The following is a 56,609-nucleotide window of genomic DNA, read 5'->3' on the forward strand; positions in this document are numbered from 1 at the left end:
CTGATTCCCTCAAGGAGTCCTTCACGGACCGACTCTGAGGTGTTCGTGAGTCAGGCGAGCACGACGCGCGCCAGTTCCGCCGGGCTGGCGAGCAGCGGGTGCTTCGGCAGCACCCGCACCGTGTAGCCGACCGAGCCCGCGCGCGGCAGGCGCAGCGTCGCGGCGAACGCGCCGATTCCGTCCGGCGCCATCGGCACCTGCACCGAGTCGGCGAGTTCGTCCCCGTCGCCGACCTGGCCGACCACGGCTTGGATGTCCACTTCGGACGGTTCGAGCCCGGCCAGGTCGATCCGGGCGCGGATGGTGACCTCGGTGCCGACCACGAGCCGTTCGGTGTGGTCGTACTGGAGTTCGGCGTCGAAGATCCGCACACGCGGCCAGGCGACTTCCAGTTTGGTCCGGTAGTCGGCCAGCGACAGCGCGCCCTGGTGGCCGTTGCCGGTGGCGGCGGCGACCATCCGCGACGCGGGCAGGTAGCCGGAATCCACGTACTCGCGCACCATCCGCGACGCCTGCACGCGTGGGCCCAGCGTTTCGAGCGTGTGCCAGACCATCGCGAGCCAGCCGGTCGGCACGCCGTCCTCGCCGGTGTCGTAGTAGAGCGGCGCGATCTGCTGGCCGAGCAGGTCGTACAGCGCCGCGGCTTCGAGGTCGTCGCGGCGCAGCGGGTCGGTGACGCCGTCCGCGGTGGGGATGGCCCAGCCGTTCGAGCCGTCGTAGCACTCGTCCCACCAACCGTCCTTGATGGACAGGTTGAGGCCGCCGTTGAGCGCCGACTTCATCCCCGACGTGCCGCACGCCTCCAGCGTCCGCACCGGGTTGTTCAGCCACACGTCGCAGCCGCGGTAGAGGTAGCGGGCCATCGACATATCGTAGTCCGGCAGGAACACGATGCGATGGCGCACCGCGGGATCGTCGACGAACCGCACGATCTGCTGGATCAGCTGCTTGCCGTTCTCGTCGGCGGGATGCGATTTGCCGCCGATCACGATCTGGATCGGCCGCTTCTCGTCCAGCAGCAGCGCGCGCAGCCGGTCCGGGTCGCGCAGCATCAGCGTGAGCCGCTTGTACGTCGGGACGCGGCGGGCGAAGCCGACGGTCAGCACGTCCGGGTCGAAGACGCGGTCGGTCCAGCCCAGTTCCAGCGCTGACGCGCCGCGCTGCATCCACGCCGCGCGCACCCGCCGCCGGACCTCGCCGACCAGCTTCTCCCGCAGTTCCCGGCGCAGCGCCCACAGCTGCTGGTCGCTGACGCCGTCGCGCAGCGAGCTGTCCGGCGTGCGGCCCTCGTGGCCGAACTCCTCGTGGTTGCCGCCGAGCAGCGCGCTCAGCTCGCGCGCCACCCAGGTCGGCCCGTGCACGCCGTTGGTGATGGACGAGATCGGCACCTCGGCCTCGTCGAACCCGGGCCACAGCCGGGAAAACATCCGGCGCGTGACGCGGCCGTGCAGCGCCGAGACGCCGTTCGCGCGCTGCGCCAGCCGCAATCCCATGTGCGCCATGTTGAACAGGCCCGGGTTGTCCTCCGCGCCGAGCTGCAGCACGCGGCGGACGTCGACGTCCGGCACGAGCCTGCCGTCGGAGAAATACCGCTGCACGAGGTCGACCGGGAACCGGTCGATGCCCGCGCTGACCGGGGTGTGCGTGGTGAACACGGTGCCGGCGCGGACCGCGGGCAGCGCCTCGTCGAAGGCGAGACCGTCGGACTGGATGATCTCGCGGGCGCGCTCCAGCCCGAGGAAGCCGGCGTGGCCTTCGTTGGTGTGGAACACCTTCGGCTGCGGATGCCCGGTCAGCTCGCAGAACTTCCGCACCGCCCGGAACCCGCCGATGCCGGCCAGGATCTCCTGCCGGATGCGGTGGTCGGCGTCGCCGCCGTAGAGCCGGTCGGTGACCGAGCGGAGGTCCTCGTCGTTGGCCTCGATGTCGGTGTCGAGCAGCAGCAGCGGGATCCGGCCGACGCGCGCCCGCCACATCTGCGCGCGCAGGTCCCGTCCGCCCGGCATGGCGACCTCGACCAGCACCGGGCGGCCGCCCTCGGCGACCAGTTCCAGCGGGAAGGCGTTCGGGTCGATCACCGGGTAGTGCTCGACCTGCCAGCCGTCCAGCGAGAGGCCCTGGCGGAAGTACCCGGACCGGTACAGCAGGCCGACGCCGACCATCGGCACGCCGAGGTCCGACGCCGCCTTGAGGTGGTCGCCGGCGAGGACGCCGAGGCCGCCGGAGTAGTTCGGCAGCGCCTCGGTGACCCCGAACTCCATCGAGAAGTACGCGACCGCCTGCGGCAACCCTTCGTCGGTGCGCCGCTGGTACCAGCGCGGCTCGGTGAGGTAGCGCTCCAGGCCGGCGGCGGCTTCGCGGGTGCGGCGCAGGAAGTCCTCGTCCTTCGCCAGTTCCTCGAGCCGCTCCGGCGGCAGCGCGGTGAGCATGCGCAGCGGATCGCGGATCTTGTTGAAGAGTTCGGCGTCCATCGAGGCGAACAGGTCGCGCGTCGGCGGATGCCAGGTCCAGCGGAGGTTGGTCGCGAGCGCGCCGAGCCCGGCGAGCGGCTCGGGCAGGCTGGCGCGGACGGTGAACCGGCGGACTGCACGCATGGTCAGCGACGATATCCGGCCCGCTTCGCGCGCGCTCGCACCCCACTTCGGGGATTGTCCGCACACTGCGCCATCCGGGTCAGTAATGTCCCGGTTCGTTGTCGGACGCGGAAGTGGAACGAGGGAACATGAGCCGAGGGGGACGCCGGTACGCGCTGGTCGTGCTGGTCGCGGCGACCGTGCTGGGGACGGCCGCGTGCGGGGACAAGGCGCCCGCGGCGACGCCGGGCGCGGGGAACGTCGCCGGGCTGCCGGTCACGCATTTCGAGAGCGGGCTGCGCTCCGACGCGCCGCGGCCGGACCTGCGTGTGAAGAACGCCAGCGGCGGCGAGGACGACCAGCTGGCCACCGCCGCGATCGCGGACGTGCAGGCGTACTGGACCGAGGCGTTGCCCGCGGAGTTCGGCGGCAAGCAGTTCGAGCCGGTCAAATCGCTGCTGTCGTACGACTCGAAGCGCGACACCGAGGACACCGCGTGCGGCAGCGTCAAGCAGCTGGTGAACGCGTTCTACTGCGCGGGCGACGATTCGGTGGCGTGGGACCGCGGCGTGCTGCTGCCGATGCTGCGCAAGCGGTTCGGGCCGATGTCGGTGGTGACCGTGCTGGCGCACGAGTTCGGCCACGCGATCCAGTACCGGCTCGGGTCCGCGGCCGGGATCTCGAAGTCGACGCCGACCGTCGTGAAGGAACAGCAGGCGGACTGCTTCGCCGGCGGGTACTTCCGGTGGGTCGCCGAGGACAAGAGCAAGTTCTACCGGGTGTCGACCGCGGAGGGGCTGGACCAGATCATGGCCGCGATGTTCTTCATCCGCGACCAGGCCGGGACGAGCGCGACGGACCGGCAGGCGCACGGCACGGCGTTCGACCGGACGTACGCGTTCCAGGCCGGGTTCGAGAAGGGGCCGAAGGAATGCGCCGGGATGAACGCGCAGAACGTGCAGCAGCGGCTGACTGAGCGGCCGTTCGACTCCGGGGACAAGGGCAAGGGCGACGCGCGCTTCGACGAGACGACGCTGTCGGACCTCAAGGCCAGCCTGGACGAGGCGTTCAAGGGCGCGGGCGTGCAGGGGCCGCAGTTCGCCGCGGGCTCCGGCAGCTGCCCCGGCGGGCCGAGCACGCCGCCCGCGTCTTATTGCCCTAACGACAACACGGTGAACTTCGACCAACGGACGCTGGAGAAGCTGGCCGAGCCGGTGGACCAGGAAGCCGAGATGGCCGGCCGGGCCGGGGGCGGGCTGGGCGACTTCGCCGCCTTCGCCGAACTGGCGTCGCGGTACGCGATCGGGATCCAGAAGGGGGTCGGGGCTTCGATCGACACGCCCAACGCCGGGTTGCGGACGGCTTGCCTGGTGGGCGCTTGGGCGGCGTTCTCGAACCATCCGACCGGAGGGGTGAAGCTGAAGCTTTCCTCCGGGGACCTGGACGAGGCGATCGCGGACCTGCTGCGGCCGGACGGGCTGGTGTCGGCGAACGTGAACGGGGAGCGGCCGGACAGCGGGTTCGACCGGGTCGAGGCGCTGCGGCGGGGATACCTCGAGGGGTCGTCCTCCTGCTCGAAGCAGTACGCCTGAGCCAGGCAGGACGAAGGGCCGCACCGGAGGGTTCCGGTGCGGCCCTTCGTCGTGAATCAGCTCAGAACAGCGCGCTCGCCAGGTCCCGGCGCGCCTTCGAAACCCGCTCGTCGGCCGGGTCGAAGAGGTCGAACAACGCGACCAGGTGTTCGCGCACGCGGTTGCGGTCGTCGCCGGACGTGCGGCGGACGACGTCGATCAGCCGGCGGAACGCGCCTTCCACGTCCTGTTCGGCGATGTCCAGGTCGGCGGCCGCGAGCTGGGCGTCGAGGTCCTTCGGGTCGGCTTCGGCCTTGGCGCGGGCGCTCGGGTCGATCGACTCGGCGCGGGCGGTGAACTTGACCTGCGCCAGGGCGTTCTTCGCCAGCTCGTTGGCCGGTTCGGCGTCCAGGATGCGCTCGTAGGCGGCCTGCGCGGCGGCGTAGTCGCCCCGTTCGAAGGCTTCCTCGGCCTCGGTGAAGCGCGGGTCTTCCGGCTCTTCGACCGGGCCGCGGGCCTCCTCTGCGGCGCGGATGCCGGGCAGGCGGTCGCGCAGGGCGTCCAGCAGCGAGCCCAGCCACTTGCGGATTTCCGGCTCCGGCAATGCGCCGGAGAAGGCGTCCACGGGCTGGCCGCCGGCGATGGCGACGATCGTCGGGATCGACTGGGCTCCGAAGAGCTGCGCGATCCGCGGGTTGGCGTCCACGTCGACCTTCGCCAGCACCCAGGCGCCGCCCGCTTCGCCGGCCAGGCGTTCCAGCACCGGGCTCAGCTGCTTGCACGGCCCGCACCACTCCGCCCACAGGTCGACGACCACGAGCTGGTTGAGCGAGCGTTCGACGACGTCGGCCTGGAAGGTCGCCTCGGTGACCTCGAGGACCGCGTCCGAGGGCGGCGCGGTGGCACTCGGCTCGCCGCCGGACGGGCGCGCGGGCGGGGCCTGCGGCTGGTTCCGGTTCGCCTCCGCCCTGGCTTTGAGCGCGGACAGGTCGACCGCGCCGGACAACGCGGCGGACAACGCCGCTGAGTTCGCTGCAGATCCGCGTGGGTGTGTCACGCCCTCCATCCTGGCACGGCTCGCCGCGAGAGTTCAGCAGCAGCCCCGAGGTTCGCGTTGGGCAGGAGCACTTCCGTGCGGCATGCTTCCGGCGAGGACAACGAGGAGGCCGCAGGATGCTCAGCCGGCGCAACGCCGCGGTGGCCGTCGCCGTCGTGGTCGGGGTGGGGTGGGTCGCCAGCATCACGGTGACCGTCGCTCACCAGGAGCCGCCCGGCGCGGCGTCCCCGCCGGAACTGCGCACCGAACTCGCGGCCGCGCTGAGCGGCCGGGACGCGGACGCGCTCGCCGGGCTCTTCGACGTCCCCGGCTCCGGCGGCGACGACCTCGCCAAGGACTACGTCAGCGTCCTCAAGGACGGCGACGCGCACGACATTTCCGTGCAGCTCTCCCCGGACGAGCACTCCCCCACCGCGGCCGTCGTGCGCGGGAAGACCGGCGCGGGCGAGCAGTTCAGCTACCGGCTCGCGGTGACCAGCGCCAAGGGACGCTGGACCGTCGCGTTCACGCCGCCGATCCCCTAGCTCAGCTCTCACGCAGGTGCGCCTCGACGCGCTCGACCTTCGCGCTCAGCTGGCCGGAGTCGTAGCCGGGACGGATGTCGGCCTTCAGCACCAGCCCGACGCGCGCCGAGCCCTCGCCCGCGGCTTCCACCGCCTTCTTCACCACCGCCATGACCTCGTCCCACTCGCCCTCGACCTCGGTGAACATCGAGCTGGTCGAGTTCGGCAACCCGGATTCGCGCACCACCTTCACCGCGCGCGAGACGGCCTCGCTCACTCCGCCGTCCGGCTCCGCCGCCGAGGGGCTCACGCTGAACGCGACGATCATGTGGCTTCCTTTCCCTGTTCTCCCAGGCCGACCCCCACGACCGGGGTACCCGCTGGTAGCTTCGATTGCCATGAACCGTCCGCTGCCGTTCGATCCGATCGCCCGTGCCGCGCAGCTGTGGGAAGACCGGATCGGCCCGGCCGGAACCATGGCCGCGGTCACCGGTGTGATGCGGGTGCAGCAGATCATCCAGTCGGCGGTCGACGGCGCTCTCAAGCCGCACGGCCTCACCTTCGCCCGCTACGAGGCGCTAGTGCTGCTCACCTTCTCCCGCAACGCGCGGTTGCCGATGCGGGTGATGGGCGAACGGCTGCAGCTGCATCCCACCAGCGTCACCAACATAGTGGACCGGCTCGAGCGCGACGGGCTCGTCAAGCGCGTGCCGCACCCCACCGACCGGCGGACCACGCTCGTCGAGATCACCGACGAGGGCCGCGCGCTGCGGGAAGCCGCCACCGCCGCGGTCACCGAAATCGACTTCGGGCTCACCGGGCTCACCGAACGGCAGGTGGAGCAGCTGACCGAGCTGCTGACCAAGGTCCGCAAGTCCGCGGGCGATTTCACCTCGTAACGCACGAAGGGCCCACGCGGTGCTCGCGTGGGCCCTTCGGAAAGCGGAGGATCAGGCGTTCACGGTCTCCCGCGCGCGCACGAAGAGGCCGACGCCGCCCTGGGACAGCCGCTGCGGGCCGTCGAGCTTGCCGTTGCGCAGCGCCCACTTCTCGAACAGCCAGGTGAACAGCGGCGGGATGCTCGCCAGCAGCGCCAGCGTCAGCGTCTTGCCGCGCCAGCCCAGCGGCTTCGCCACGGACAGGGAGGTGATCACGTACAGGACGAAGACGACGCCGTGCACCATGCCGAGGACGGGCACGCCGCCCTCGTTAGACGCGTCGACGACGTACTTGAGAAACATCCCGATCAGCAAGCCGAGCCAGGACAGAGCCTCGGCGACTGCGGCCACGCGGAACACGAGAGCGGCCTTGCTGGACACGACATCCTCCTGTGCGTCACCTGGTGCGTGCTGACTGCACACACAAAAACACGTCCGACAGACTGTCCAAGACGGACGGAACCGCCTGGCGTCAACAGCGCTGTCGAACGGGTATGAGACCAGTGTGAGGCGTGATCGGCCTCACCGGAACACCGGGGCCCGTGACTCTGGTCACGAGCAGATTCCGCTGTGGTCTGCACCAATTTCGGACGCGGGCCGGAAACGGGCGGGAAATGCCCGGTTAACGGGAAAGACCGCCTCCCGATCCCAAGATTCGGGAGGCGGTCTTCACCGACTGTCCACGACTGAACACTAACCGGCACAAGGAGAAGGGGGTGCGGCCGACCGTGACGTTCCCCACGTGGCCCGCGCCGCGTCGCCGGTCAGCGCGAAGTCCAGAGTGGACCCGCGGCGCAGCTGTTCGAGGCTGACGAACGTTTTGTCCGACGCCGTGCCGTTGACGCGCAGCCCGGAAACGTACTGCAGCTGCGCCCCGTCCGCCCCGCGCGCGTTGACGGTGACGTCGCGGCCGTTCGGCAGGTGCAGCACGGACTTGGCGAACCGCGGCGCGTTGAGCACGAAGTCGCCGGTGCCCGGGACGGCCGGGTAGAGGCCGAGCGCGCTGAAGACGTACCAGGCGGACATGGTGCCGAGGTCGTCGTTGCCGGTGACGCCGTTCGGGGCGTTCGTGAACAGCGTGTGCGCGGCCCGCACGACCGCCGAGGTCTTCCACGGCTGTCCGGTGAGCGTGTACATCCACGGCGAGTGCAGGTCGGGCTCGTTGTTGGGGTTGTAGCGGAACTGGCGGTAGTAGTCGTACGGACCGACGACCCACTTCTCGTGCGCGGTCTTCGCCGGGTCCTTCACCAGGTCGTCGTAGGCGAAGAAATCGTCGAGCCGCTTGCCCGCGTTGGCCGCGCCGCCCATCTTCGCGACCAGGCCGGGCACGTCCTGCTGCACCAGCCACTGGTACTGCCACGCCGTGCCCTCGTGGAAGCCGTCCTGGCCTTGCGGGCTGTACGGGCCGTCCGCCGGGGTGTACCAGCTGCCGCCGGCGACCTTCGGGCGGAAGTAGCCGGTGAAGCCGCGGTCGGTGACCGACGGGTCCCACAGCGTCGCGTACGTCCGGCCCTTGGCCGCCAGCTGCTGCGCGTCTTCCTTACGGCCGAGCGCGGACGCCATCACCGAGAGGGAGCAGTCGGCGAGGGCGTACTCCAAGGTCGCGGACGCGCCGTGGGCCGGGTCGGTGTCCTGGCCCTTCTTCGGGAAGTTCGGGTCGTATTGGACGAATCCGTCGGCCTGGTAGCTCGCGTTGCCGGAACGGCCTTGGAACGGCGACGACGCGGGCGGGATCTCGCGGGAGTTCTGCAGCAGGGCTTGGTAGGCGTGCATTTCCTCGCCGCTCAACGCGCCGAACCGCCAGAGGTCGACCAGGAACGGCGTCACCGGGTCGCCGGTCATGGTGTTCGTTTCCTGACTCGCGTACGCCCAGCGCGGGAGCCAGCCGCCTTGGTCGTGGATGGCGAGGATGCTCTTCGCGATGTCGCGGGCCCGGTCCGGTTTCAGCAGGGCGAGCAGCTGGTTTTGCGAGCGGTAGGTGTCCCAGAGGGAGAAGAAGTCGTAGTACGTCCAGCCGATCGCGCGGTGGATCTTCTTGTCGAAGCCGTAGTACCGGCCGTCGGCGTCGTTCGCGGTCAATGGCTGCAGGAAGGAGTGGTACAGCGAGGTGTAGAAGACCGTGCGGTCGTCCGGGGTGCCGCCGGTGATGTCCACACTGGACAGTTCCCGTCGCCAGTCTCGCTGGACGTCGTTCTTCACCGCGTCGAACGGACGGACGCGCGAGGCGGCGAGGTTCGTGTCCGCACCGCGTGCGTCCACTTGGGAAAGGGAGGTGGTCGCCGTGACTTGACCGCCCTTCGGGAAGGTCAGCCACGCGCCGCGCAGGCCCGCGCCGCCTTGTGCCGAGCGGCTGCCGGGGGTGCCGCCGTCCGGTGACCAGGTGCCGTAGGAAGTGAACGGCTGGTCGAATTTCGTGGTGAAGTAGGTGGTGTAGGGCTTGCCGCCGCAGAAGGCTTGCGATTCGACGGTGCCCACGATCGTGTGGTCGTCGACGATCCGGACGCTGCTGCCGCTGACCGGTTCCTTCGCGTTGGCCTGCCCGACGTTCACGAAAACGTTGGCCGGGCCGGGTTTCGCGAACGAGTACCGTTCGACGCCGCTGCGGGTGCTGGCGGTGGTTTCGACGTCAATGCCGCCGTAGCCGGTGAGACGCACCTTGTAGTAGCCGGGTTTGCCGACTTCGCCCTCGTGCGTGTACGGCGCGGCGTACTTGGCTTGGTCGAAGGTGTCCGGCTTGCTGGTGTCGAAGGCCGCGCCCGGACCGATCTCGCCGGTAGTGGGCAGCATGGACACCAGGCCGCCCTGTTCCCAGCAGCCCGCGCCGGAGAGGAAGAAATGGCCGAAGCCGCGGATCGCGGTGTCGGTGTAGAGGTAACCGGCGTAATGGGTGGTGATCGGGCTGGATTGCACCATGCCGAACGGCGCGGACGCACCGGGGAACGTGTTGCCCTCGTCCTGCGTGCCGATGAACGTGTTGACCGAATCCAGCGCATCGGCCGGACGCGCCTGTGCCGCCACCGGCGTGAGCGCGGCGGCGACGACAGCGAGCGTCATCGCGCCCGCCAAAACCCTGCTCCTCATAGGACTCCTCTGGAAAGTTCGTGAGGGGAACCTTGCGGGAATCTGGTTCCCTCAGGGTTCCCCTCACCGAACGCGTCTGGGTCAGCCCGCGGCGATGGCGAACACGTGCAGGTCGCCGCCGCTGACGCCGCTCGGCAGCGTCACGCTCGCGACGGTCTTGCCCGCGTCCAGCGTGATCGGCGCGGTGGCGAAGACCATCGTGCGGATCTGCTGCGGGTCGCCGCCCGCGGAGTTGCGGTACGGCGTGGACAGGACGATCCGGTTGCCGAACGCCGGCTGCGCTCCTCCGCCGCCGAGGGTCCAGTCGGAGAATCCGATGGCGGCGGTGGACTTGCTGCCGTCGGTGTAGGTGACGGTGAGCGTGCCCTGCGCGTTGCCGTTGCTCGCGGCGCCGAGCAGCGCGAGCCGTCCCGAACCGGTCAGGTTGATCGTCTGGCCGGCGGCGACGACGTTGTCCGGGTCGCCGACCGGGTACGCCGGCCAGGTGAAGTTCAGCCCGTCGCTCGACACCGTGCTGCCCGGCTTGGCGCCGGCCTTGGCCAGCGCGTCCGCGGAGTAGCTCCAGCCGCCGCCGTCGAAGTTCCCGGCCGCCGAGTCGGCGTCCGGCGACAGCCCGGTGTTGTTCACCGTGGCCAGCCAGCTGTTCGGCTTCGCCACCAGGATGGTCAGCACCGCCTGCACGTCCGCGAGCCCCGGCGAGGAGAAGGTGACCGGGATCCGGCGCGGACCGTCGGAGGTGCCCGCCGGAACGCTCACCGTCACCTGAGCGCGGCCCTTGCCCGCCGCGGGGACCTGCACGGAACCGGTCGCGGGCGTCAGCGTGATGCCGTCCGCGCTGCCCGCCGAGTAGGTCCAGGTCCGTGCGGTGCCGGACAGATCCTGCACGCCCACCGAAGCGGTCGCGGTCGTGCCAGCGGGCACCACCGCGCGTGCCGGGTCCACAAAGGACAGGCTCGGCTTCTCCTGCTCACGGAACGAGGGCGGCGCGTCAGCCGGGGCGGAGCCCCACGCGGTCGCGGTCGTCGAGCGGGTGAAGTCCAGCTTGCCGCCCTGCGAGAACAGCCCTTCCGGCAGCCACGCCTTGCTGGCCGCGCTGCCGTTCACCTTGAGGCCGCTGGTGTATTCGCCGGTGCCGGGAGCGTCGACGACGATCTTCTTGCCCGCCCCGGTGGTCACCTCGGCGTGCGCGAAACGCGGCGTGGTCAGCACGGTTTCGGCACGGCCCGGGATCTCCGGGTAGACGCCGAGCGCGGACCAGACGTACCAGGCCGACATCTGGCCGAGGTCGTCGTTGCCGATCAGGCCTTCCGGACGCGGGTTGTACAGCTCGTCCATCGCCCGGCGCACGATGTTCTGCGTCTTCGCCGGGGCACCCGCGAACGAGTACACGTAGGGCGCGTTCGAGTTCGGCTCGTTGCCCAGGAACGCGTACGGCTCATGGGGTCCGGCGTTCAGCTTCGTGAAGAAAGTGTCCAAACGCGACTGGGTAGCGGTGTTGCCGCCGAACGCGGTCACGAGACCGCCGAGGTCATACGGCACCATCCAGTCGTACTGCGCGCCGTTGCCCTCGACCCAGCCCTGCGAGCTGGAGGGGTCGTAGTTCGCGGAGAACGAGCCGTCCGCGTTGCGCGGCTGCAGGTGTCCGCTGCCCGGGTTGTAGAGGTTCTGCCAGTACTGCGCCCGCTTCATGAACGTCGTGTACGTGGCGCTGTCCCCCAGGCGCTTCGCGAACTGGGCGATGGCGAAGTCCGCGCTCGTGTACTCCAGGGTGTCCGCCGCCGCGCCGGGCACGTAACCGAGGCGCTGGTAATCCTGAAGGCCCGGGCGTTCGACGTAGCCCTGCGTCGGCTGCGTCGCGCCCTTGATCATGAGCAGCAACGCTTTCTGCGCGTCGAAGTCACGCGCACCGAACGCGTAGGCGCTGGAAACGATGATGTGGTACGGGTCTCCGTTCATCACGCCGGTGTAGTCGTTCGCGACGGTCCAGCGGTCCCAGGAGCCGCCCTGTTCGGCGAAGGCCATCATCGACCGCACGAGATCCGAGGTCTGCTTCGGCACGATCGTGGCCAGCAGCGGGACCTCGGAGCGGTAAATGTCCCAGCCGGAGATGTTGGTGTATATCGCGTGGCCGCGGTCAGCTTGGTGGATCCGGCCGTCGAAGCCCGGATAGCGACCGTCCACATCGGAAAACACGTTCGGCTGGATCAGCGAGTGGTACAGCGAGGTGTAGAACGTCGTGGTGTCGGCGTCACTGCCGCCGCTGACCTGGATCTTGCCGAGCTGGTCGTTCCACGCCTGCCGCGCGGACGCGGCCACCGCGTCGAACGCCTTCGTGCCGTTGTTCTCCGCCTTCAGGTTCGCCTTCGCGCCGTCGACGGACACAAAGGACAGTCCGACCTGGACGTTGACCCGCGCGCCGTTGAGGTTCGGGAAGGTCACGTACCCGCCGCTGCCCGGGCCGCTCACCGTGGTGTCCTGCGGCTTCGCCGCCGCCGGGCGCGCCAGCGAAGCACCGATCCCGTTCGGCTGCGCGACCTTCGCCCTGGCCCCGCCGGTTTCCGCGGTCTTGCCCGGGGTCACCGCGCCGTTCTTCCACGTCCCGACGGACTCGAACGGGGTGTCGAACTTCGCCGAGAAGTAGACCCGGTACGAGTCCTTCGCGCCGCAGAACCGGCCGCTGGTCGCCCAGCCGCTGATGGTGTCCTTGCCGATGCTGATCGACGCGTCGTCGGTGCCGTTGACCGAGCCGGAAGTGTTGACCAGCAACGTGGACGCCGCGCCCGCGGGGTAGGTGAACCGTCCGGAACCGGTGCGCTGCGTCGCGGTCAGCTCGACCTTCGCGCCGTTGTCGAGGGCGACGTCGTACGCGCCGGCGGTCGCGTGCTCGTTCTTGTGGTCGAAGGTCGAGGTGTAGTGGCCCGGATCGGTCGCGGGCGACGTGCTGATCTCCCCGACGTACGGCATGAACGGCAGGTCTTGATACGTGGTGCAGCCGGCGCCGGAAAGGTGCGTGAGGCTGAACCCGGTGATCGTGTTGTCGTCGTAGAAATAGCCGCCCGGCTGGGATTTCTTGGTGTCCGGGCTCCACTGCACCATCCCGAACGGCGCCACCGCGCCGGGGAAGGTGTTGCCCGCGCCGCCGCCGGTGCCGTGGTCCGCGCCGCCGGGCCGGGTGCCGACGAACGGGTTCACCCACTTCGCCGGGTCAGCGTTCTTCGCGGCGCTCGCCGCGGGATCGGCCAGTGCGGGGGCGGCGGGGGCCAACGCGGCCCCTGTCGCCACGACCGCCGAGGTCAGGAAGATCAGTCCGGCTCTCCAGCGCGCTCGCGCCATCGCCATCGCCTCTCCAGTTGTCCGGCGCGAACCCGCCGCCACCGACCTCGAGGCATCGATGACAACCTTGTCGCGCACCGTCGATGCGGGCTACCTTCGGCAATGGCTCACCGGATCGTCAAGACCGCGGTGAGAGCCTGTCCGATTCGAGACAACGATGTCCACCATCCGCACCAGCGGATTCGGCGAAGCGGGCAGCGGAAAGCGGCAAGCATTGACAGCGAGCGGGCGGATGGTGTCCAATCCCCCGCATTATGACAACGTTGTCTCACTCGGGCCGGGACGCGGACGGGCTTCCCCGCCCCGCCAGCAGGCGGGCCACGATGAGCGATGTGGCCCGGCTGGCCGGCGTCAGCATCAAAACGGTGTCGCGGGTCGTCAACGACGAGCCCGCGGTGCATCCGGACACCGCCGAACGCGTGGTGGCCGCGATCGAACAGCTGGGGTTCCGGCGGAACATCGGCGCGCGCAACCTGCGCCGCGGCTCGACCACCGGCACCATCGGCCTGGTCGTCGAGGACGTCGGCAACCCCTTCTACTCCGAGCTGAACCGCGCGGTGGAACGGATCGCGACGTCGTTCGGCAGACACGTGCTGACCGGGTCGTCCGGCGAGAACTCCGACCGCGAACGCGAGCTGTCGCTGGAATTCTGCGCACGGCGCGTGGACGGGCTGCTGATCGTGCCCGCCGGGCTGCAGCACGGCTATCTCGTGCCGGAAATGCGCGCGGGCACGCCGGTCGTGTTTCTCGACCGCCCGGCCGGTGACATCGTGGCCGACACCGTGCTCGTGGACAACCTCGGCGGCACCATCGAGGCGGTCGGCCACCTCGTGCGGCACGGCCACCGCCGGATCGCCTTCCTCGGCGACAGCCCGGACATCTTCACCGCCGCCGAACGCCTGCGCGGGTTCCGGGAAGGCTGTGTGCGCAACGGGATCTCCTACGACGAGAGCCTGGTGGCGATGCAGACGCCGACGCCGGAAACCGTCGGCCAGGCCGTGCGCAAGCTGATCGGCGGGCCGAATCCGGCCACCGCCGTGATCGCGGGCAACAACCGGGTCGCGGTGCACCTGCTGCGCGCGCTCGCGCACGCCGAGCGCCGGCCCGCGCTGGTGAGCTTCGACGATTTCGAACTGGCGGACCTGCTCGACCCGCCGGTCACCGTGATCGCCCACGACGTCAGCGCCCTCGGGCACGCAGCGGCAGAGCTGCTGTTCGCCCGCATCCAGGGCGATCAATCCGCCCCGAGAAAGGTAGTTCTGCCCGTGCACCTCGTCGCCCGCGGTTCCGGTGAGGCCGCCCTGTGACCAAGCACCTCGAGCCGGTCGCGCTCCCGGCCAACCAGCCGCCGCAGTTCTACCGGGGCGGCGACGCGATCGCCGCCCTGCGCGGAGCCAGCGGCACCGACTCGAAGTTCGGGCCGGAGGACTGGGTCGGTTCCGTCACCACCATGTTCGGCCAGGAGACCAACGGTCTCACCAAGCTGCCCAGCGGGGTCTGGCTGCGCGACGCGGTCCGCGCGGACGCCGAGGCGTGGCTGGGCGCGGCGCACGTCGCCAAGCTCGGCGACTCGACCGGCCTCCTGGTCAAGCTGCTCGACGCCGGACAGCGGCTTCCGGTGCACTTCCACCCGTCGGATTCCTTCGCCCGCAAGCATTTCGACTCCCACTTCGGCAAGACCGAGGCGTGGATCGTGGTCGGCACCTACGGCGACGACCCGCGCGTGTACCCGGGCTTCCGGGAAACGCTGAGCAAGGAAACCGTCGCCGAGTGGACCCGCGAACAGGACGCGCCGAGCATGCTGGGCGCGCTCAACAGCATCCCGGTGCGGGAAGGCGACACGGTCTACATCCCGGCCGGGCTGCCGCACGCGATCGGCGAGGGCGTGTTCGTGGTCGAACTGCAGCAGCCGACGGACTTCTCGCTGACCCTCGAATGGCGCGACTTCCTTGCCTCGCCGGAGAAGGGCCACCTCGGGATCGGCTTCGACACCGCGCTCGAAACGCTCGACACCTCGGGCTGGGACGAGGACCGGCTCAAGACGATCGTGAAGCACACCTCCGGCGACGAAGCGACCGCGGTGGACCTGCTCGCGCCGGATTCGGCGGAGTTCTTCCGCGCTGACCGCATTCACTTGTCCGGCAACGCCTTCTCGCTCGAACCGTCGTTCAGCGTGCTCGTCGCGCTCGACGGCGAGGGCACCTTGCGCACCGAACACGGCGGCGAGTTCCCGGTGGCCAAGGGCGACACCTACGCGGTGCCGTTCTCCGCGGGCCAGACCGAACTGTCCGGCTCGCTCACCGTCGTCCGGTGCCGTCCGCCCGCCCCGGAAAGGAGTCGATCCGCATGAGCGAAATCCTGCTCGACGCGGTGGACCTGACCAAGCACTACGGATCGGTGGAAGCCTTGCGCGGCGCGTCCTTCCAGGCGCGCGCGGGCGAGGTGACCGCGCTGATCGGCGACAACGGCGCGGGCAAGTCGACGCTCGTGAAGTGCCTGTCCGGGGCCGAACAGCCGACGTCGGGCCGGATCCTGCTCGACGGCACGGAAGTTCACCTGGACTCGCCGGTGGCCGCGCGCCGGGCCGGGATCGAGACGGTGTACCAGGATCTCGCCGTCGCGCCGGAACTGGACCCGGCGGCGAACCTGTTCCTGGGCCGGGAAATCCCGCGCAAGGGCCTCCTCGGCAAGCTCGGCATGCTCGACAAGGCGGAAATGCGGCGGCAAGCGGTCGCCGAGTTCGAGCGGCTCGGCGTCACGCTGCAGAGCACCAGCGTGCCGATCGGGTCGCTGTCGGGCGGGCAGCGGCAGAGCGTCGCGGTGGCGCGGTCGGTGGTGTGGGCGTCGAAGGTCGTGTTCATGGACGAGCCGACCGCGGCGCTCGGCGTGCTGCAGCGCGAACGCGTGCTGGACGTGATCAAAAAGGTCCGCGACAAGGGCATCGCGGTCGTGCTGATCAGCCACAACATGCCCGAGGTGCTGTCGGTGTCGGACCGGATCGAGGTGCTGCGGCTGGGCAAGCGCGTCGCCCGGTTCGCCGGGGCGGACACGAAACTCGAGGATCTGGTCGCCGCCATGACCGGTGCCCTCGTCCAGGAGGAGGCGGCCTGATGAGCGCTCCGGTGAAGGACATTCAGACCACTGTGGACGGCGAGTTCGCCAAGCCTCCGCTGGGGAAACGGCTCGTCGGGGCCAATACGATCTGGATCGCGCTGGTGCTGCTCGCGCTGATCGCGGTCTTCACCGCCATCGCGCCCGCCGAGTTCGCGACCCTGTTCACCTTCCAGACGCTGCTGATCGAAACGTCCGTGCTGCTGGTGCTGTCGGTCGGCATGACGTTCGTGATCATCACCTCCGGCATCGACCTGTCCGTCGGGTCGGTGCTGATCTTCGCCGGCATGGTCGCGGGCAAGATCATGGAAGCGCTCAGCGGCGGCGACGCCTCGCACGCCGGCTGGGGCGTGATCACCGTCGGGCTCGTCGCGGCGGTGATCGCGGGCACGATCTGGGGCCTGATCAACGGATTCCTCATCGCGGTGGCGAAAATCCCGCCGCTGATCGTCACGCTCGGCACGATGGGCGCGGCACTCGGCGCGTCTTACCTGCTCAACGGCGGTTCGGACGTGCGCAGCGTGCCCGTCGAACTGAACAAGACCCTCGGCTACGGCACGTCGTTCGGCGGGATCCCGAACCTGGTGCTGGTCGCCGTGGTGATCACGCTGATCGGTGCGTGGCTGCTGCACACCACGCGGTTCGGCCGCTACACGTTCGCCGTCGGCTCGAACGCCGAGGCGGCGCGGCGGTCCGGCATCGGCGTGACCGCACACCTGCTGAAGGTGTACCTGCTCACCGGTTTCCTCGCCGGGATCGCGGGCTTCCTGTCGCTGGCGTACTACGCGTCGACCACGATCTCGGCGCACACCAACGACAACCTCAACGCCATCTCCGCGACGGTGATGGGCGGCACGAGCCTTTTCGGCGGCGTCGGCTCGATGCTCGGCACGGTGATCGGGGTCTTCATCCCGGCGGTGCTGAAGAAGGGCTTCAACATCACGCACGTGCAGGACTTCTGGCAGATGATCGCGGTCGGCGCGGTCCTGATCGCGGCGGTGTGGTTCGACCAGCGCCGCCGCCGCAAGCGCAACTCCCGCTGAACCGGTTCTCGAGTACAAAGAGGTGCTTACGATGAAATTCAGCAAAACCGTCCTCGCCGCCGGGACGCTCGCGTCCGCGGCGATGCTGGTGGCCGCGTGCGGCTCCGGGCAGGTGGGACAGAGCGGGTCGGGAGACCAGCCCGGCGGCAACTCCGCGAACAGCAAGAAACTGGCGCTGGTGCCGGGCGTGCAGGCGGAGCCGTTCTACATCTCGATGCAGTGCGGCGCGCAGGAAGAAGCGAAGAAGCTCGGCTACGAACTGACCACGCAGGCCCCGCAGAAGTTCGACGCGGCGATGCAGACGTCGATCGTCAACGCGATGGGTTCCAACCCGCCCGCCGCGCTGCTCATCGCGCCGACCGACGACCAGGCCATGCTCGCGCCGATCCAGCAGGTGAAGAACCGCGGCACGAAGATCGTCGAGGTCGACACCTCGCTCAAGGACAAGAGCGTCGCGGTGTCGTCGGTTTCCTCGGACAACGCCGAGGGCGGCAAGCTGGCCGCGCAGACCATGGCGAAGCTGGTGGGCGACAAGCCGGGTTCGGTGCTGATTCTCGACACCATCGCGGGCACGTCCACGACGGCGGCCCGGGCGAAAGGCTTCGAGGACGAGCTGAAGAACCACCCGAACCTCAAGTCGGTCGGCGTCCAGTTCACCCAGAACGAACCGGACCAGGCCGCCTCGAAGGTGACCGCGGCGCTGGCCTCGACCCCGGACCTCGTCGGGATCTTCGCCACCAACCTCAACACCGGCGAGGGCGCGGCGACCGGCCTGCGCAACGCGGGCAAGATCGGCAAGGTCAACCTGGTCGGCTTCGACGCCAGCCCGTCCGAAGTGGACGGTCTGAAGAAGGGCGAGTACCAGGCGCTCATCGCGCAGGACCCGGCGCAGATCGGCACCAAGGGCGTCGACCAGGCGGTGGCCGCGCTCGAGGGCAAGCCGACCGAGCGGGACCTGACCGCGCAGCTGCACTCGATCACCAAGGACGACCTGGACGCCAACTCGAAGTACTTCTACAAGCAGAGCTGCTGACCGCTGGTCCGGCCGAAGGGGACTTTCCGCGCGGAAAGTCCCCTTCGCCTTGTTACGGGCTACTATCTACTCCCCCAGGCACCCGAGGGGAGGGCTCGTCGATGACCGAGAGTGCCCGGCTGCCGTGGCGCTCCCGCCCGGACGCCGTCGGCGTGCTCGGCGCGGCGCGCAAGATCGCCGACGACCTGAAAGACGGCCTTTCCGGAGTCCGCGCCCGCCGTGCCGCTCACGGCCTCCGACGGCTGTTCGGCGTCGCCGGGCTGGGGCTTTCCGACCTGTCCGGCACGCTGATGTGGTCCGGCCGCCCCGGTGCCGACTCCTCGGTATCCCAGGCTCTGGATGACGTCCTGCACCAGGAAGAGCCGATCGCCGTCGGTGGGGTGACGGCGGTCCCGCTGCATGTCCACGACGAACTGGCGGGCGCGTTGCTGCTGGTCGGCGACGTTTCCAGCGCGGTGCCCCGGCAGGCCGCGGACTTGGTCGTGCAGGCCCTGGAACGGGGACGGCTCGAAGCTTCGGCCGACCAAGCGGCGCAAGCCGAGCTGCGGGCGCTGCGCGCGGAGATGTCGCCGCACTTCGTCTACAACGCGCTGACCGTGATCGCCTCGTTCGTCCGTTCGGAGCCGGACCGCGCCCGCGACCTGATGCTCGATTTCGCCGACTACACCCGCTACAGCCTGTCGAGGCACGGCGAGTACACCGTCGTCGCCGAGGAGTTCCGCGCGGTGGAGACGTATCTCGCGCTGCAGAGGGCGGTGCTGGGCGAAAGACTGAAGGTGCAGGTGCGGGTCGCGCCGGAAGTGCTTGCGGTGGCGGTGCCGTACCTGGTACTCGAACCCCTCGTGGAAAACGCGATCCGGCACGGCATCGAGCCGCGGTCGGGCACCGGGCTCGTCCAGGTGCACGGACAGGCGGAAGGGAACGACTGCGTGATCAGCGTCGAGGACGACGGGGTCGGCATGGAGCCCGAGCGCGCCGCGGCCATCCTCGCGGGCAGCGGCGACGGCACCGGACTCGGTCTGGCCAATGTGGACCGACGATTGCGCACCGTGTACGGCGCCTGGTACGGCCTGACGGTGGAAACGGCGGTCGGCGAAGGCACCCGGGTGCTCCTGCGCGTGCCGCGGTTCCAGCCGGGGGTGCTGCCGTGAGCGGGCTGCGGGTGCTGGCGGTCGACGATCTCGCGCCGGCCTTGGACGAGCTGTGCCGGATGCTGCGCGACGCGCCGGAAGTCGGCGAGGTGGTCGGTGCGAGCGATGCGTTGAAGGCGCTGAAACTGTTGCAGGCAGACCATTTCGACGCGGTCTTCCTCGACATTTCCATGCCCGGCTTGGACGGGTTGGAACTCGCGTCGCTGCTGGCCAAACTGTCCGAACCACCGGTGATCGTGTTCGTCACCGCGCACGACGGGCACGCGGTGACCGCGTACGGCATCGGCGCGGTGGACTACCTGCTGAAACCGGTGCGCACGGAACGGCTTTCCGCCGCGCTGGCGAAGGTGACCCGATTGGCGCCGAGCGGACGACGTCGTTCCGCGCCGGACGCGATGGCGGCGCTGCCGGTCGATTCCGGTGGTCGCACGCGCTATGTCCGCCGCGACGACGTGCTGTTCGCCGAGGCCAACGGCGATTACGTCCGGCTGCACACCCGCAATGGCGTGCACCCGGTGCGGATGCCGATTTCGCGACTCGAAGAGTACTGGGAGGGCACCGGATTCACCCGGGTGCACCGGGGGTTCTTGCTCGCGGTCAGCGCGGTGCTGGAACTGCGGAGCGACACGACGGGCGGCTTGCTGGCGCACACCGAAGCCGGTGACGTGCCGGTGAGCCGACGGCATGCGCGAGACCTCCGGGACCGGTTGCTGGAGGCGGCGCAGCGCGGCCAGCTCGGGAGCGCTCGGTGAGCGGCGCGGCTCGTGCGTGGCAAAGCCGGTTAGAACCGGCGCCAGCACTCACGAGGGCACAAGAGTCGCCGCGCACGAGGATTGCGCAGGCCGTCCAGTGAGCCGCACGAAACGCGTCGCCGTCACCAGTCCGCAGACCAGGCTCGCCCGGTCGCGGCGGCTCGAACGCGGCCGCTGGCGGATGCCCCGTTTGCGCGCGTCGGAAGCGGAGCGCGCGGCCGGCCTCTACCGGATCCAGCGCCGTCGCGGGATCCCCGCCCTGGTGGCGATGTTCGTGCTGGTGCTGGGTTTGCCGGTGCTGTTCGCGCTCGCCCCGTCGCTCGACAGCGTCAGGCTGTGGGGAATTCCGCTGTCCTGGCTGCTGATCGCGGTCCTGCCGTACCCGGTGCTGGCCGGGCTCTCCTGGTGGCAGCTGCGCCGCGCGGAGAAGATCGAGGACGATCGGTGAGCGGAGTACCCGAGCGGTCCGGGGGCGGATAGATGGACATCGCGCTCGCGGTAGCCCCGGTCGTCCTCGTCACGCTGCTCATCGGCGTGCGCGGGGTCGCCGCCATGCGCACCACCTCCGACTTCCTGGTGGCGTCCCGGCGAATCTCGCCCTTCGTCAACTCCGCCGCGGTCTCCGGCGAATACCTCTCCGCCGCGTCCTTCCTCGGGGTCGCCGGGCTGATGGTGAAAGACGGCGTCGGCGCGCTCTGGTATCCGGTCGGCTTCACCGCGGGGTATGTCGCGATGCTGGTGCTCGTCGCCGCCCCCATGCGCAGATCCGGCGCACTCACCGTTCCCGACTTCGCCGAAGCCCGCCTCGCCTCCCCCGCGCTGCGCCGTCTCGCCGCGGTCGTCGTACTCGTCATCGGGACCATTTACGTAGTCCCGCAATTCCGCACGGCCGGACTGGTCCTCACCGCGGTCGGCGGAACTCCGTACTGGGTCGGCGTGGTCATCGCGGGCACCGCGGTCAGCGTCACGCTCGCGCTCGGCGGGATGCGCGCGGCGACGTACGTCCAAGCCTTCCAATTCTTCCTGAAACTCCTGCTGTTCCTCGTTCCCGCGCTGTGGCTGGTGCTCCACATCGGCGCCGAGACCCGCGACGCGAGCCTCACGCCGGTCGAGTTCACCCGCTTCTCGCACACCACCCCGGTGCAGTTCGACCACGACGTCACCCTCACCTTCCGCGAGCCCACCGCGATCGAGGACCGCGGCACGGTGCCGCCCGGACAACTGGTGGTGCACAAGGGAGACCAGCTCACCTTCGCCGCCGGCGCGCAGGTCCCCGGCGTGAGCGGAGAGGTCGCGCTGGGCGGGCCGGACTGGCAGCGTCCGCTGCTGGAGATCGACAAGGGCTATCCGCTGCTGGGCACGTGGGCGGTCCTCCTCGCGACCGTTCTCGGCACGATGGGCCTGCCGCACGTCCTGATGCGCTTCCACACCAGCCCGGACGGCCGCGCCGCCCGCCGCACCGCCGCGATCACCGTGGCGCTGCTGGGGGTTTTCTACCTTTTCCCCGGCGTCTACGGCGTCCTCGGCCGGGTTCTCGTGCCGCAGCTGTATCTGTCCGGGAACACCGACACCGTGGTCGTCGCGCTTCCCTCGCAGGTCGACCACAGCTGGGCCGGGCAGTTGTTCACCGCGTTGCTCACCGCGGGCGCGTTCGCCGCGTTCCTGGCGACCTCGCTGGGCCTGCTGCTGGTGATGTCCGGCGCGCTCGCCTACGACCTGATGCCCGGCGGCCTGCGCCGCTTGCGGGTGACGGTGGTGTTCGCCGCGATCGCGATGGTGCTGCTCGCGCTGCCCTCCGCACGGCTCGACGCCGGAGTGCTGGTGACGTGGGGCTTCACCGTCGCCGCGTCGACGTTCTGCCCGCTGCTCGTGCTCGGCATCTGGTGGCAGCGGCTCACCGCGGCGGGCGCGATCGCCGGGGTGCTGACCGGGCTGGCGGCCTCGTCCGGGTCGATCCTGTTCGCGCTGGCCGGGCCCTCGGCGCAAGGCTGGGTGGCGATCTTGGTCTCGCAACCGGCACCCTGGTCGGTACCGCTCGCGTTCGGCGTGATGATCACGGTGTCACTGCGCGGGCGCCCACCGTCCTGGGCCGGGGCCGCGATGCTGCGCTTGCACCTCGACGAGCGCCCTTCGTCCGCTTCCGGGGACCGTTCGTCAACCGTTCGTCGTGCCGCGCGGCGTTTGAGCCGCTGACGGTTCCGCTCGCCCGGCGTCCTCCCTACTGTGTCGCGGACCACATCCGCAGCGTCGCACAAGGGAGATCCCATGAGCGCAGGCGACCCGTCCGGCGCGCCGCCGGACTCGACCTGGGAGCAGGTGCACGACAGCGCCGAGTTCCGCCAACTCCGCGAGCGGCTCCGCCGGTTCGTGTTCCCGATGGCCGGTCTGTTCCTCGCCTGGTACCTGCTCTACGTCCTGCTCGCCGACTACGCGCACGGCTTCATGAGCACGAAGATCGCCGGCAACTTCACCGTCGGCCTCCTCTTCGGCCTGCTGCAGTTCGTGTCCACGTTCCTGATCACGTGGCTGTACGTGCGCTACGCCAACAAGAACCTCGACCCGCTGGCCGAGCGGATCAAGGACGACATCGAGAACCCGGCGAAGGAGACGCAGTGAAGACTCTCGCCGCGAGCGTCGAGGGAAGCAACCCGGCGCTCAACATCACGATCTTCGCGCTGTTCGTGGTCATCACCCTGGTGATCGTGTTCCGCGCGAGCCGCAATACGAAGACCGCGTCCGACTACTACGCGGCCGGCCGCGCGTTCACCGGCCCGCAGAACGGCATCGCGATCTCCGGCGACTACCTGTCGGCGGCTTCGTTCCTCGGCATCGCCGGCGCCATCGCGGTGTACGGCTACGACGGGTTCCTGTACTCGATCGGGTTCCTGGTGGCGTGGCTGGTCGCGTTGCTGCTGGTGGCGGAACTGCTGCGCAACACCGGCAAGTTCACCATGGGCGACGTGCTGGCGTTCCGGATGAAACAGCGTCCGGTGCGCGCGGCGGCGGCGATTTCGACGCTCGTGGTGTCGTTCTTCTACCTGCTGGCGCAGATGGCGGGCGCGGGCGGGCTGGTCGCGCTGCTGCTCGGCATCGAGGGCAAAGCCGCCCAGTCGCTGGTGATCGCGGTGGTCGGCGTGATCATGATCGCCTACGTCCTCATCGGCGGCATGAAGGGCACCACCTGGGTGCAGATCATCAAGGCCGCGCTGCTGATCGTCGGCGCGCTGGCGATGACGCTGTGGGTGCTCGGCAAGTACGGCTTCAACTTCTCCTCGCTGCTGCAGGGCGCGGTCGACAAGGCGGGCAAGGCCGGCGAAGCGCTGCTCGGGCCGGGCAAGCAGTACGGCACCAACGGCACGACGAAGCTGGACTTCTTCTCCCTCGGCATCGCGCTGGTGCTGGGCACCGCGGGCCTGCCGCACGTGCTGATGCGCTTCTACACCGTGCCGACCGCGCGGGAGGCGCGTCGTTCGGTGGTGTGGGCGATCGTGCTGATCGGCGTGTTCTACCTGTTCACCCTGGTGCTCGGCTACGGCGCGGGCGCGCTGGTGGGACCGGACGCGATCAAGAAGGCACCGGGCGGCGTGAACTCCGCGGCTCCGTTGCTGGCGCTGAACCTCGGAGGCCCGGTGCTGCTCGGGTTGATCTCGGCGATCGCGTTCGCCACGATCCTCGCCGTGGTCGCGGGGCTGACGATCACCGCGTCCGCCTCGTTCGCGCACGACGTCTACGCGAACGTGCTGAAGAAGGGCAAGGCCACCACTGGTTCGGAGGTCCGCGTCGCGCGGATCACCGCCGTGGTGATCGGCATCGTCGCGATTCTGGGCGGCATCCTGGCGAACGGGCAGAACGTCGCGTTCCTGGTGGCGCTGGCGTTCGCGGTGGCGGCTTCGGCGAACCTGCCGACGATTCTCTACTCGCTGTTCTGGAAGCGGTTCAACACCCAGGGCGCGCTGTGGAGCATTTACGGCGGGCTGATCGTGACGATCGTGCTCATCGTGTTCTCTCCCGCGGTGTCCGGGAAGCCGGTCGACCCGAAGACCGGCAAGAGCGCGTCGATGCTGCAGGGCGTCGACTTCCACTGGTTCCCGCTCGACAACCCGGGTCTGGTGTCGATCCCGATCGCGTTCGTTCTCGGCTGGCTGGGCACGATCCTGTCGAAGGAACACGACAAGGCGAAGTTCGCCGAAATGGAAGTCCGGGCGCTGACCGGTGCGGGCGCGGAAAAGGCCGTGCAGCACTGATTTCCCGCCCGCGGAAACCGCTGGGCACCGCTTTCGCCGCGGTGCCCAGCGGTTTTTTCAGTACGGCAGCTTCCCCTGTGCGATCTCGCCGAGCGTGCCCTCCAGCAGACCGCGCAGATACCGCCACAGTCCGGCCCCCAGGGAAATCCGGGCTACCCCCAGTTCGGCAAGCCCGGCCAGCCCCGGACCGCCGGGCAGCGCCGAAGCGTTGACCGGACCGTCCACCTGCCGGACGAATTCGGCCAGCACCTCGGGCGAACGCACGAGAATCGGGTACACACAGTCGGCACCGGCTTCGAGATACGCCCGCCCGCGCGCGACCGCGTCGTCGAGCACCGTCTGCTCGTCCGGCGCTCCGAGGAACGAATCCACCCGCGCGTTGAGCACCAGTCCGTCGCCCGCCGCACTGCGCAGCCCGGCGAGCCACTCCGCTTGCTCCGCGGCCGGCCGCTGACTGCCCTTGCCGTGGTCGGTGTCCTCGATGTTGCAGCCGACCGCACCGATCTCTTTCAAGCGGGCGGCGAGATCCGCCGGTGCCAGGCCGTATCCGGCTTCGGCGTCCACCGTCACCGGCACGGACACCGCGTCCACGATCCGCTTGGCCGCCGCGAGCATCTCGTCCGCCGACGCGCCTTCGTGGTCCGCCTGCCCGAGCGCCGCCGCGACCGCCGCGGAACTCGTTGCCACCACTGGGAATCCGGCCGCTTCGACCGCCTTCGCGGTATCCGCGTCCCACGCGTTCGGCAGGATCAGCGGCTTTCCCGGCACATGCAGCGCCCGCAGTTCCCGAGCGCTCACGCGGCACGCTCCGGCAGCGGCGCGTGGCTCGCGACCATGAGCCGGTTCCAGGTGTTGATGGCGACGACGCACCACGCCAGCGCGCGGTACTGGTCCTCGGTGAACACGCGGACCGCCTCGGCGTAAACGTCTTCCGGGACGTCCCGGTGGTCCGAAATCAGAGTCATCGCCTCGGTGTAGGCGAGCGCGGCGCGTTCCTGCTCGGTGAACAGGTCGGTCTCGCGCCAGCCCTCGAGCACATAAAGCCGCCGCGGCGACTCGCCGGCCTCGACGGCCATCGCCGCGTGCATGTCGAGGCAGTACGCGCACCCGTTGATCTGCGACGCGCGGATTTTGACCAGCTCGACGAGCTTCACGTCGAGCCCCGCGTTCGCGGCGGCCTTCTTCACCTCGCCCTGCAGGTGGGACATCGCCTGATACAACGCGCCCGTCGCGAGCGCGATTCGCTTCGTCATGGCACCCACGCTAATCGGGAGTGGCCTAGCCGAATGGTCCAGTTCGGGGCGGGCGGCTTGGGCCAGTCAGGCATGCGGCCGCGCAGTGCGGGGCCGGATCCCGCCTCAAAAGAGTGCAGTACCTGGCCCGTTCTGCTGCTCCCTCAGCGCCCGCAGAAGCAGAGCGGCAGAACCAGCTCCAGGTCCGTCTTCCGCACCGGCTTCCCGTCCACCGGCGTCTTGCCCGGCGGCGTGTCCGCGTCCGGCTGGATGCCGCCCGCCGCGACGCGGTCCAGCGTGCGCAGTCCGGCCGAACCGACCGTGCCGAAGACCGTGTAGTTCGGCAGCAGGCTGGAATCCCCGTACACCACGAAGAACTGCGATCCGTTCGTGTCCGGGCCGGCGTTCGCCATGGCCAGCAGGCCGCGTGCGTACGTCCGGCGCTTGCCGGTCGGGTCGGAGGGGGCGGGCGGGAGCGTCGTCGGGAGTTCGTCGCGGAACTTGTAGCCCGGGCCGCCTTCGCCGGTGCCCGACGGGTCGCCGCACTGCAGGACCTTCAGCGTCGGGTACGCGGTGAGCCGGTGGCAGGTCGTCTGGTTGTAGAAGCCGTGCGCGGCCAGGTGCAGGAAGCTCTGCACGGTGCACGGCGCCTGCGCGCGGTCGAGCTTCAACCGGAGCAGGCCCTGGTTGGAGAAGATCGCGACATCGACACTGCCGCGGTCCGGCGTGTGCTTCGGGTCGCGAGGCAGGGGAACCGGACGCACTGCGGGGTCGTCCGGGGTTTCGGTGTACTGGCACGGCCCCGAGGTGACCTTCGCCTTGGGCGCCTCCGCCGCCGAAGCCGGGGCGGCCACCGCGACCAGCGACAACGCGGTCAGCACGGACACGAGCAGTCTTTTCATTCCGGTCCCCTCCCAGTGCACGGAGGATCGCAGTATAGGGACGGGAAACTGCCCGCGCTTCCGGCGAAAGTCGCATCCTGGCCGGTGGCGAACGCCCGCGTCGGGTGTCTTGCGGCGAGGTCGCTAGCCCTTCAGCTCCGCGATCAACTGGTCCGCCGCCGCGAACGGGTCCAGCTCCCGGGCCACCACGCGCGCCGCCACCTCGCCCAGCCGGTCGCCGTCCCGGAGATCCGCCAGTTCCGCGTGCAACCTTCGCAACGCGATCGCGGCGACTTCCTCCCGGGCGCGAGCGGCGCGGCGGCGGTCCAATTCCCCGTGCGCGAGAAGCCATTCATGATGCGCACGCAACGCCGACACCACCTCGTCGACGCCCTCGCCTTTCGCCGCCACCGTGCGGACGATCGGCTGCCGCCAGCTCGGCCCGCGCAGTTCGCGGCGGGCGAGGGCGATCATCTGCTTGAGGTCGTGCACCGTCGCGTCGGCGCCGTCGCGGTCGGCCTTGTTAACCACGAACACGTCCGCGATCTCCAGCACGCCGGCTTTCGCCGCCTGGATGCCGTCGCCCATTCCCGGCGCCAGCAGCACTACCGTGGTGTCCGCGAGTTTCACTACGTCCACTTCGGACTGTCCAACCCCGACAGTCTCGATCAGCACCACGTCGAACCCGGCGGCGTCCAGCACCCGCGCCGCCTGCGGGGTCGCCCAGGAAAGGCCGCCGAGGTGGCCCCGGGTCGCCATCGAGCGGATGAACACGCCGGGATCGGTGGCGTGCTCGGTCATCCGGATCCGGTCGCCGAGCAACGCGCCCCCGGAAAACGGCGACGACGGATCGATCGCCAGCACCCCGACCCGCAAACCTTCGCCGCGCAACGCGGTGAGCAGCGCGGACGTCGAGGTCGACTTGCCGACCCCGGGCGGGCCGGTGAGCCCGACGACGCGGGCGCGCCCGGTGTAGGGCGTCAGCGCGCGGGCGATGTCCGCTACTCGCGGCGAGGAATCCTCAACCAGCGAAATGAGCCGGGCGACCGCACGCGGTTGTCCTTCCCGCGCGCGGCCGACCAGCTCGTCGAGGTCCGGGCCGGCCAACTTACGCCGACGGGACGCGGATCAGCAGCGCGTCGCCCTGACCGCCGCCGCCGCACAGCGCGGCCGCGCCGAGCCCGCCGCCCCGCCGGCGCAGCTCGTGCACCAGGTGCACGGCCAGCCGCGCACCGGACGCGCCGATCGGGTGGCCGAGCGCGATCGCGCCGCCGTTGACGTTCACCTTCGACTCGTCCAGGCCGAGCTTCTCGCTCGACACCAGGCCGACCGCGGCGAACGCCTCGTTGATCTCCACCAGGTCCAGGTCGGACACGTCCAGCTTCGCCTTCTTCAGCGCGGCGCGGATCGCGTTCGACGGCTGCTCGTGCAGGCTCGCGTCCGGACCGGCGACGACGCCGTGCGCGCCGATCTCGGCCAGCGGCGTGATGCCCAGCTCGGCCGCCTTCTCCGGGCTGGCCACGATCACCGCGGCCGCGCCGTCGGAGATCTGCGACGCCGAGCCCGCGGTGATGGTGCCGTCCGAGGCGAACGCCGGACGCAGCTTCGCGAGGCTCTCGGCCGTGGTGTCGGCCCGCACGCCCTCGTCCGCGGAGAACACGACCGGGTCGCCCTTGCGCTGCGGGATCGACACCGGCGCGATCTCCTCGCGGAAGAACCCGGCCTCGATCGCCGCGGCCGCCCGCTGGTGCGAACGCGCGGAGAACGCGTCCTGCTGCTCGCGGGTCACGCCATAGCGGCTGTTGTACTTCTCCGTCGACGAGCCCATCGCGACCTGGTCGAACGCGCAGAACAGGCCGTCGTAGGCCATGTGGTCGACCAGCGTCGTGTCGCCGTACTTGAAGCCCGAACGGGACTTCGGCAGCAGGTGCGGCGCCTGCGTCATCGACTCCTGGCCGCCCGCGACGACGAGGTCGAACTCGCCCGCGCGGATCAGCTGGTCGGCGAGCGCGATCGCGTCGAGACCGGAAAGGCAGACCTTGTTGACGGTCAGCGCCGGGACGTCCATCGGGATGCCCGCGGCGACCGCGGCCTGGCGCGCCGGGATCTGGCCCGCGCCGGCGGTGAGCACCTGGCCCATGATCGTGTACTGGACCTGGTCCGGGGAGACGCCGGCCCGCTCGAGCGCGGCCTTGATCGCGATCCCGCCCAGCTGGGCTCCCGAGAAGTCCTTCAACGAGCCGAGCAGTCGCCCGATCGGGGTACGGGCAGCGCCCAGGATCACGGAACCGGACACGACGTCCTCCAAAGCATCGGTGCACTGGCAGTGTTCCCACGATACGGCCTGCGCGGGCTTCCCGGCGCGTCTTGATGGAGCCAGTGTGAGGGGGCGCACGCGGGGTTCCGCGGGCCGCCGCGAGGCTTATCCTCCCCGGTATGGACACCGAGCCCAGCGCATCCGTGCTCAAGCCGTTCGTGACCGCGATCGACCACGTCGGGATCGCCGTGCCCGACCTCGACGCGGCCATCGCCTTCCACCGCGACCACTTCGGCCTGGAGGTCGCGCACGAGGAGGTGAACGACGAGCAGGGCGTGCGCGAGGCGATGCTGCGCGCCCCGGGTACCGCGGGCACCGAGACGATGATCCAGCTGCTCGCCCCGTCCCGGGACGATTCGACGATCGCCAAGTTCATCGGCCGCAACGGGCCGGGCCTGCAGCAGCTCGCGCTGCGAGTGTCCGATGTGGACGCCGCGGCGGCGGCGCTGCGGGAGAAGGGCCTGCGCCTGCTGTACGACGCGGCCAAGCGCGGGACGTCGAACAGCCGGGTCAACTTCGTGCACCCGAAGGACGCGGGCGGGGTTCTGGTCGAACTCGTGGAGCCCGCCGCCTCCGCACACTGACCTCTCCCCCACGAGGGTCTGTGAAGGGCTCCTGGAAGGAATCTGATTCCCGCAAGGAGCCCTTCACGGACCTGCGGGAGCGGGACAGGCGTCCACACCGAGGTGCCCGCGGCGCGGTTCTCACACCGCCGAAGCGGGCGGCGTGCCCTTCGGCACCCGGGCCGAGAGCGCGTTCGCCACGAACGTCAGCTCCCCGTCGAACTCCGCCGGACGGTCGTCCCCGGAATGCCGGGCCGTCGCGTGCCGGTGGGTGACCGCCCGGGCCAAGAGCCCGGAGGCGTTGTCGATGTCCGGCCCGGCGAGCCGTCCGCCGGTGGCGGCCACGATCACCGACCGCATCAGCCGGACCAGCTGCTGGAATCGTTCGGACAGCGCGTCCCGGACCACGTGATGGGTGTCGGCCTCGCGCCACAGCAGGTGCGAGAGCCCGAGCGAACCGGCGAACCGGCGGTCGAGTTCGCCGACCAGCCTGCGCAGCGAACCCGCCAGGTCGCCCGGAACGACGACCGCGGCGGGTTCGATGCGTTCGTCCGGCAGCCGGTCGACCAAGGCGGCCAGCAGGTCGGACTTGCGGCGGAAGTAGTAGTGGACCAGGCCCTTCGGGACCCCGGCGCGCTCCGCGATGCGGGACGTCGGGGTCGCCTCGAAGCCGGACTCGGCGAACAGCTCCTCCGCCGCGCACAGGATCCGTTCCTTCGCCGAGTCCTCGGTCATCTCACCTTTCCCAACCAGGGCGTCGCTGCCCCGTCAGTGCTGGCCCGCCATCCGGTGGGCGGCGTTGGCCTCCGGCATCGCGGCCGCGCCGGCGATGATCGTCAGCGCACCGGCGACCCAGGACGTCCACGACGCCCCGTTGAATTGCGTATACCCCATCACCCACGGCGCGATGAACAGCAACGCGCCGAGGACGATCTGCACGCCCTCGCCGTAAACCATGCTCGGCGCCGCGAGCGACACCAGGCCGTCGATCGCGATCAGCGCGCCGAGGATCACCATCGTCCACACCATCGTGGTGTTCGTGCTCAGCCAAAGGGGTGAAAGAGCGGCGACAACACCAATCACGACCTCGGCCCAGTCGTAGGGCCGCGTCCAGGCGCGCGTCGAGACTTCACTCATTCGTGCTCACCTCCGCCGGAAAAGAGCCGTTCAGGGAGATTTCCCATCTCCGACTATGCTCCTTGACTGGCCAGACGGTCAAGATTCGTGCGTCACACTTCGACTCGTGTACGGGGTCTTCGTCTCGTACAGTGAGGCCCCCGGTTACCGACGAGTAATTTCGTCCTGTCGCGCCGCGACCGACCCCTGGAGGTTCCCGATGACGCACCTCGACGAGATCCAGCAGGCGATCCTCGACGGCCGCCTCGACGCGATCGCCGAGCTGCCCGTGCCCGAGAGCTACCGGGGCGTCACCGTGCACGCCGACGAGGTCGACATGTTCGAGGGCCTCGAAAGCCGCGACAAGGACCCGCGCCGTTCGCTGCACGTGGACGAGGTGCCGACGCCGGAGCTGGGCCCGGGCGAGGCGCTGGTCGCGGTGATGGCCAGCGCGATCAACTACAACACCGTCTGGACCTCGATCTTCGAGCCGATCCCGACGTTCAAGTTCCTGCGCAAGTACGGGAAGCTCTCGCCGCTGGCCAAGCGGCACGACCTGCCGTATCACGTGGTCGGCTCCGACCTGTCCGGCGTCGTGCTGCGCACCGGCGCGGGCGTGCACAACTGGAAGCCCGGCGACGAGGTCGTCGCGCACTGCCTGAACGTCGAACTGGAGGGCCCGGACGGGCACAACGACACGATGCTCGACACCGAGCAGCGGATCTGGGGCTTCGAGACGAACTTCGGCGGGCTCGCCGAGATCGCGCTGGTCAAGGCGAATCAGCTGATGCCGAAGCCGGGGCACCTGACCTGGGAGGAAGCCGCCTCCCCCGGGCTGGTGAACTCGACCGCGTACCGGCAGCTGGTGTCGCGCAACGGCGCGGACATGAAGCAGGGCGACGTCGTGCTGATCTGGGGCGCTTCCGGCGGCCTCGGCTCGTACGCGACGCAGTACGCGCTCAACGGCGGAGCGATCCCGGTGTGCGTCGTGTCCAGCCCGGAGAAGGCGAAGATCTGCCAGAAGCTCGGCGCGGAGCTGATCATCGACCGCACCGCTGAGGGCTACCAGTTCTGGAAGAACGAGAACGAGCAGGACCCGAAGGAATGGCAGCGGTTCGGCGCGAAGATCCGCGAGCTGACCGGCGGCGAGGACCCGGACATCGTGTTCGAGCACCCGGGCCGGGAGACCTTCGGCGCGTCCGTCTACGCCGCGCGCAAGGGCGGCACCATCGTCACCTGCGCGTCCACCTCGGGGTACATGCACCAGTACGACAACCGGTACCTGTGGATGAACCTCAAGCGGATCATCGGCTCGCACTTCGCGAACTACCGCGAATCGTGGGAGGCCAACCGGCTCATCGCGAAGGGCCTGATCCACCCGACGCTGTCGAAGACGTACTCGCTCGAAGAAACCGGCCAGGCCGCCCTTGACGTGCACCGCAACGCGCACCAGGGCAAGGTCGGCGTGCTCGCGCTGGCCCCGGAAGAAGGACTCGGCGTGCGCGACGAGGAGCTGCGCGCGAAGCACCTCGACAGCATCAACGCGTTCCGCGGGGCATGAAGGCAGACCACCGGCCCAATCGGTCCGGCCGCTCGGCGCACGAGCGGCCGGACCCGCCGGGTGCTCACCCGTCCGTGACCGCGGAGCGACTACGGTGGTGTCATGAGTCTTGGCGATGAACGCGAACTCGTGCCGCTGGGAGCCGGCTTCGACGTAGCGAAGCGGGGGTACAGCCGGGCCCAGGTCGACGAACACCTGGAACGGCTCGACGGCGACCTGAAGATGCTCACCGCCGACCGCGACGCCGCCATCGCCCAAGCCGGCGACCTGGCCCGGCAGCTGGAGGTCGCGCGGGGCGAGATCGCCGACCTCCGCGGTCAGGTCGACCGGCTCGCGCAGCCGCCGACCAGCGTCGAGGGCCTGTCCGAACGCCTCCAGCGGATGCTGCGGCTGGCCCAGGACGAGGCCGCGGACACCCGCGCCCGGGCCGAGGCCGAGGCGGGCCACATCCGGGCCAAGGCCGAGACCGACGCCAGCGCCATGCGCGCCCGGTACGAGCAGCTGCTCACCGAGCTGGACCTGCGCCGCAAGGAGATGGAGGCCGAGCACCGCAAGGTGCTCGAGGACGCGCGCGCCGAGGCCAAGCGGATCACCGACGAGGCCGAGGCCGAGCGCAAGAAGCTCGACGCGGAGTCCGAGGCCCGCCGCACGCAGGTCGAGGAAGACTTCGAGATCGCCATGGCCACGCGCCGGGCCGAGGCGATGCGGGTGCTGGCCGAGCAGGAGGCGGCCAGCAAGGCCGAAGCCGAGCGCCGGGTCCGCGAGGCCGCCGAGGACGCGGCCGCGATCCGGGCGAAGGTGCTCGAGGAGGAGACGGCCGCCAAGGCCGACATCGACCGCCGCCAGCGCGAATCGGTCGCCGACGCGAACAAGCGCCGCCAGGACTCGATCACCGAGGCCAACGCGCGGCTCGCGGAGGCCGCCGACGAGGCCCGCCGCCGCGTCCGCACCGCCACCGACGAGTCCAACCGCCGGATCACCCAGGCCAACGAGCGGGTCGAGGCCCTGCGCGCGGTCCGGGCGAGCCTGGCCGAGCAGGTCCGGTCGGCCCGCACGGTGCTGGCCGAGGCGCAGCACGTGCTCGGCGAGATGGACGGCGAGGTGCCCGCGGACATCAAGAAGGCCGCGGCCGAGACGGCCAACGGCTCCGGGCCGAAGTCCGGCACGAACGGCAGCACCGCGGCCAGTGCGCAGAGCGGCGGCAAGGCGGCCGCTCAGGGCAGCGGTGCCGCTTCGGGTTCCCAGGGCGGCAAGCCCAGCACCCCGGCCGGGCAAGGTTCCGCTGGTCAGGGCGGCAAGAGCGCACCGGCGAACAGCGGAAAGGCCGCCGCGGGCAGCGACGTCGAGCAGACCGTCCGGCTGCGTACGTCCGACGTGCCCAAGCCGCAGCCGCAACCGCGCCCGGCGGGAAAACCGACTGGCGAGTAACCTTCCCCCGCGAAGGGGCCGCGCCGCCCCGCTGACCGATCGCCGGGAGGTTGTGGATGGCTGTCTATCGGACTGTGGTGGTGGGCACGGACGGGTCCGACTCGTCCTTCGCCGCGGTGGACAAGGCCGCCGGGGTGGCTGCCGACGCCGGGGCGACGCTCGTCGTCGTCTGCGCGTACCACCCGGCCAGCCGCCAGGATGTGGAACGCGCGCAGGACGAGCTGGGCGACGAGGCCTACCAGGTGGTCGGGTCCGCGCCCGCGGAGGACACGCTGCAGTCCGCCCGCGACCGGGCGGCGAAGGCCGGTGCCACGAACGTCGAGACGGTCGCGCTGGAGGGCCAGCCGGTCGAGATGCTGCGGAAGGTCGTGAAGGACCGCGAGGCCGACCTGCTCGTGGTCGGCAACCGCGGCCTCAACACCCTGACCGGGCGGATCCTGGGCTCGGTGCCGTCGGAGGTGGCCCGGAAGTCGGGCGTCGACGTGCTGATCGTGCACACCACCTGAGGCCGTGGCCGATACTTCCCGGGACCTGCAGCAGCGGCTGGAACGCGCCCTGCTGGGCGGGCCCCGCCGCTACACCCGGCTCGACGTCGCGAAACGAGCCGGCGTGCCCGAAGAACGCTCGCGCCGGCTGTGGCGGGCGCTGGGTTTCGCCACGGTCGAAGACGACGAGGTGGTGTTCACCGACGCCGACGTCGAAGCGATGCGCATCGCCGACGGCCTGGTGAGTTCCGGCTTGGTCGCGCCCGGGATGGAAGTCGCGGTGACCCGTGCCCTCGGCCAGCATCTGTCCCGGCTGGCCGAGTGGCAGGTGCACATGCTGTGGCAGCTGATCACCGAGAACCCGGAACTGGCCCGCAGCGACCGCCAGGTCACCCGCCTCGTCGAACGCCTGCTCCCCGAACTGGAGCAGGTGCAAAACTACGTCTGGCGCCGCCACCTGGCCGCCTTCGCCGGGCGCGCGTTCGCCAGTCCGGACGAGGACCTGGAAACGCGCGCCCTGGTCGTCGGCTTCGTGGACATGGTCGGCTACACGCGTTTCACGAGGGAAGCCGACGAGGAAGAACTGACCCAGGTTCTCGACGGTTTCGAATCGCTGGCCACCGAAGTCATCGCCGAACACCACGGCAGGGTGGTGAAGATGATCGGCGACGAGGTCCTCTTCGTCGCCGACACCGCCGCCGACGGCGCGGAAATCGCCCTGACCCTGGCCGAACGCACCGGCGAAGACGGCGGCCTGCCCGCGGTCCGAGCCGGCATGGCCTCCGGACGGGTCCTGTCCCGCTTCGGCGACGTCTACGGCTCCGTCGTCAACCTGGCCGCGCGACTCACCTCCGCGGCGAGGCCGGGGACCGTACTCGTCGACCGGGAACTGGCCGGAGAACTGGAGTCCCTGCCGCAGTTCGACCTCCGCACCCGCCGCCCGATCGCCGTGCGCGGATACAGCCGCCTCCGCCCCTCCGCGCTGCGCCGGGCGAAGGACAAACCCACCGGCCGCTTCGCTTCCTCCCAGCAGCTGGCCGCGGAAATGCTGGGCCTGGGCGAACCCGCCCCGGCGGAAACCCCAGAACCCGACGACTTCCCCACGCCGCCCGTGCCGCGGAAACGCCGCCGGCGCCGCTGACCGAACGTGAGGGGCCCCTTCACTACCCGCCGGGGTCCGTGAGGGGCCCCTTCACGTACCTAGATTCCCTCAAGGAGCCCTTCACGGACCGCCCGCTCGCCGAATGCACCCGGCAGCCGCTGGCCCCAACGCGCCCCCGCACCCAACCGATGCGCACCACCCACCCAACCGCACCGACGCACCCACGACCGAGGCACCCACCCCTCCCCCAACCCCGATACGAAGCCGACACACGGCGCGGGAGTGCTTGTCAAGGCACGCTTTCCCGCCTTGACAAGCACTCCCGCGCCGTCGTGACAATCAAACTTCGGGGTGCCCCACGCAACCACTCAACCCACTAACCTCAAGCATCGAAATCGACCGTGACCCGCTCAGAAACCGGATGCGACTGGCAAGTCAACACAAACCCAGCCTCCACCTCAGCCTTCTCCAGCGCGAAATTCCGCCGCATATCCACCGCCCCCTCGGTCACCCGAGCCCGGCAGGTCCCGCACACCCCGCCCTTGCAAGCGAACGGCAAATCCGGCCGAAACCGCTGCGCCCCGTCCAGCACCGAGGACTCCCGCGGCACATTCATCGTCGTGGACCGGCCGTCCAGCACCAACGTGACCTCGGACGAAGCCCCGGCCACCGCGGGATCGACATGTTTGACCGGCTCCGGCGGCACATCGTCCACATAGAACAGTTCCTGATGGATCCGCTCCCCCGGAACCCCCAGCGACGCAAGAAGATCCTGCGCCGAGGTCACCATCCCGAACGGCCCGCACAGCCAAAACTGGTCAACATCCGCAACCGGCACGATCGACTCGAACAGCGCCCGCAGCTTGTCCGCGTCCAACCGCCCGGTGAACAACTCGGCCTCACGCGGCTCCCGCGACAACACGTGCACGAGTTCCAGCCGAGCCGGATAACGATCCTTCAAATCCGCCAGCTCGTCCGCGAACATCACCGTGTCGGTACGCCGATTCCCGTACAGCACAGTCACCGTAGCGTCCGGCGTGGCCAGCAACGAAGCCGCGATCGACAGCACCGGCGTGATCCCGGAACCCGCGGCGATCAGCACGTGGTGGCCGCCCGCGGTGAGATCCGGCGTGAACGACCCCGTGGGGGCGGAAACCTCGATCGTGTCCCCCGGGCGGACCTCATTGACCAGCCACGACGAGAACACCCCTTCGGGCACGAGACGCACTCCGACCCGGGGCCGCTCCCCCGCCGCGGCACAAATCGAATACGACCGCCGCTCGTCCCGCCCGTCGACGACCCGGCGCAAGGTCAACGACTGCCCGGGCGCGAAGGCGTAAGTCGAGGCCAGTTCTTCAGGCACGGCAAAGGTCACGGCCACAGCGTCGTCGCAAAGCCGCTCGACCTCGGCCACCCGCAACGGATGGAACCCGGCACGGCGGGAAACGGTGGCAGTCACTCAAATCTCCTTGACGTGTTCGAACGGCTCCCAGCAAGACCGGCACCGCCGCAACGCTTTGCACGCGGTCGCGCTGAACCGCGACTGCTCCTCGGTATCCCACGACCCGCAATGCGGACAAGCCACCCGCCGCACGGATGGCCCGAGCGTCAACGGAATCGGCCCGGCCGCCCGGCGAGGCGCGTCCCCCGGCGGCGCGATCCCCGCTTCGGCCAGCTTGCGCCGCCCGTCCTCGCTGATCCAGTCCGACGTCCAAGCCGGTTCGAGCACCGTGCGGATGTCGATCTCGGTATACCCCGCGTCCCGCAAAACGTGCTCGAGGTCGTCCCGCATGGTGTCCATGGCCGGACAACCGGTGTAGGTCGGCGTGATCGACACCGTGACCCGACCGTCCTCTTCGGACACTTCACGCAGGACGCCGAGGTCGGCCAGCGTGAGCATCGGCAGCTCCGGGTCGGTCACCGTCTCGGCGACGGCGCGAGCGTTCCACAACATCGTCGTCACCACGTCGCTCCCGGCATCGCCCGAGCCACACTCTGCAGCTCAGCCAGCAGGAAGCCCATCTTCTCGGTGTGCACCCCGTCGCGCCCAGTACGCCCGGAAACCCCGGCGACAGTCCCGGTTTCCGGCCGTTCCAAGGCAGCCGCCGCCAACGCCTGGTCCACGACGGCGTCGAACTCCGGCCGCAGCGAAGAAGCATCCACCAGCTCGTCCGGATGCGTCGCGAACAGCTCGTCGACATACGGCCACACCGCGGCCAGCCCCTCGGCCATCCGCTCGTGCGACAACGGCGTGCCATCGCCCAAGCGGACCAGCCACTGCGCGGCGTAGTCCCGGTGATAGGTCAATTCCTTCACGCCCTTGGCCGCGATCGCCGCCAGCACCGGGTCCACACTGGACTCCAGCTGCTGGAACAACGCCAGCCGCCAGGTCGAGAACACGAACAGCTGCGCGATCAGATGCCCGAAGTGCCCGCCGCCCAGCTCGGCAAGCCGCACGTTCCGGAACTCGTTCTCCGCGCGCAAGAACGCGAGCGTGTCCTCGGTACGGCCGGTGCCGTCCGCCTTGCCGGAACGAGCCAGCAGCAACCGCGCCTGGCCGAGCAGGTCGAGGGCGATGTTCGCGATCGCGACCTCGTCCTCCAGCTCGGGCGCGCTCGCGACCCACTCCTGCAACCGGTGCGAGAAAATCAACGCGTCGTCGCCCAGCATCAGGCAGTACGCGGCCAGCCGCGCCCCGTCCACTCCGGACGGCACCGACGTGTCCACACCGGACAACGGGTCGGCGAACCCGGTACCGAAGGCCCACCGGGCGTCGTTGTCCTCGGTGATGGCTTCGTAGACGTTGTCGAAAGACATCCCAGACCTCACATGTGGGGAACGTTGTCGGGGATGTCGTAGAACGTCGGGTGCCGGTACACCTTGTCCCCACTGGGCGCGAAGAACGGGTCCTTCTCGTCCGGCGAGGACGCGGTGATGTCCGAGGCCCGCACGACCCAGATCGACACCCCTTCGTTGCGGCGGGTGTAGAGATCGCGCGCGTGGTGCAGCGCCATCTCGTCGTCCGCCGCGTGCAGCGAACCCACGTGCACGTGGTTCAGTCCCCGCTTCCCGCGGACGAACACCTCGTACAGCGGCCAGTCGTGCTTCATGCCGAAACCTCTCTCTTGGCCGCGTGCGCCGCCGCGGCCTCCCGAACCCAGGCACCGTCTTCGTGCGCGCGCCGCCGGTGCGCGATCCGCTGCGCGTTGCACGGGCCGTTGCCCTTGAGCACGTTCTTGAACTCGTCCCAGTCGACCGCGCCGAAGTCGTAGTGCTCCCGCTCGGGATTCCAGCGCAGCTCCGGGTCCGGGAAGGTCACGCCGAGCGCTTCGGCCTGCGGCACCGACATGTCGACAAAGCGCTGCCGCAGCTCGTCGTTGGTGTGCCGCTTGATCTTCCACGCCATCGACTGCGCGGTGTTCGGCGAATCCGCGTCCGGCGGGCCGAACATCATCAGCGACGGCCACCACCAGCGGTTCACCGCCTCCTGCACCATGTCCCGCTGCTGCTGGGTGCCCTTCATCATGGTCATCAGCAGCTCGTAGCCCTGCCGTTGGTGGAAGGACTCCTCCTTGCAGATGCGGATCATCGCCCGCGCGTAGGGCCCGTACGAAGACCGGCACAGCGGCACCTGGTTGCAGATCGCCGCGCCGTCCACCAGCCAGCCGATCACGCCGACGTCGGCGAAGGTCAGCGTCGGGTAGTTGAAGATCGACGAGTACTTCTGCTTGCCGGTGATGAGCTTGTCGGTCAGGTCCGCGCGGTCCGCGCCGAGCGTCGCCGCCGCGGAGTACAGGTACAGCCCGTGCCCGGCCTCGTCCTGCACCTTCGCCAGCAGGATCGCCTTGCGCCGCAACGACGGCGCGCGCGTGATCCAGTTGCCCTCCGGCTGCATGCCGATGATCTCCGAATGCGCGTGCTGCGCGATCTGGCGGATCATCGTCTTGCGGTAGCCCTCGGGGATCCAGTCGCGCGGTTCGATGCGCTGGTCCCGTTCGATGGTCCGCTCGAAGAGCGCTTCGAGTTCCTCCACAGGTTCGGCGCTTTCCAATGTCTCGGTCACGGCTGCTCCTTCGAGACGAGGGTGAGCACGTCGTACTTCGCGACCGAGTCGCCGTTCTGGTTGGTGACGTCGGCGTCCCAGCGGACTTCGCCGTACTCCTGGTCGATCCGGGGCGTGATCTGCTTGGCCGTCAAGGTGACCGTCAGCTGGTCGTCCACCTTCACCGGCGTCAGGAAACGCAGGTTCTCCAGGCCGTAGTTGGCCAGCACCGGGCCCGGCTCGGGCGAGACGAACAAGCCGGCGGCGAACGACACGACCAGGTAGCCGTGCGCCACGATGCCGCCGAACAGCGGGTTCGCCGCGGCTGCCTGCTCATCGGTGTGCGCGTAGAAGGTGTCGCCGGTGAACTCGGCGAAGTGGTCGATGTCCGCGCGGGTGACGGTGCGCGGACCGGCCACCACCGTGTCGCCGATGTTCAGCTCCGCCAGCGACTTCCGGAACGGGTGCTCGCCTTCGACGCGCGGACCGCCCTCGACCCACCGGCCGGTGACCGCGGTGAGCACCTTCGGGCTGCCCTGCACGGCCGTGCGCTGCATGTGGTGCAGCACGCCGCGGATGCCGCCCATCTCCTCGCCGCCGCCCGCGCGACCGGGGCCGCCGTGCACCAGCTGCGGCATCGGCGAACCGTGCCCGGTGGATTCCTTCGCGTCCTCGCTGTCGAGCACGAGCAGCCGGCCGTGGTACGGCGCGACGCCCAGCACGATCTCGCGGGCGAACTCCGGGTCGCCGGTCACGACCGACCCGGCCAGGCTGCCGCCGCCGCGGGCCGCGAACTCGATGACCTGCTTGACCGACGTGTACGGCATCAGCGTGGACACCGGGCCGAACGCCTCGACCTCGTGCGGTTCGGCGCGTTCCGGATCCGCCTTGAGCAGGATCGGCGACATAAACGCGCCGGTCGCCTCGTCGCCGTCCACGACCTCGACGTGCTCCGGGTCGCCGAACACGATGCTGCCCGCGTCGAGCAGCGCCTTCAGCGAACGGCGCACCTCTTCGCGCTGTTCCAGGCTGGCCAGCGCGCCCATCCGGACGCCCTCGGAACCCGGGTTGCCGACAGTCACCTTGGCGAGCCGGGCACTGGCCGCTTCGGCGACGTCGTCCAGCATCTCGGCCGGGACGAACGCGCGGCGGATCGCGGTGCACTTCTGGCCCGCCTTCACCGTCATCTCGGTGACCAGCTGCTTGACGAAGAGATCGAACTCCGGCGTGGACGGGCGGGCGTCCGGGGCGAGGATCGAGCAGTTCAGCGAGTCGGCCTCGGCGTTGAACCGCACCGAATTCCGTACGATCGCCGGGTGCGCGCGCAGCTTCTGCGCGGTGGACGCGGAACCGGTGAAGGACACCAGATCCTGCGCGGTGACGTGGTCGAGCAGGTCGCCGACGCTGCCCGCGACGAACTGCACCGCGCCTTCGGGCAGGATCCCCGACTCGACGATCAGCTCGACGAGCCGCGCGGTCAGGTACGCGGTCTGGCTGGCCGGTTTGATCAGGCTCGGCACCCCGGCCAGGAACGCGGGTGCGAACTTCTCCAGCGGACCCCACACCGGGAAGTTGAAAGCGTTGATCTGGATCGCCACACCCCGCAGCGGGGTGGCGATGTGCTGCGCGACGAACGTGCCGCCGCGGCTGAGCGGCTCGACCGCGCCCTCGACGTACACCGTGTCGTTCGGCAGCTCGCGCTTGCCCTTCGAGCCGTAGCTGAACAGAACGCCGATGCCGCCGTCGATGTCGAACTTCGAGTCACCGAGCGTGGCACCCGTGCGCGCCGACAGCGCGTACAGCTCTTCGCGGTGCTCACGCAGATGCGAAGCGAGCGCCTTCAGCAGCGCGGCCCGCTGATGGAACGTCAGCTTCCGCAGTGCCGGACCGCCGACGCTGCGGCCGTACTCGAGCGCCGCGGCGAAGTCGATCCCCTCCGACGAAATCCGGGCCACTTCCTCCCCGGTCGCCGCGTCGTGCAGCGGGGCGCCCTCGCCCGGCGCCGTGTGCCATCCCCCGGAGACGTAGCTGCGGAGCAGAACCATGCCGACCCTCTCGCCGAATTACCAACCGGACGTTCAGTAATTCGCAGGATAGCCGTTCTCCCGGCTGATCGGAACCCCCGCATTGCTTGACACCGCCGGAGTCGCGGCCTTTACTGTGGTCCAGCTGGATTACCGGCCATTCGGTCAGTAAGTCACCATCCCGGAGGACTGTCTCGTGACCCGCAACGCCGCGCACGCCATGTTCGACACCGACGAGGCGTCCCGCGCCCTCGGCATCGAACTCGTCGAGGCGGCCGACGGCCGGGCGGTGGCCACGATGAAGGTCACCGAGACGATGGTCAACGGGCACGACATCGCCCACGGCGGTTACGTGTTCCTGCTCGCCGACACCGCTTTCGCCCTCGCCTGCAACACGCACGGGCCGGTCACCGTCGCCGCGGGCGCGGAGATCTCGTTCGTCGCCGCCGGAAAACTGGGCGACCACCTCGTCGCGACGGCCGCCGAGCGCACCCGCTACGGCCGCAACGGCATCTACGACGTCACGGTGCACCGGGAAACCCCCGGCGGCCCCGAGGTCGTCGCCGAATTCCGCGGCCGCAGCCGCGTCATCGAGAAAAACCGGGAAACACAGTGACCCCCATGACCGCAGACCTCGCCGAAACCGTCAGCGCCGACGAGCTGGCCGCGCTCCAGCTGGAACGGCTGCAGTGGACGCTGCGGCACGCGTACGAGAACGTCCCGCTGTACCGCAAGAAGTTCGCCGAAGCCGGCGTGCACCCCGACGACTGCCGCGAACTGGGCGACCTGGCGAAGTTCCCCTTCACCACCAAGGCCGACCTGCGCGAGAGCTACCCGTTCGGGATGTTCGCCGTGCCGCAGGAGAAGATCCGCCGGCTGCACGCGTCCAGCGGCACCACCGGGAAGCCGACCGTCGTCGGCTACACCGAGGACGACCTGGACACCTGGGCCACCGTGATGGCGCGCTCGATCCGCGCCGCGGGCGGACGGCCGGGGCACAAGGTGCACGTGGCCTACGGCTACGGCCTGTTCACCGGCGGGCTCGGCGCGCATTACGGCGCGGAAAAGCTCGGCTGCACGGTGATCCCGGCGTCCGGCGGCATGACCGCCCGGCAGGTCCAGCTGATCACGGACTTCCAGCCGGAAATCATCATGATCACGCCCTCGTACATGCTGACGCTGCTCGACGAGTTCGAGCGCCAGGGCGTGGACCCGCGGGCCAGTTCGCTGAAGGTCGGCATTTTCGGCGCGGAGCCGTGGACCGAGCAGATGCGCGGCGAGATCGAAGAGCGGTTCGCGCTGGACGCCGTCGACATCTACGGCCTGTCCGAGGTGATGGGCCCGGGCGTCGCGCAGGAATGCGTGGAAACCAAGGACGGCCTGCACATCTGGGAGGACCACTTCTTTCCCGAGGTGATCGACCCGTTCACCGAGCAGGTGCTGCCCGAAGGCGAGCGCGGCGAGCTGCTGTTCACGTCGCTGACCAAACAGGCGCTGCCGATCATCCGCTACCGCACCCGCGACCTGACCCGGCTGTTGCCCGGCACCGCGCGTCCGGCGTTCCGGCGGATGGAGAAGGTGACCGGCCGCAGCGACGACCTCATCATTTTGCGCGGGGTCAACGTTTTCCCCACGCAGATCGAGGAAATCGTGCTGCGCACCGAGGGCTTGAGCCCGCACTTCCAGCTGGTCCGCTCGACCCGCGGCCGCCTCGACCACCTGACCGTGCGCGTCGAAGCCCGCGCCGACACCACCGCCGAGGGCCGGTCACTGGCGGCCTCCGCGGTGGCCGCCGGGGTAAAGGACGGCGTCGGCGTCAGCGTGTCGGTGGAGGTCGTGGACCCGGACACGCTGGAGCGGTCGCTCGGTAAAATGCGACGCGTGCTGGACGAACGCTCGTGACCGCCCCCGCCCGCCGCGGCCGGCCTGGCTACGACCTGGAGTCGCTGCTCCAGGTCGCGGTCAAGCTGTTCAACGACCGCGGCTACGACGGGACCAGCATGGAGGACCTGTCGCGCAAGCTCGGCATCACGAAATCCGCGATCTACCATCACGTGCCGAGCAAGGAAGAACTGCTGCGGCTGGCGGTGGACCGGGCTCTGGACGGGCTTTTCGAGGTCGCGGAATCGACGGAAGCGCTGGACGGGCGTGCCATTGACCGCCTGGAGCATCTGGTGCGCGGAAGTGTGCTGGTGCTGGCGGACCGGCTGCCGTTCGTGACGTTGCTGCTGCGAGTACGGGGCAATACGAAGGCCGAACGGGCGGCGTTGGCGCGACGGCGCGAGTTCGACCATCTGGTGACGGACTTGGTGAAGCAGGCCGAGGCGGAAGGGGACGTCCGGCCGGACATCGACCCGGCGATCGCCGCGCGGTTGCTGTTCGGCACGGTGAACTCGCTGATCGAGTGGTACCGGCCGCGGCGCGGAGCGTCCCCGGAGGAACTGGCGGACGCGGTGTGCAAGATGGCGTTCGACGGGTTGCGCGCCTAGCCGCTCAGTGCCAACCGGCTTCGAAATCGGCATCCGGTATCGCCCGCAGAAACTCGGCGGCGGCGAAGGCCTCGCCTGGTGCCAGCGCGCCCGAACCACGATATCTGCCGTCGAGGAGCCGGACGGCGGCTTCGACCAGCATCGGCGCGGTCGAGGCGTAGATGTCGCGCCCGGTCGCGGTGCCGCGGCGACGCTCGGCACCGGAGGCGACCACGACTTCGACCGCGAAGCGCTGAGCCGAACGTCCGCGCTCCGGGGCCGGGGTGTCCGGGTCGTGAAGGTCGTCGAGCGGGGCGGTGTTCAGCCAGGAGCGCAGTGTCCCGATGTCGAGATGCCGGTCGATGGTGACGACTTCGGAGAACGGCAGCTCCACAGTGGACTGTGCGCCGATCGGCTCCGGGAAGTCCCATTTGCCGGTCGCTGCCGGAACGGAGAGCGGAGCGAGGACACCGTCGCGGATCACCAACCGGGTCGCGGTGTTGCGGGCACCGGTGACCCGGGTTCCCGCGGTCGGCCACCAGCGGTCCAGCCCGATGGCGATCTCGACCTCGGCGGCGGCCGTCTCCGGACCGAGCGTGGCGGTAAGGAGCAGGTCGGCCAGCCCGCCGTAGAACGCCATGGCGGGCACGACGACGGTTCCAGCTGAACGCGCGGGCGCGTCGAGTTCGCGGTAAAGCTGCTGGACGGCTGGCTGCTCAGCGGTCACGTCCAGGTAGTGAGTGCCGGTCTCGACGGCTGCCGTCGCGAGCGGCAGCGCGGTGTCCAGGAACGGGCCAGCGCAATTGAGCACTACCGCGACGCCGTCGAGGAGCGCCCGCAAACCAGGTCCGTCGTCGACGCTTGCGGTGCGCTGGGGCAAATCCGGGAAGCGCGACGACGGACCGCGTCCCGCGACGATCGGCTGAATACCGCGTCGCAGCAACTCGGCGACGACGAACTTTCCGGTGTGGCCGCTGGCGCCGTAGACCAGAACACGCTGGGAATCTGTCATGCCCCTGATTCTGGGCACTCCCGCGCGCCGCTGGTGAGTGTCTGAAAGGACCAGTTGCGTACAGTATCGGACATGCCCCGGCTCGTACTCGTCCTGCATGAGCACGCGATGCTGTACGAGGTCGCGATCGCCGCGGAAGTCTTCGGCGTGGATCGTTCGGATCTTTCCCCCACCGGCGCCTGGTACGACGTCGTCGTGGCCTGCTCGGAACGGTCGCCGCGGCACTGGCTGCCGCACCTGCCCGCGATCGACGTCTCGGACCTCGGCCAGGCCGCCGCCGACCTGATCGTGGTCCCCTCCACGGATTCCCCCGGCGAGGACATCGATCCGGCGCTGTCGGCCGCTCTCCGGGAGGCGCACCTGAGCGGGGTCCGGATCGCGGCCTTGTGCACCGGCTCGTTCGTCCTGGCCGCGGCGGGACTGCTGGACGACCGGATCGCGACCACCCACTGGATGCACGCCGACGACCTGGCCCGCCGCTACCCGCGAGTGCAGGTGCGCGCCGACGTGCTCTACGTCGACGAGGGCGACATCCTCACCTCCGCGGGCAAAACGGCCGCTCTCGACCTGTGCCTGCACCTGGTGCGCCGGGACCTGGGCGCGGCGGTCGCCAACGACCTCGGACGCCGGCTGGTCGTTCCGCCGCACCGGCACGGCGGACAGGCGCAATTCGTGTCCCCGCCGCCTTCCCCCGACGGATCCGGCCTGGCGCGCACCGCGGAGTGGGCCCGGGCGCGGCTGGACCGACCGCTCACGGTCGTCGACCTCGCGCGCCACGCTGGTCTCAGCTCCCGGCAACTCGCTCGCCGGATGCACGCCGAGTTCGGCGCCGCGCCGTTGACCTGGCTGCACCAGCAGCGGCTCGCCCGGGCGCAGGAACTGCTCGAGCGCACCGATTCCTCGGTCGACCAGATCGCCGCGAGCTGCGGAATGGGCAGCGCGGCCACCTTGCGCCGCCGCTTCCGCGACGCGCTCGGCGTCTCGCCGTCTGAATATCGCACGACGTTCCGCCTGACCTAGGACGTTTCCCGCGAAGAAGGAGCGGGCATGGTCACCACAAACCCCTTGCTCCGCCCCACGTCGTCCAGCAACCAGCCCATCCGCTTGACCGTGCGCAGGATCAGCGCCGAATCCACCACCGACAGCGGGGCGAGATCCTGCTCCAGATGTTCCTGCATCCGCATGGATTCCTCGATCGACCGCATCCACGTCGTCACCAGCAGGTTCGCCGGCCCGGGCAGGCTCGCCATCTGCCGCACGGTCGGGTTGGCGCGCAGCCGGTCCACGCACGTCGACACGTGCGCCACCGGCACCTGGCACCACCAGTTGACCACGATCGGCGACGGCGTCAGGCCCTGTGCGATCTCGCAGCGGAACGTCAGAGCATCGGCGTTCAGCAGGTGTCCGAGCTGGCGGCGCACGGTCGACACCGGACGCCCGGTGATCCGCGCCAGGTCCGCGGCGCTGCGTCGGCCGTCCTCGCCCAGAGCAACGGTCAGCGGGGCGTACGGCTCTTCCCACGGCTGCAGTTTGGCCATTCTCCCGCCACCGATGGACGGCAGTTGCGACAGCGCCTGCACGCGTCGTCGGTCGAGCGCGCCCACTCGCCATGAGCTGCCCTCGACGTGCAGTCGCGACGCCAGGTGCGAGCGCGTGTTGAGCACTCCGGGCAGACTGGGGATCGCGTCCAGCAGCAGGGCGGACAGGTCGCGCAGGCCGAGCCCGAAAACGGTCAGCACCAGGCTGTATTCACGCGAGGCCTCTTCGATGCTGGCCACCGAAGGCCACGTCGACAACTCCCGGATCAGCTCGCGCACCTGGCCGCTGGCGCAGCGGATTTCCACGTACGCGGCCTGCACCTGATACAGCCCGGGCACGTGCGGATACGCCGTCACCCACGCCGCTCCCCCGTCGCGCAGCCGTTCCCAGCGCCGGGCCAGCGTCACCGGGGAGGAGTCGAGCGCCGCGGCGAGCTGCGTCCACGTGGCACGGGGGCGCACTTGCAGTGCGTGGATGAGCGAAAAGTCTTCCTCCTCCAGCGAGTCGATCACCTTTTGTTCCTCACATGGCCGATTGGCGAGCGATTCCGACAACTCTACCTCGATATCGGACGGGAGTTCGCACACTCGACCACCAAAGACGCCGTTCCCCGACGAAGAGGAGCCGAGCCGGTGGACCTCCACGAAGACGCCCGCAGCCAGCAGGACGACCTGGCACAGCTGCGCCAGGAACTGCACCGCGAGCCTGAGATCGGCCTCGACCTGCCGCGCACGCAGGAGCGGGTGCTGCGCGAACTCGACGGGCTCGGACTGGAGATCTCCACCGGAACCGACACGACGTCGGTGACCGCGGTGCTGCGGGGCGAAGGGCCGGCGCGCGATTCCGCTGAGCCGCGCACGGTTCTGCTGCGGGCGGACATGGACGCGCTCCCGGTCCAGGAGGCGACCGGGCTCGATTTCGCCGCTACCAACGGCGCGATGCACGCGTGCGGCCACGATTTGCACACCACTTCGCTGGTCGGCGCGGCCCGGCTGCTCCACACGCACCGCGACCGGCTCAACGGCGACGTCGTCCTGATGTTCCAGCCCGGCGAAGAAGGCTGGGACGGCGCGGGCGTGATGCTGCGGGAAGGCGTGCTCGACGCCGCCGGCCGACGCGTTGACGCCGCGTACGGGCTCCACGTCTTCTCGTCGATGCTGCCCAGCGGCCAGTTCGCGAGCCGTCCGGGGACGCTGATGTCCGCGTCGCACAAGCTGCTGGTAACCGTGCACGGCGAAGGCGGCCACGGGTCGATGCCGCACCGCGCCAAGGACCCGATCTCCGCTGCCGCGGCGATGATCACCGCGCTGCAGACAATGATCACGCGTCGCCTGGACATCTTCGACCCGGCCGTGCTCACCGTCGGCGTCATCCGCGGCGGAACGAAGCGCAACGTCATCCCGGCGACCGCCGAGTTCGAAGCCACTGTCCGCTGCTTCTCCGACGACACCGCTGCCCTGCTGGACACCACGATCCGCGAGACGATCGACGGCGTCGCCCGTGCGCACGGCGTCACCGCGGACGTCGTGTTCGAGAACGAATATCCAGTGACCGTAACGGATGTCGACGAGACGGCGTTCGGCGCGGAAGTCGTCCGGGAGACGATCGGCGAGCAGTACTACACCGAGCTGCCCAATCCGGTCGCCGGTTCCGAGGACTTCTCCCGCGTGCTCGCCGCGGTGCCGGGCACCTTCCTCGGCCTCGGTGCGCTGATGCCGGGCCTCGAACCGCACACCGCGCCCAACAACCACAGTCCGTACGCCGATTTCGACCCGTCCGTGCTGTCCCGCGCGGCCACCGTTTACGCCGAACTCGCCGTCCGCCGTCTCGACCGTTTCGCCGAAGGAGCACTGCGATGACAACTGTGGTCCCAGACCGGCGCCGCACCCTGTTCGGGCTCGGTGCCGGCAACGCGATGGAATGGTTCGACTGGAACGTCTACGCCACGTTCGCGTCGTTCTTCGCCGCGCAGTTCTTCAACGCCCACAGCGCGGTTTCGGCGCTGCTGAGCACTCTGGCGGTGTTCGCGGTCGGTTTCGCCGCCCGTCCGGTCGGCGGATGGGTGTTCGGCTGGATCGCGGACCGCAAGGGCCGTCAGCTCGCGATGGCACTGACCGTCGCGATCGCCGCCGCGGGCAGCCTGGTCATCGGCCTTTCCCCGACATACGGCCAAATCGGCGTGGGGGCGTCGGTGATCCTCGTGGTCGCGCGGCTGGCCCAAGGCCTCGCGCACGGCGGGGAGCTGCCGTCCGCGCAGACCTACATCGCCGAGGTCGCCCCGCCGGCCCGCCGCGGGCTGTGGTCGAGCCTGATCTACTTCTCCGGCACCTGCGGCGTGCTCGTCGGCACCCTGCTCGGCGCGGTCCTCTCCGGAGTGCTCACCCACGAGCAGATGCTGTCCTTCGGCTGGCGGATCCCGTTCATTCTCGGCGGTGTCTTCGGGATTTACTCGCTTTACGTCCGGCTGCGCATGCGCGAGACCGAGGTGTTCCAGGCTTCGAAGAAGGGCGGGGCCAAGGAGAAGGGCCAGATCTGGCAGACGATCAAGCAGCACCCGAAGCTGCTCGCGCAGGTCGTCGGGCTCACCGTCGGCGCGACAGTCATCTACTACATGTGGGCCGTCGCCGCACCGTCGTACGCGATCACCGTGCGCGGCGTCCCGCCGACCGGTGCGCTGTGGGCGGGCGTGTTCGCGAACGTGGTGTTCCTGATCGCGCTGCCGTTGTGGGGCATGCTGTCCGACCGCATCGGCCGCAAGCCGGTGCTTTTCATCGCGATCGCGGGCCTGCTCCTGCTGAGCTTCCCGCTGAACGCGATGGTCGGGCACCAGGCCTGGCAGCTGTTCGTGGCGATGTCGATCGCGCTGATCTTCATGGCCGGGTTCTCCTCGATCGGACCGGCGATCTACGCGGAAATCTTCCCGACCCGCATCCGGGCGGTCGGCGTCGGCGTGCCGTACTCGATCGCGGTCGCGGCATTCGGCGGAACGGCACCGTACTTGCAGACCCTGTTCGCCGGTAACGGGCATCCGTCGCTGTTCATCATTTACGGGATCGTGCTGATGGTGATCAGCGCGCTGGTCACGTTCACGCTGCCGGAGACCCGGGGCGTGGACCTGCGGGAGAAGACGGAGACGGCCGGTCGGGCGGTCACGAATATTCCATAGTGGACCGAAGGTCCGTGCGGGGACGCTGGATTCCCCTCACGGACCGTTCGGGTCTCCGCTGTCCGGCCGTGCCTCGCCGAGCTGCCACCACAGCGCGGCGCGCAGTTGTTCGATCAGCGTTTCGTCGTCTTCCTCGCTCGGCTCCGTGCCCAGCGGGACCCAGCGCTCCTCCACGAGTTCGCCGTCGTCGTAGCTGCTGATCAGTATCCCGGGGTACGAAACCGTCAGCTCGTCCTCCGGGCAGCCGGTCGCGCACGGCCGGTCGTCCATCCGGACGTGCCGGTACTGCAACCGCACCCCGACCCACCGGCCGGACGGCCGAGGCTGCTGGTCCGTGCCGTTCATCGCCCGCTCCCGCCGCCCCAGGTCCCCCGGCAGAAGGTCGCGGCCGGGGCGGCCGGAGTTACCGGCCGGTTGTTCCGGTTGGGTAACGGCATCCGGTGACAACGCCGGCGCGCGCTTGGCAACGTGTTGACAACGACCTCGCCCGGCGGCGAGGCTGGCCCGGTGAGCAGCGGACCCCGGCGGCGGCTGGACCCCGCCGAGCGCCGGGCCGAGATCCTCGCCGCGGCCCGGCGGTGCTTCGGCGCGGGCAGCTATTCCTCGGTGTCCACTTCGGACATCGCGGCGGCGGCCGGGGTCGCCAGGCCGCTGATCAACCACTATTTCGGCGGCAAACGCGAGCTGTATCTCGAAGTGGTGCGGCAGATGACGATCGTGCCCGCCCCGGTCGTCGACGCGCTGCCGGACGGCCCGCCCCGGCTGCGGCTGGAAATCGGCATCGACCGGTGGATCGACGTCGTGGAACGCAACCGCGACGCCTGGCTCACGGTGATCGACGCGGCGCACGACCCGGAGGTCGAGCGGATCATGCGGGAGGCGGACGAGATCGCCGCCGACCGCGTGCTCGCCGCGGCCCAGCTGCCCGAGAACGGACATCCGCAGCTGCGCGCGATGATCCGCGCGTACGGCGGGATGTTGCGCGCCGCGTCCCGCGAATGGCTGGTCCGCGGCACGCTGGACCGGGCCGAACTGCGCGCGTTCCTGGTGGAATCGCTCGTGCAGCTGCTGGAAACCACCTATCCGGCGGTGCTGGCGCAGCAGACCTCCGGAGCGGGCAATACCTGAGCCTCCCGTTGGCGGAAAGCGCGCGTCGGGCAACAGCTAACGGTTCCGGCGGGCGTACGCGGCGGGTGTCGTGCCGGTCCAGCGCTTGAAGGCGTAGATGAAGCTCGACGCTTCGGCGTAGCCCAGGCGCAGGGCGACGTCGTCGACAGACAGCACGCCGGTGTCGAGCATTTCTTCGGCGAGCGTCTGGCGGACTTCGTCGAGCAACTGGCGGTAGCCGGTGCCCGCCTCGGTCAGGCGCCGGCGCAGGGTTCGCGTGCTGAGGGTGAGCTGGCGGGCGATCTCGTCCATTCCGGCATCCGCGCCGCCGAGCCGAACCAGCCGTTCCCGCACCAGCTGCGGGATGCCGGAACGCGTGCGGCGGCGGGCGACGAGAGCGTCGCATTGCGCGGCGCACAGCGCGACGGTCTGTTCGTTGGCCTGCGGCAGCGGACGGTTCAGCAGTTCCGGGTCGAGGATCGCTTGGTGTTCGGCCGCGCCGAACACGGGGGCAATGCCGAAAGCGGTTCGATACGCGTCCACAAAGGACGAGGACGGGAAGCGGAATTCCAACCCGGCCAAGGAGATTTCCGGGAGGAGGTCCCGCATGACAGTGCAGATCGCGGACAGGTCGCGCAGCGCGAGGAACCGGGCGACGTCGGCGGGCACTCGCGAATCGTCCAGCACCAGACGGAGTCCGCCGGCGTCCAGTTCTACGTGCGGAATGCAGAAGGTGAACGACAAATCCAGGTAGCGCAACGCGAACACCATCGCGTCGCGCATGGTCGGGCTGCTGATGCAGGCGAAGCCGAAGATGCCGAACGTCGTCACGCGGTACCGGCAGCCGAGGCGGAGCGCGACGTCGTCGCCGGAGCCGACGGTCGAGAGCAGCGCGCGCACGACAGCCAGCTCCTGCCGCGCGTCGAGCTGCCGGTCCGGCGCGCGCAGTTCCTCGGCTGGCAGGCCGGGCAGCGAGACGCCGTGTACCTCGGCGAACCGGTGCATGAGCAGCACGCTCGCCGTGCCGCGCGGGAAGTCCCAGTCGCGGATGGCGGGGGCGGCTAGCTCGGCCATGGCCGGAATTATGGATCAACCGGCCGGCTGGTCGCCGTTCGAGGGCCGAAACTGTCCGGGTTGCTCGTTAAGCTCCCGCCGTGCACCTTTCCCACCGCGTCCTCAACCGCGCGACCCTCGACCGGCAACTGCTCCTCAAGCCCGCCCCGATGCCGGTCCTCGACGCCGTCGCCCACCTCGCCGGGCTGCAAGCGCAGGCGCCGTCCCCTCCCTATTACGCGCTGTGGTGCCGGTTGCCGGGATTCCAGCCGGACGATCTCGCGAGCCTGCTGCTCGACCGCAGCGTGGTGCGGATGGTGCTGATGCGCGGCACCGTGCACCTCGTCCCCGCCGCGGACGCGCTCGCGTGGCGGCCGCTGGTGCAAAGCGTCATGGACCGGGCTCTGACGGCGGCCAACCAGCACCGGGAACCGCTGGCCAAACTCGACCACGACGCGGTGGCGAAGACGACCAGCGAACTGCTGCGCGAACGGCCGTATTCCAGCGATCAGCTCGGCAAAGCACTGGCCGAGCACTATCCGGACACGCCGGCCGCGTCGCTGATGTTCCTGGTGCGCGCCATCCTGCCGCTGGTGCAGATCCCGCCGCGCGGGGTGTGGGGCAAGGCCGGGCAGCCGACCTACCAGATCGCGCACGACTGGCTCGAAGGCGTCGCCGCGCCCGAACCGTCCGCCGCCGAGCTGATCCGCCGCTACCTCGCCGCGTTCGGCCCGGCCACGGTGGCGGACATGCAGACCTGGGCTGGCGTCACGAAGCTCGGCGAGGTGGTCGAGGAGATGGACCTGCGCACCTACCTCGACCCCGACGGTCGAACGCTCTACGACCTGCCGGACGCCACGCTGCCCGACGAGGACACGCCCGCGCCGCCGAGGCTGCTCGGGCCGTTCGACCAGACGCTGCTGTCCTACGCCGACCGCACCCGGATGATCAGCGACGAGCACCGAAAACGCGTGATCACCGTCAACGGCCTGGTCAAAGGCACCCTGCTGGTGGACGGCCGGGTCCGCGGAAGCTGGGAAACCACGACCACCCGAGGGTCGGCGACGCTGGTCCTCACGCCGTTCGAGCGGATCGCGAAGCGCGACACCGCCGCGCTGGAGAGGGCCGGACGGAAGCTGCTCGCCTGGGCCGAGCCCGGCAAGACGCACGAGGTCCAGGTCGTGCCCGGGTAACGGCGTCCGCTGGCCGGAATTCTCGATCGAGTGGCCGTTCGTGCCCTTCCGCGCCGGCCGCCGCGTGCGTAGCTTCGGCCTATGGACGACACCCCGTCAGTGCTGATCGTGGGTACCGGATTCGGCGGAATCGGGGCCGCGATCGAGCTGAAGCGCGCCGGTTTCCGGAACGTCACGATCCTGGAGCGGGCGACCGAGCCGGGCGGCGTGTGGCGCGAGAACACCTACCCTGGCGCGGCCTGCGACATCCCGTCGCCGCTGTACTCGTTTTCCTACGAGCCCAATCCGGACTGGCCGAAGCGGTACGCGATGCAGCCGGACATCCACGCCTACCTCAAGCGCGTGATCGCGAAGTACGGCATCGAACCGCACATCCGCTACGGCCGCGAGGTCACGGCCGCGACCTACGACGACGGCCGCTGGCGGATCGAGACCGCGCAGGGCGAAACCTTCGAGGCAGCCGTCTTCGTGCCCGCCGTCGGGCAGCTTTCCCGGCCGGCCTGGCCGTCGATTCCCGGCCGGGAGACCTTCGCCGGTCCGGCCTTTCACTCCGCGGAGTGGAACCACGAAATCCCGTTGGCGGGCAAGCGGATCGCGGTGATCGGCACCGGCGCGAGCGCGATCCAGTTCGTGCCGGAGATCCGCGAGGAAGCCGCACACGTCACCGTCTTCCAGCGCACTCCGCCCTACATCCTGGCCAAGAACGACGGCCGCTACGCAGATTGGCAGAAGCGGCTTTTCCGCCGCGTCCCGAAGACCCAGCTGTTCGGCCGCGCGCGGATCTTCCTGCTCGCCGAGTACGCGACCTACGGCATGACGAAACACCCGCTGCTGACCAAGATGTTCGAACTGCGCGCCGCTCAACTGCGCCGCCGGCATCTCCCGGACCGCACGCTGCGCCGCAAGGTCACGCCGGACTATCCGTTGGGCTGCAAACGGATTCTGTTCACCAACGACTACCTGCCCGCGCTCGCCCAGCCGAACGTCTCGGTCGAAACCTCCTCGATCACGGAGATCACCCCGCGCGGCGTGCGCACCGCGGACGGCGCGGAGCACGAGGCGGACGTGCTGATCTACGGCACCGGGTTCAAGGCGACGGAATTCCTCGGTCCGATGAAGGTGCTCGGCCGTGACGGCCGGTCGCTGGCCGAAGCGTGGAGCGGCGGAGCGCGGGCGTACCTCGGCATGACGGTGCCGGGATTCCCGAACCTGTTCTGCGTCTACGGTCCCAACACCAACCTCGGCGCCGGCTCGATCATCTACATGATCGAGCGGCAAGCCCGCTACCTCCGCCAGGCCGTCGAGCACCTCGCCCGGCCGGACGTGGCGTCGCTGGAGGTGCGGGCCGAGGTCGAGGAACGCTACGACCGCGAGGTGCAAGCGCGGCTTTCGCACAGCGTCTGGAGCGGGTGCAGCAGCTGGTACCGCCAGGAAAACGGCCGGGTGAGCACCAACTGGCCCGGGCTGGTCACCGAATACGACCGCCGGACCAGGGCACTCGACCCGGCCGACTACCTGGTGCGTTCGCTCAGGGCAGGTTCTTCAGCCCCGCGCTGACGGTGTTGGCGAAGGAGTAGCCGTTCGCCGCGTCCCAGTTGATGGACCAGGTCATCGCGCCGCGGAACTCCGGATACGTGGCCGACGGCTTGAACGACCCGCAGCCGGTGCCGGTGGCCATGCAGTTCATCGCCGACACGACGTTCGCCGGCGACTGGTACCCGCCGCCCGCCGCCGAGCCCGAGGCGGGCAGCCCGAACGCCACCTGGTCGGCTCGCAGCCCGCCCTGGAGCTGGATGCACGAGAGCGCGGTGAGGAAGTCGACGGTGCCCTGGGAGTAGACGTTCCCGTTGCAGCCGTTCATCGCGCCCGAGTTGTAGTACTGCATGTTGACGACGGTGAGGATGTCCTTGACGTTCAGCGCCAGCTGGAAGTAGCCGCCCTGGGTGGACTGCATGTCGATGGTTTGCGGGGCCATGGTGAGCACCGAGCCGCCGCCGTCGTGGATGCTGCGCAGCGCCTGGCCCATGTAGGTGGCGTTGATGCCGTTCTCCAGGTCGATGTCGACGCCGTCGAAGCCGTAGGCGGAGATCAGCTGCTTCACCGAGCTGGCGAAGTTGCTCGCCGACTGGCTGTCGCCGACGCTGATCGTGCCCTTCTCGCCGCCGACCGAGATGATCACCTTCTGGCCGCGCGCCTGCACGGTCTTGATGTCCGCGCGGAACTGCGCATCGGTGTAGCCGCCGAGCTTCGCCGACAGGTCCGGGTCGAGCGTGAAGCTCACCGCGCCAGGCGTGCTGGTCGCGTCGGCGAAGGCGACCGCGATGACGTTGTAGGTCGTGGGCACGTCGGCGAGTTTCAGCGTCTTCGCGCCGTTGTCGAAGTTCTGCCAGTAGCCGGTGAGGATGTGCTTCGGCAGGTCGCCGTTGTGCGGCGGCGTGCTGGTCGTGGTCGTCGTCGGCGGGGTGGTCGGAGTCGTCGGCGTGGTCGGGCTGGTCGGGTTCGTGGCCGTCGTGGGCGGGGCGCCCGGGCCGTCGAGGTTCACGTCGTCGGCGAGGTAGGCGGGCTGGCCGTACCAGCCGTGCAGGTACACCGTGAGGCTGGTGGACGAGCCGGTGGTGAAGCTCAGGCTGAGCTGCTGCCAGCCGGTCGCGCTGGGCGTCCAGGTGTTCTGCGTGGCGGAGCCGGAAACGCCGAGGTAGACGTAGCTGCCCTGGACCCACGCGGACAGCTTGTACGCGGTGTTGGGCGCCACCGTGACCTGCTGGGAGCACTGCCCGGTGTCGGAACTCGAGGGCGCCGCGCTCAGCGAGTGGCTGCCGTCGTGCGCCTGGGTCGTGACGACCGACGCGGTGCCGGTGCAGGTCCAGCCGGAGAGCGAGCCGCTTTCGAAGCCGGCGTTGGCGAGGATGTTCGCGGCCGACGCGCTGCCGGTGCCGAGGGCCAGCGTGACACCGAGCGCGAGCGCGACCGAGGCCAGCAGGGACACCAGGGCAGGCAGCCGCCGCCGGGGGGACGGGTGTGGGGACACGGGCAGACCTCCGCACGACAGTGAGCCAGGTCACCTCAAAATGGACTAGACCAATACGGATGTCAAGGAACTTCCGGAGGGGCTTCGGCGGGCCATGCGCGGCGGGCCGGGCGGGCAGCGGCACAATGCAGGCTCGGAGCAACCCGAGACGGAGCAGGAGCCTGGTTTTGAGCGTGCAGTCGGTCGAGCAGCGGATCGCCGAAGAGCTGGGGGTGCGCGAGGGGCAGGTCAAGGCCGCCGTGACCCTCCTCGACGAGGGGTCCACGGTGCCGTTCATCGCCCGGTACCGCAAGGAAGTCACCGGAGAGCTGGACGACGCCCAGCTGCGCACGCTCGAAGAGCGGCTGCGCTACCTCCGCGAACTGGACGAGCGCCGCGCCGCGGTCCTGGAGTCCATCCGGAGCCAGGGCAAGCTGGACGAGGCGCTCGAGGCGCAGATCCTCGCCGCGGACACCAAGTCGCGGCTGGAGGACATCTACCTGCCCTACAAGCCCAAGCGGCGGACCAAGGCGCAGATCGCCCGCGAGGCGGGTCTGGAGCCGCTGGCCGACGGCCTGCTGAACGACCCGTCGACCGACCCGCAGGCGGCCGCCGCGGTGTTCGTCGACGCGGACAAGGGCGTCGCCGACGCGCAGGCCGCCCTCGACGGCGCGCGCGCCATCCTGGTCGAGCGCTTCGCCGAGGACGCCGACCTGATCGGCGAACTGCGCGAGAAGATGTGGGCCGAGGGCCACCTGTCCTCGAAGGTCCGCCCGGGCAAGGAGGCCGACGGGGCCAAGTTCTCCGACTACTTCGACTTCTCCGAGCCCTACACCAAGCTTCCCTCGCACCGGATCCTCGCGATGCTGCGCGGCGAGAAGGAAGAGATCCTCGACCTCACGATGGAGCCGTCCGAGCCGGTC

General features: G+C 69.8%; 53 protein-coding genes (1 of these 53 running past the window's edge). 29 read left to right on the top strand and 24 right to left on the bottom strand.

All coding sequences use genetic code 11. From position 1 onward, the window contains the following. Positions 1-50: 50 nt before the first annotated feature. Complete coding sequence (gene glgP, locus L942_RS30910; RefSeq protein WP_037367239.1) at positions 51-2,594, bottom strand: alpha-glucan family phosphorylase; 2,544 nt, start codon at positions 2,592-2,594, stop codon at positions 51-53. A 128-nt stretch (positions 2,595-2,722) separates the two neighbouring features. Between glgP and L942_RS30915 the strand changes: the two genes are divergently transcribed. Further along, complete coding sequence (locus tag L942_RS30915; RefSeq protein ID WP_037367240.1) at positions 2,723-4,165, top strand: neutral zinc metallopeptidase; 1,443 nt, start codon at positions 2,723-2,725, stop codon at positions 4,163-4,165. A gap of 61 nt (positions 4,166-4,226) precedes the next feature. On the opposite strand, the gene L942_RS30920 is transcribed toward L942_RS30915, so the two are convergent. Further along, on the bottom strand, positions 4,227-5,201 hold the full coding sequence (locus L942_RS30920) for a tetratricopeptide repeat protein (protein ID WP_037367395.1): 975 nt from the start codon (positions 5,199-5,201) through the stop codon (positions 4,227-4,229). A 116-nt stretch (positions 5,202-5,317) separates the two neighbouring features. Here L942_RS30920 and L942_RS30925 point away from each other — a divergent pair, with 116 nt between their 5' ends. Then, positions 5,318-5,725 (top strand): hypothetical protein, encoded by a 408-nt coding sequence (locus L942_RS30925; RefSeq protein WP_037367241.1) that lies wholly within the window; start codon positions 5,318-5,320, stop codon positions 5,723-5,725. A 1-nt stretch (position 5,726) separates the two neighbouring features. On the opposite strand, the gene L942_RS30930 is transcribed toward L942_RS30925, so the two are convergent. Beyond that, the gene (locus L942_RS30930; protein WP_037367242.1) at positions 5,727-6,032 is read right to left on the bottom strand and encodes a thiamine-binding protein; all 306 of its coding nucleotides are present in this window, start codon (positions 6,030-6,032) and stop codon (positions 5,727-5,729) included. A gap of 70 nt (positions 6,033-6,102) precedes the next feature. Here L942_RS30930 and L942_RS30935 point away from each other — a divergent pair, with 70 nt between their 5' ends. After that, the gene (locus L942_RS30935; RefSeq protein WP_037367243.1) at positions 6,103-6,603 is read left to right on the top strand and encodes a MarR family winged helix-turn-helix transcriptional regulator; all 501 of its coding nucleotides are present in this window, start codon (positions 6,103-6,105) and stop codon (positions 6,601-6,603) included. Between the two features lie 51 nt (positions 6,604-6,654). Here L942_RS30935 and L942_RS30940 read toward each other — a convergent pair whose 3' ends face one another. The 3 genes from L942_RS30940 to L942_RS30950 form a co-directional block, all read right to left on the bottom strand. Continuing rightward, positions 6,655-7,023: a DUF3817 domain-containing protein gene (locus L942_RS30940; protein WP_037367244.1), complete on the bottom strand. Its 369-nt coding sequence runs from the start codon at positions 7,021-7,023 to the stop codon at positions 6,655-6,657. 312 nt (positions 7,024-7,335) lie between these two features. Further along, a complete protein-coding gene (locus L942_RS30945; protein ID WP_037367245.1) occupies positions 7,336-9,723 on the bottom strand; it encodes a GH92 family glycosyl hydrolase in 2,388 nt (795 codons plus the stop codon). Positions 9,724-9,804: 81 nt separating this feature from the next. After that, positions 9,805-13,062 (bottom strand): GH92 family glycosyl hydrolase, encoded by a 3,258-nt coding sequence (locus tag L942_RS30950; protein ID WP_081655300.1) that lies wholly within the window; start codon positions 13,060-13,062, stop codon positions 9,805-9,807. A 317-nt stretch (positions 13,063-13,379) separates the two neighbouring features. On the opposite strand from L942_RS30950, the gene L942_RS30955 reads away from it, so the two are divergent. The 11 genes from L942_RS30955 (at position 13,380) to L942_RS31005 (ending at position 24,390) form a co-directional block, all read left to right on the top strand. Beyond that, on the top strand, positions 13,380-14,363 hold the full coding sequence (locus tag L942_RS30955) for a LacI family DNA-binding transcriptional regulator (protein ID WP_037367246.1): 984 nt from the start codon (positions 13,380-13,382) through the stop codon (positions 14,361-14,363). Beyond that, a complete protein-coding gene (locus tag L942_RS30960) occupies positions 14,360-15,406 on the top strand; it encodes a class I mannose-6-phosphate isomerase (protein ID WP_037367247.1) in 1,047 nt (348 codons plus the stop codon). The genes L942_RS30955 and L942_RS30960 overlap by 4 nt, the downstream gene beginning before the upstream one ends. Further along, the gene (locus L942_RS30965) at positions 15,403-16,167 is read left to right on the top strand and encodes an ATP-binding cassette domain-containing protein (protein ID WP_037367248.1); all 765 of its coding nucleotides are present in this window, start codon (positions 15,403-15,405) and stop codon (positions 16,165-16,167) included. The genes L942_RS30960 and L942_RS30965 overlap by 4 nt, the downstream gene beginning before the upstream one ends. After that, a complete protein-coding gene (locus tag L942_RS30970; RefSeq protein WP_037367249.1) occupies positions 16,167-17,210 on the top strand; it encodes an ABC transporter permease in 1,044 nt (347 codons plus the stop codon). Before L942_RS30965 ends, L942_RS30970 begins: the two co-directional genes overlap by 1 nt. Positions 17,211-17,241: 31 nt before the next feature. Then, positions 17,242-18,243, top strand: a complete 1,002-nt coding sequence (locus tag L942_RS30975; RefSeq protein ID WP_037367250.1) for an ABC transporter substrate-binding protein — start codon at positions 17,242-17,244, stop codon at positions 18,241-18,243. A 101-nt stretch (positions 18,244-18,344) separates the two neighbouring features. After that, positions 18,345-19,394 (top strand): sensor histidine kinase, encoded by a 1,050-nt coding sequence (locus L942_RS30980; protein ID WP_037367251.1) that lies wholly within the window; start codon positions 18,345-18,347, stop codon positions 19,392-19,394. Further along, complete coding sequence (locus L942_RS30985; RefSeq protein ID WP_037367252.1) at positions 19,391-20,146, top strand: LytR/AlgR family response regulator transcription factor; 756 nt, start codon at positions 19,391-19,393, stop codon at positions 20,144-20,146. The genes L942_RS30980 and L942_RS30985 overlap by 4 nt, the downstream gene beginning before the upstream one ends. Positions 20,147-20,243: 97 nt before the next feature. Further along, a complete protein-coding gene (locus L942_RS30990; protein WP_037367253.1) occupies positions 20,244-20,594 on the top strand; it encodes a membrane protein in 351 nt (116 codons plus the stop codon). A gap of 32 nt (positions 20,595-20,626) precedes the next feature. Further along, positions 20,627-22,339, top strand: a complete 1,713-nt coding sequence (locus tag L942_RS30995) for a sodium/solute symporter (protein WP_037367254.1) — start codon at positions 20,627-20,629, stop codon at positions 22,337-22,339. A 72-nt stretch (positions 22,340-22,411) separates the two neighbouring features. Then, the gene (locus tag L942_RS31000) at positions 22,412-22,762 is read left to right on the top strand and encodes a DUF485 domain-containing protein (protein ID WP_037367255.1); all 351 of its coding nucleotides are present in this window, start codon (positions 22,412-22,414) and stop codon (positions 22,760-22,762) included. Then, a complete protein-coding gene (locus L942_RS31005; RefSeq protein WP_037367257.1) occupies positions 22,759-24,390 on the top strand; it encodes a solute symporter family protein in 1,632 nt (543 codons plus the stop codon). Before L942_RS31000 ends, L942_RS31005 begins: the two co-directional genes overlap by 4 nt. Positions 24,391-24,447: 57 nt before the next feature. On the opposite strand, the gene L942_RS31010 is transcribed toward L942_RS31005, so the two are convergent. The 5 genes from L942_RS31010 to L942_RS31030 all read right to left on the bottom strand — a co-directional run bounded on the left by L942_RS31010 (position 24,448) and on the right by L942_RS31030 (position 28,799). Then, the gene (locus L942_RS31010; RefSeq protein WP_037367259.1) at positions 24,448-25,188 is read right to left on the bottom strand and encodes an isocitrate lyase/PEP mutase family protein; all 741 of its coding nucleotides are present in this window, start codon (positions 25,186-25,188) and stop codon (positions 24,448-24,450) included. Next, complete coding sequence (locus L942_RS31015; RefSeq protein ID WP_037367260.1) at positions 25,185-25,643, bottom strand: carboxymuconolactone decarboxylase family protein; 459 nt, start codon at positions 25,641-25,643, stop codon at positions 25,185-25,187. Before L942_RS31015 ends, L942_RS31010 begins: the two co-directional genes overlap by 4 nt. Before the next feature lie 143 nt (positions 25,644-25,786). After that, the gene (locus L942_RS31020; RefSeq protein ID WP_037367261.1) at positions 25,787-26,524 is read right to left on the bottom strand and encodes a peptidylprolyl isomerase; all 738 of its coding nucleotides are present in this window, start codon (positions 26,522-26,524) and stop codon (positions 25,787-25,789) included. Between the two features lie 123 nt (positions 26,525-26,647). Further along, positions 26,648-27,610, bottom strand: coding sequence for a methylmalonyl Co-A mutase-associated GTPase MeaB (gene meaB / locus L942_RS31025; RefSeq protein ID WP_037367262.1), 963 nt, complete (start codon positions 27,608-27,610; stop codon positions 26,648-26,650). Position 27,611: 1 nt separating this feature from the next. After that, complete coding sequence (locus L942_RS31030) at positions 27,612-28,799, bottom strand: acetyl-CoA C-acetyltransferase (protein WP_037367398.1); 1,188 nt, start codon at positions 28,797-28,799, stop codon at positions 27,612-27,614. Positions 28,800-28,939: 140 nt separating this feature from the next. Here L942_RS31030 and mce point away from each other — a divergent pair, with 140 nt between their 5' ends. After that, a complete protein-coding gene (gene mce / locus L942_RS31035; protein WP_009073871.1) occupies positions 28,940-29,404 on the top strand; it encodes a methylmalonyl-CoA epimerase in 465 nt (154 codons plus the stop codon). A 120-nt stretch (positions 29,405-29,524) separates the two neighbouring features. Here the strand turns inward: mce and L942_RS31040 are convergent, their stop codons facing one another. Further along, on the bottom strand, positions 29,525-30,118 hold the full coding sequence (locus L942_RS31040) for a TetR/AcrR family transcriptional regulator (RefSeq protein ID WP_037367264.1): 594 nt from the start codon (positions 30,116-30,118) through the stop codon (positions 29,525-29,527). Positions 30,119-30,151: 33 nt separating this feature from the next. Continuing rightward, on the bottom strand, positions 30,152-30,520 hold the full coding sequence (locus L942_RS31045; protein ID WP_051166366.1) for an SPW repeat protein: 369 nt from the start codon (positions 30,518-30,520) through the stop codon (positions 30,152-30,154). A gap of 199 nt (positions 30,521-30,719) precedes the next feature. Between L942_RS31045 and ccrA the strand changes: the two genes are divergently transcribed. From ccrA to L942_RS31065, 4 genes are all read left to right on the top strand, one after another. Further along, positions 30,720-32,060: a crotonyl-CoA carboxylase/reductase gene (ccrA, locus tag L942_RS31050; protein WP_037367265.1), complete on the top strand. Its 1,341-nt coding sequence runs from the start codon at positions 30,720-30,722 to the stop codon at positions 32,058-32,060. Positions 32,061-32,189: 129 nt separating this feature from the next. Then, positions 32,190-33,488, top strand: a complete 1,299-nt coding sequence (locus tag L942_RS31055; protein ID WP_051166379.1) for a chromosome segregation protein — start codon at positions 32,190-32,192, stop codon at positions 33,486-33,488. 56 nt (positions 33,489-33,544) lie between these two features. Continuing rightward, positions 33,545-33,994, top strand: coding sequence for a universal stress protein (locus L942_RS31060; RefSeq protein ID WP_037367267.1), 450 nt, complete (start codon positions 33,545-33,547; stop codon positions 33,992-33,994). Positions 33,995-33,998: 4 nt separating this feature from the next. Continuing rightward, complete coding sequence (locus L942_RS31065) at positions 33,999-35,114, top strand: adenylate/guanylate cyclase domain-containing protein (protein WP_037367269.1); 1,116 nt, start codon at positions 33,999-34,001, stop codon at positions 35,112-35,114. A gap of 343 nt (positions 35,115-35,457) precedes the next feature. On the opposite strand, the gene paaE is transcribed toward L942_RS31065, so the two are convergent. From paaE to paaZ, 6 genes are read right to left on the bottom strand one after another with little or no spacing between them, the layout of a single operon-like run. Further along, positions 35,458-36,534, bottom strand: a complete 1,077-nt coding sequence (paaE, locus tag L942_RS31070) for a 1,2-phenylacetyl-CoA epoxidase subunit PaaE (protein ID WP_037367270.1) — start codon at positions 36,532-36,534, stop codon at positions 35,458-35,460. After that, positions 36,535-37,026, bottom strand: a complete 492-nt coding sequence (gene paaD, locus L942_RS31075; RefSeq protein WP_106965100.1) for a 1,2-phenylacetyl-CoA epoxidase subunit PaaD — start codon at positions 37,024-37,026, stop codon at positions 36,535-36,537. Between the two features lie 8 nt (positions 37,027-37,034). Then, positions 37,035-37,892 (bottom strand): 1,2-phenylacetyl-CoA epoxidase subunit PaaC, encoded by an 858-nt coding sequence (gene paaC, locus L942_RS31080; protein WP_037367272.1) that lies wholly within the window; start codon positions 37,890-37,892, stop codon positions 37,035-37,037. Between the two features lie 8 nt (positions 37,893-37,900). After that, positions 37,901-38,185, bottom strand: coding sequence for a 1,2-phenylacetyl-CoA epoxidase subunit PaaB (paaB, locus tag L942_RS31085; RefSeq protein ID WP_009073848.1), 285 nt, complete (start codon positions 38,183-38,185; stop codon positions 37,901-37,903). After that, a complete protein-coding gene (gene paaA, locus L942_RS31090) occupies positions 38,182-39,138 on the bottom strand; it encodes a 1,2-phenylacetyl-CoA epoxidase subunit PaaA (RefSeq protein WP_200862979.1) in 957 nt (318 codons plus the stop codon). Before paaA ends, paaB begins: the two co-directional genes overlap by 4 nt. Then, positions 39,135-41,162 (bottom strand): phenylacetic acid degradation bifunctional protein PaaZ, encoded by a 2,028-nt coding sequence (gene paaZ, locus L942_RS31095; protein WP_037367273.1) that lies wholly within the window; start codon positions 41,160-41,162, stop codon positions 39,135-39,137. Before paaZ ends, paaA begins: the two co-directional genes overlap by 4 nt. Before the next feature lie 199 nt (positions 41,163-41,361). Here paaZ and paaI point away from each other — a divergent pair, with 199 nt between their 5' ends. From paaI to L942_RS31110, 3 genes are read left to right on the top strand one after another with little or no spacing between them, the layout of a single operon-like run. After that, positions 41,362-41,757: a hydroxyphenylacetyl-CoA thioesterase PaaI gene (paaI, locus tag L942_RS31100; protein ID WP_037367408.1), complete on the top strand. Its 396-nt coding sequence runs from the start codon at positions 41,362-41,364 to the stop codon at positions 41,755-41,757. 5 nt (positions 41,758-41,762) lie between these two features. Further along, positions 41,763-43,043 carry a phenylacetate--CoA ligase PaaK gene (gene paaK / locus L942_RS31105; RefSeq protein WP_037367275.1) on the top strand — a complete coding sequence of 427 codons (1,281 nt, stop codon included), beginning with the start codon at positions 41,763-41,765 and terminating at the stop codon, positions 43,041-43,043. After that, a complete protein-coding gene (locus tag L942_RS31110) occupies positions 43,040-43,630 on the top strand; it encodes a TetR/AcrR family transcriptional regulator (RefSeq protein WP_009073839.1) in 591 nt (196 codons plus the stop codon). The genes paaK and L942_RS31110 overlap by 4 nt, the downstream gene beginning before the upstream one ends. Positions 43,631-43,634: 4 nt before the next feature. Here L942_RS31110 and L942_RS31115 read toward each other — a convergent pair whose 3' ends face one another. Next, complete coding sequence (locus L942_RS31115) at positions 43,635-44,621, bottom strand: saccharopine dehydrogenase family protein (protein ID WP_037367277.1); 987 nt, start codon at positions 44,619-44,621, stop codon at positions 43,635-43,637. A gap of 72 nt (positions 44,622-44,693) precedes the next feature. Here L942_RS31115 and L942_RS31120 point away from each other — a divergent pair, with 72 nt between their 5' ends. Beyond that, entirely contained in the window at positions 44,694-45,641 is a 948-nt protein-coding gene (locus L942_RS31120; protein ID WP_037367279.1) for a GlxA family transcriptional regulator, read from the top strand. Here the strand turns inward: L942_RS31120 and L942_RS31125 are convergent. Further along, positions 45,638-46,672 carry an Lrp/AsnC family transcriptional regulator gene (locus L942_RS31125; RefSeq protein WP_037367280.1) on the bottom strand — a complete coding sequence of 345 codons (1,035 nt, stop codon included), beginning with the start codon at positions 46,670-46,672 and terminating at the stop codon, positions 45,638-45,640. The two genes, L942_RS31120 and L942_RS31125, sit on opposite strands and share 4 nt — an antisense overlap. 120 nt (positions 46,673-46,792) lie before the next feature. Here L942_RS31125 and L942_RS31130 point away from each other — a divergent pair, with 120 nt between their 5' ends. Next, positions 46,793-48,019: a M20 metallopeptidase family protein gene (locus L942_RS31130; RefSeq protein WP_037367282.1), complete on the top strand. Its 1,227-nt coding sequence runs from the start codon at positions 46,793-46,795 to the stop codon at positions 48,017-48,019. Beyond that, positions 48,016-49,326 carry an MFS transporter gene (locus L942_RS31135; RefSeq protein ID WP_037367284.1) on the top strand — a complete coding sequence of 437 codons (1,311 nt, stop codon included), beginning with the start codon at positions 48,016-48,018 and terminating at the stop codon, positions 49,324-49,326. Before L942_RS31130 ends, L942_RS31135 begins: the two co-directional genes overlap by 4 nt. Before the next feature lie 36 nt (positions 49,327-49,362). On the opposite strand, the gene L942_RS31140 is transcribed toward L942_RS31135, so the two are convergent. After that, complete coding sequence (locus tag L942_RS31140; RefSeq protein ID WP_037367286.1) at positions 49,363-49,671, bottom strand: hypothetical protein; 309 nt, start codon at positions 49,669-49,671, stop codon at positions 49,363-49,365. Positions 49,672-49,833: 162 nt separating this feature from the next. Here L942_RS31140 and L942_RS31145 point away from each other — a divergent pair, with 162 nt between their 5' ends. Further along, a complete protein-coding gene (locus L942_RS31145) occupies positions 49,834-50,454 on the top strand; it encodes a TetR/AcrR family transcriptional regulator (protein ID WP_037367287.1) in 621 nt (206 codons plus the stop codon). 36 nt (positions 50,455-50,490) lie between these two features. On the opposite strand, the gene L942_RS31150 is transcribed toward L942_RS31145, so the two are convergent. Beyond that, entirely contained in the window at positions 50,491-51,507 is a 1,017-nt protein-coding gene (locus L942_RS31150) for an AraC family transcriptional regulator (RefSeq protein WP_037367288.1), read from the bottom strand. A gap of 80 nt (positions 51,508-51,587) precedes the next feature. On the opposite strand from L942_RS31150, the gene L942_RS31155 reads away from it, so the two are divergent. Next, on the top strand, positions 51,588-52,679 hold the full coding sequence (locus L942_RS31155; RefSeq protein ID WP_037367289.1) for a winged helix DNA-binding domain-containing protein: 1,092 nt from the start codon (positions 51,588-51,590) through the stop codon (positions 52,677-52,679). An 81-nt stretch (positions 52,680-52,760) separates the two neighbouring features. Continuing rightward, on the top strand, positions 52,761-54,236 hold the full coding sequence (locus tag L942_RS31160; RefSeq protein WP_037367290.1) for a flavin-containing monooxygenase: 1,476 nt from the start codon (positions 52,761-52,763) through the stop codon (positions 54,234-54,236). Here the strand turns inward: L942_RS31160 and L942_RS31165 are convergent. Beyond that, complete coding sequence (locus L942_RS31165; RefSeq protein ID WP_037367291.1) at positions 54,208-55,707, bottom strand: chitinase; 1,500 nt, start codon at positions 55,705-55,707, stop codon at positions 54,208-54,210. The genes L942_RS31160 and L942_RS31165 overlap by 29 nt on opposite strands. A gap of 125 nt (positions 55,708-55,832) precedes the next feature. Between L942_RS31165 and L942_RS31170 the strand changes: the two genes are divergently transcribed. After that, positions 55,833-56,609: the beginning of a Tex family protein gene (locus tag L942_RS31170; RefSeq protein ID WP_200862980.1), read on the top strand. 1,620 nt of this gene lie beyond the right edge of the window; the window shows 777 of its 2,397 coding nt (coding positions 1-777); it begins with the start codon at positions 55,833-55,835; its stop codon lies off the right edge, out of view.

Source organism: Amycolatopsis orientalis DSM 43388, assembly GCF_000411975.1.
Taxonomy (GTDB): domain Bacteria; phylum Actinomycetota; class Actinomycetes; order Mycobacteriales; family Pseudonocardiaceae; genus Amycolatopsis; species Amycolatopsis orientalis_D.

What these genes read in the sequence shown, in the direction of transcription:
- glgP (WP_037367239.1), bottom strand. Translation starts at nt 2,594, where the DNA reads ATGCGTGCAGTCCGCCGGTTCACCGTCCGCGCCAGCCTGCCCGAGCCG.
- L942_RS30915 (WP_037367240.1), top strand. Translation starts at nt 2,723, where the DNA reads ATGAGCCGAGGGGGACGCCGGTACGCGCTGGTCGTGCTGGTCGCGGCG.
- L942_RS30925 (WP_037367241.1), top strand. Translation starts at nt 5,318, where the DNA reads ATGCTCAGCCGGCGCAACGCCGCGGTGGCCGTCGCCGTCGTGGTCGGG.
- L942_RS30930 (WP_037367242.1), bottom strand. Translation starts at nt 6,032, where the DNA reads ATGATCGTCGCGTTCAGCGTGAGCCCCTCGGCGGCGGAGCCGGACGGC.
- L942_RS30935 (WP_037367243.1), top strand. Translation starts at nt 6,103, where the DNA reads ATGAACCGTCCGCTGCCGTTCGATCCGATCGCCCGTGCCGCGCAGCTG.
- L942_RS30945 (WP_037367245.1), bottom strand. Translation starts at nt 9,723, where the DNA reads ATGAGGAGCAGGGTTTTGGCGGGCGCGATGACGCTCGCTGTCGTCGCC.
- L942_RS30950 (WP_081655300.1), bottom strand. Translation starts at nt 13,062, where the DNA reads ATGGCGATGGCGCGAGCGCGCTGGAGAGCCGGACTGATCTTCCTGACC.
- L942_RS30955 (WP_037367246.1), top strand. Translation starts at nt 13,380, where the DNA reads ATGAGCGATGTGGCCCGGCTGGCCGGCGTCAGCATCAAAACGGTGTCG.
- L942_RS30965 (WP_037367248.1), top strand. Translation starts at nt 15,403, where the DNA reads ATGAGCGAAATCCTGCTCGACGCGGTGGACCTGACCAAGCACTACGGA.
- L942_RS30970 (WP_037367249.1), top strand. Translation starts at nt 16,167, where the DNA reads ATGAGCGCTCCGGTGAAGGACATTCAGACCACTGTGGACGGCGAGTTC.
- L942_RS30975 (WP_037367250.1), top strand. Translation starts at nt 17,242, where the DNA reads ATGAAATTCAGCAAAACCGTCCTCGCCGCCGGGACGCTCGCGTCCGCG.
- L942_RS30980 (WP_037367251.1), top strand. Translation starts at nt 18,345, where the DNA reads ATGACCGAGAGTGCCCGGCTGCCGTGGCGCTCCCGCCCGGACGCCGTC.
- L942_RS30995 (WP_037367254.1), top strand. Translation starts at nt 20,627, where the DNA reads ATGGACATCGCGCTCGCGGTAGCCCCGGTCGTCCTCGTCACGCTGCTC.
- L942_RS31000 (WP_037367255.1), top strand. Translation starts at nt 22,412, where the DNA reads ATGAGCGCAGGCGACCCGTCCGGCGCGCCGCCGGACTCGACCTGGGAG.
- L942_RS31015 (WP_037367260.1), bottom strand. Translation starts at nt 25,643, where the DNA reads ATGACGAAGCGAATCGCGCTCGCGACGGGCGCGTTGTATCAGGCGATG.
- L942_RS31020 (WP_037367261.1), bottom strand. Translation starts at nt 26,524, where the DNA reads ATGAAAAGACTGCTCGTGTCCGTGCTGACCGCGTTGTCGCTGGTCGCG.
- mce (WP_009073871.1), top strand. Translation starts at nt 28,940, where the DNA reads ATGGACACCGAGCCCAGCGCATCCGTGCTCAAGCCGTTCGTGACCGCG.
- L942_RS31040 (WP_037367264.1), bottom strand. Translation starts at nt 30,118, where the DNA reads ATGACCGAGGACTCGGCGAAGGAACGGATCCTGTGCGCGGCGGAGGAG.
- L942_RS31045 (WP_051166366.1), bottom strand. Translation starts at nt 30,520, where the DNA reads ATGAGTGAAGTCTCGACGCGCGCCTGGACGCGGCCCTACGACTGGGCC.
- ccrA (WP_037367265.1), top strand. Translation starts at nt 30,720, where the DNA reads ATGACGCACCTCGACGAGATCCAGCAGGCGATCCTCGACGGCCGCCTC.
- L942_RS31060 (WP_037367267.1), top strand. Translation starts at nt 33,545, where the DNA reads ATGGCTGTCTATCGGACTGTGGTGGTGGGCACGGACGGGTCCGACTCG.
- paaC (WP_037367272.1), bottom strand. Translation starts at nt 37,892, where the DNA reads ATGTCTTTCGACAACGTCTACGAAGCCATCACCGAGGACAACGACGCC.
- paaB (WP_009073848.1), bottom strand. Translation starts at nt 38,185, where the DNA reads ATGAAGCACGACTGGCCGCTGTACGAGGTGTTCGTCCGCGGGAAGCGG.
- paaZ (WP_037367273.1), bottom strand. Translation starts at nt 41,162, where the DNA reads ATGGTTCTGCTCCGCAGCTACGTCTCCGGGGGATGGCACACGGCGCCG.
- paaI (WP_037367408.1), top strand. Translation starts at nt 41,362, where the DNA reads ATGTTCGACACCGACGAGGCGTCCCGCGCCCTCGGCATCGAACTCGTC.
- paaK (WP_037367275.1), top strand. Translation starts at nt 41,763, where the DNA reads ATGACCGCAGACCTCGCCGAAACCGTCAGCGCCGACGAGCTGGCCGCG.
- L942_RS31115 (WP_037367277.1), bottom strand. Translation starts at nt 44,621, where the DNA reads ATGACAGATTCCCAGCGTGTTCTGGTCTACGGCGCCAGCGGCCACACC.
- L942_RS31120 (WP_037367279.1), top strand. Translation starts at nt 44,694, where the DNA reads ATGCCCCGGCTCGTACTCGTCCTGCATGAGCACGCGATGCTGTACGAG.
- L942_RS31135 (WP_037367284.1), top strand. Translation starts at nt 48,016, where the DNA reads ATGACAACTGTGGTCCCAGACCGGCGCCGCACCCTGTTCGGGCTCGGT.
- L942_RS31140 (WP_037367286.1), bottom strand. Translation starts at nt 49,671, where the DNA reads ATGAACGGCACGGACCAGCAGCCTCGGCCGTCCGGCCGGTGGGTCGGG.
- L942_RS31150 (WP_037367288.1), bottom strand. Translation starts at nt 51,507, where the DNA reads ATGGCCGAGCTAGCCGCCCCCGCCATCCGCGACTGGGACTTCCCGCGC.
- L942_RS31160 (WP_037367290.1), top strand. Translation starts at nt 52,761, where the DNA reads ATGGACGACACCCCGTCAGTGCTGATCGTGGGTACCGGATTCGGCGGA.